Genomic DNA, 55,689 nt, shown 5'->3' on the forward strand with positions numbered 1-55,689 from the left:
CGGTTTGAGACCGGGGCGGGAGTGGGCTACCTGATCGACGAGCGAAGCCAGGTGTATTTTGACTATGAATACAACAAGGCCTCGGACTACGAGCGCCCCTGGTCGCTGACGCTCGGCTACCGCCGGGCCTGGTAAGCAAGGTATCAAGCCAAGATTAACCCAAGGGCGCGTTCCAAACAACGCGCCCTTTGTTGTGCCCCGCCTCCCCGCAGTCCGCGCGCGCCTATCCTGCTGCGGTAATAGTCGCGTTGCTAAAAGACAGGTTGTGCGTGCCGTTTGTGATCGACGGGGCGATGAACGAGGAAATGGTTGCCGGCAGAACTGGGCGGAGGAGGCATTGACATCTGCAACAACCTCTGGGTTCACAAGAACGCCGCGGCCCGGAAGCCGATCGTGCTACACGGTTGCGAGTTGGCGTATCCGCCAGCCTGCAGTCTAATATGAACAAGTCTTCGCAAAACGCAAAAGCGATGTGCGCAAAATTTCACCTCGCGGGCATGTGAGCTTGATCAAGATCGTTGCCCCGTCGGTGCGCAGTTTTATACAACAACTTCTTCGTCCATGCCACTAGGCGACTGATTAACTAGGAATTATTCTATCATCCAAAAAACTTTCCCCTATAAAATACCTCCTCAGTTTTGGGCTGTGTTCTTGTCATTACAGCAGCTTGCGTGATTTTTATGTATTTAAAAATGTCTCATTTGAGCCACCAAATAAAGAGGATGGTCTTATGAGAGATGCAGCAATTTCCCTCTGAAATGGTGGATATTGAGGGACTCCGTAGTCTCGGAGTTGGATGCCTCATGGGCGCTTATTTGCTACCTCGCATCGGGTGTGCCCGGGGCGGAGATGGGCTCGTCGCGCGCGACGGGTTTGCCGAAGTCGGGGAAGCCGCCCGGCGTCCAATAAAAGCGTTGCGCAAAGATGAGGCGGCTCCAGCCGTCCTTGCGCTCCTCCTTGACGTGGTAAACGAGCCAGTCCTGTTTGCCGTCGGGCGATTTCACGAAGGAGGCGTGGCCGATCCCAAAGGTCGAGGCCGTCGGCGAAAAGACAGGGTAGGGGTGTTTGCGCCAGGCGTCGCGCGCCAGCGGGTCGTCGCCGGTGAGTTCGAGTATTCCCATTTTATACGTGGGCTGCCAGGAGCCGCTCGCCGAATACACAATGAACACGCGGCCGTCGCGCTGGAGGATTTGCGGCGCCTCGTTGAGGGCGCGCGCTTGCATGGACTCGCCCACGCGCTCCCATTGGAAATCGTCGTTGGCGCAGAGGCGCGAGCGGTTGGCGGAGATTGTCCACGGGTTGCTCATCGGCGCGACATCCAATGGCTTTACGCCGCGCCCATGGGCAATCCGTGGACGGTCTCCGGCAACCGCGTCCGCCTTTGCGCCAACGACGATTACCTGTGGGAGCGCGTCGGCGAATCCGCAAAGGGCCGAGGCCTCCACGAAGCCCCGCAAATTCTCACAAGGGGCGGTCGCACCTTCATCATCTATTCCGCCAGCGGTTCCTGGCAGACCAGCTACAAACTCGGCCTCCTCGAGCTCACAGGCGACGACCCGCTCGCTCCCGGCGCATGGCGCAAACACCCCGAGCCTGTCTTCGCGCCCGCCGCCAAAACGTGGGGCGTCGGGCACGCCTCCTTTGTCAAGTCGCCCGACGGACGCGAGGACTGGATCGTTTATCACGCAAAACTGGAGCGCGCCGACGGCTGGCATCGCGGCATCTTTGCCCAGCCCTTCACATGGACGGAGGATGGTTTCCCCAATTTCGGCACGCCCGTCGCCCCCGGCCAGCCCGTCCGCAGGCCATCACAACGCTCCGTCGGGCCCGATTCGTGAAACACGCGGGAAACAGCGGCGGCCTTTTTTCGCGCGCGCGGTTTCATATTTCATAATTTTTTTTTAGAGGATTCCCGCAATCGCCACATCTTAGGGGCAATTCCAGAAGACCAATCTCCCCAAATATTCATTCCTTTCTTATTTCCCCAACGCTTTTTTCCCGGAGAACAACAGCGCGCCACCACGCTCATTTTTGAGACAACCCACCCCCACTGAACCAATAATGAAAACCAAAATCCAGTCCTCTGAACTGCGGCACCCCCGCCCGGCCGATTGTTTTAGCGACCCGCATCGGGCAAGCTGCCCGCCGCATGATCTCCACGCCTTTGCGTCCCCATGCCCTCCTGTCAGGCGATTGCTCGCGATGTCCTTTTGCTTCGCCGCCATGCTGTCGCTGCTGGCCGCGCCGCCCGCGCAGGCCGGCGACGGTATCTACACGGGCAACAGCGCCAGTTCATGGACTGCGGGCGCCCGCTGGGCCGACATAAATCTGGACGGCAACCGGGACTCGGACGACGTCGCCGGCGGCGCGGGCTCGACCGCATGGATATCCACCGCCCAGTGGACTGCGGATCGCACGATCACTCTCAACATTTCCACGACCTTGGGCTCGCTCATATCAGGTTGCGTCTATGTGCCGCCCGACATCAGCGGCGGAGTCACGCCCCAAGTGCTGGCCGCGGACGTCGATCCCTTGAGCGTTCCGCTGAGCACGATTTTTGCAACCGGTGCGAGGATAATACGCCTTCAGGTAAGCGAGGGCTCAGTGCTCACCTTCGACAACAATGGCTCCGCCTCCCAAATCAAGCACAACGGATGGGGCAATTTTCACATTTATCCGTCGCTGCTGCTCAATAACGACTTGGAGATAACCAATTATACCGGCAAACCGAACGTGGATCCCTTTGTGTCATCAAGCTATGTCCTGCTTTTGCACGGAACAATCGAGGCTGGCGCCGAGGGGTTGAAAACAATCACCTTGATGGCGGGAGCCAGTGGCGAAATCCGGTTTTCGAACACCTCGCAAATTGCCGACGGGGCGGGCCGCGTGGCGCTTGTGCACGACAGCGGCAACCTGCTGCAAATCGCCGGCACAAACAACACCTTTACCGGCGGCCTCACCGTCAATTCGGGAACGCTCCAGATCACGGGGAATGATGGCAGCCTGGGCGCGGTGTCGAATCTTCTGACCGTCAACGACGGCGGCGTTTTGAATCTCTCGCCGGAATCCGGCTCCATGACGATCGACGCCGGGCGTGCCACCACCCTGACATCGGGCAGCGTGGTTTTCGAGACGGGCGCATCAAAGACCACAAATTGGGATGGAGTGATTGATGGCGGAGCCTCATTGGTCATTCGCGGAAGCGGATCGTCCAGCATACTGAACCTGAACGGCGCCAACACCTACGCGGGCGCCACGACGGTCGAGAGCGGGTTCCTTCGCATCAACGGCGACATGTCCGCGGTGACGAGCCCGTTCACAATCGCCTCCGGCGCGCTCCTTGGCGGCACCGGCGTCATCGGCGGGAGCGTGACGATTGCCGCCGGCGCGACGCTCGTGGGCGCAAGCGGGCAGACCCTCGTATTCAACAACGGGCTTGCGCTCGGGGACGCCTCCATCATCTCGGTGACACTCGGGGACACGGGGGCGCAGCCATTCTTTCAGGTAAACGGCGACCTGGCGCTCAACGGCACGATCGATGTGGAGATTTCGGAGGCGTTTGCCCCCGGCGTGTCTCGGCTTTTTGACTACACCGGGACGCTTTCCGGCACCGGCCTGTCAATCGGCACGGTGGCGCCCGAGATTCTGGCCATGGGCGAATTGTTGGTGCTGACCGACACCCCGGGCGCGGTGGATGTCGTCGTCAGCGCCACAACCAAAAACTATTGGAGGGGCGGGAACGGGACATGGTCGGCCGATCCCGGCTCCACAAGCTGGCAAACTTGGAGCGGCGAGACCGGCGCATGGGAGGAAAATTTCGCAACCTTTGCCGGCACCGGCGGCACCGTGCGGGTGGACAACGCCCACGGCCCGGTGCTCGCAACCGGCATGCAGTTCACGAACGACGGCTATGTGCTCACCGGCGGCACGCTCACGCTCAGCGGCACCAAGGCGACATTCCGCCTCGGCACGGGCGCCGCGACGGACTCCGCGATCACCGCCCGCATCGACGCGGCCATTGCCGGGACGACTGACATTTTGAAAAGCGAGGCCGGCACGCTGGTGCTTGGTGGCAACAACACTTTTACAGGGGCCGTGAGAATTGAGAAAGGAGCCATCGAACTCGACAACAGCAGCCTTGCCGAAACAACGGTCACGGGGCGCGCGCGGCTCTCCGGCCACGGCGTGATTCGCGGCAACCTGATCATCGGCGGCACCCTCGCGCCCGGCACGCTGGAAACCACGGGCGCCATGACCGTCGAGGGCAATTACAGGCAGTCAACCGGCACGCTCCTCATCAAGCTTGCCTCGGAGGAATCGCATGACCGGTTGCTGGTATCCGGCTCCGCCTCCCTGAACGGCTCGCTCAGGATTGAGCCGCTGGCCGGTTTCGCCATCCAGCCCGGCGCCATCTATAAAATCATCGAGGCGGGCGCGGGCATTTCGGGAACATTCTCCAACATTTACGAACAGTGGGGGCAGGTGTCGCCCTTGGTGCGTTTCGAGGTGTTTTACGGCGCGCGCGATGTTTCGTTGAGCTTCACCAAGCTGCCCGTGGCCACCATCGGAGCCACTGGCACGCCAAACCAGTTTGCCATCAGTGAGGCGCTGGACGCCGCCGGGGCGCAGGGCTTTGCCGGGGGGCTTGCAAGCGCGCTGCTGTTGCTGCCGACAGAGGACGCGGTTCTGCGCGCCTTGAACGAAATCTCGCCGCAACGCTACCAACGCTGGTTTGAGCAGGCGGCTTACTCGACCGGCATGACAATGCGCGCGGCGGAGCACCACTTGGCGCGCGTCCCCGACGGCAGCAAGTGGGTTTTGTGGGCCCAGGGCGTGTCGAGGGACAGCCGTTTCTCGTCCACGGATGACATTCCGCAAGCCGACGCGGATGCCCGCGGCGTCATCGTCGGCATGTCACGGGCCTGGGGCAAACGCTTCAAGTCAACCCTGCTCGTCAGCTTTACCGATGAGCAAATAGACCTCGATGCCGCCGACAGCCGGACGGACGTTGGACGTTATCTCGTCGCGCTCGGCGGACGTTATGATTACAAGCGCTTTTTTCTGGATGTCATCGCTGGCGGAGGCGTGGCCGCGCTCGACAATTATCGTGTCGCGGGCATCCCCGGTTACAACCGCGCCGCCGAGGGCGACACCAACAGCAGCGAGGCGTTTGCCGGCATGCGGCTCGGCTGGCGCTTGAAGGACAGATACTTCGACGTCACGCCCTACATCGGCGCCCAATACATCTATTGGAAAGCCTCGGGGCTTCAGGAAACCGGGGCGGATGACGCGGCATTGCGCGTCGGCGGGCAATCCGCCAAATCCTTCACCGCGCGGGTCGGCATGAGCGTGGCCAAGACCTTCCGGATCGGCTCCCTCGTCGTCACGCCGGTGCTGGAGAGCGCGGCCTCGCAGGAATTTTGCGACGGCCACAGGACGATAAACGCCTCGATGGGCGGGCAATCGTTTGCCATCCGCACACCAAACCTGAGCGATTCGATCTACGGCGTGACCGCAAGCGCCGGCGTGAACATCGCTTGCGGCGAGAACACCTTGGTCGTCGCCCGCTTCACCGGGGAGTGGTCGCCGTTTGTCGAACGCGCCACCTCCTTGGACATAGGACTGCAACTGCGTTTCTAAAACAAACCCCAAACACCACTCCCCTCCATTACCATGACAACTCATTTTTGCTCCCTCCTCCGCGCCCCCGGACGCCTCCCCGCCGTGTTTCTTTTCCTGTTTTTTGGCGCGTTGCTCGCCACCGCCGGCCCCCGGGCTTGGGGGCGGAACACCGGAACAATCGAAGGGCGGGTTTACAATCCTGCTTCCAAGGAATACGTGCCAAACGCGGAAATCTCGCTCGCCGGCTCGGCGCAACGCATTTACTCTGACGACAATGGCGGGTTCCGCTTTTTCGACGTCCCCGCGGGCCGCGCGGAGCTGACGGTGTTTTACTCGGGCTACAACACCGCCCGCGCATCGGTTAACGTGATCGCGGGCCAAACGGTCGAGTGCGAAATCAGCCTGATCAACAGCGAGGCCGGCGAGCCGGCCTCGAAAGACGGCGAAACCGTCGTCTTGGAACGCTTCGTGGTTTCCGCCGAGCGCGAGGGCGACGCCAGGGCCATCATGGAGCAGCGGCGCGCCCTCAACATCGCCAACAGCGTCTCCACCGACGCCTATGGCGACATCCCGGACGGCAACATCGGCGAGTTTCTCAAGCACATGCCCGGCGTGGATTTGGAGACCAACTTGCACGGCGACATCGTCGCCGCGCGCATTGGCGGCATGAGCCCGGAATACGGCGCCGTCACAATCGACGGCATGAGCATCGCCAGCGCCAATGCCAACGACGCCGACGTGCGCGCCTTCAACTTCGAGCAATACACCATCGACAGCGTCGAGTCCATAGAGGTGTCGAAAACGATAAGCGCGGACGTGCCCGCCAGCGCCCCCGCCGGCACCATCAACCTCAAACCCAGGCGCTCCTTCAATCGCAAGGGCAGGCAGGTCGTGATACAAACCAGTTTCACCGCGGGCGAGGGCGACTGGGACCTGCGCAAAACCCACGGCCCCGATGACGACAAGCATTTCAAGGTCCGTCCCACCGTGCGGCTGGCCTATTCCGATGTCTTTTTCAACAGGCGGCTCGGCGTCGTGCTCACCCTGAACCAGTCGAGCATCTATTCCTCCAGCGGCTACACCACGCTCTATTACAATTACCTGGCCACCGATCCCGACCCGCTTGTGGCCAGCCACTTCACCCTTTATAGCGAGGCCCGCATAACCGACAGGCTCAACGCGTCGCTCGCGATGGATTTCAAGGCCACCAGAAACCTGACGCTCTCCCTGTCGCTCATAACCAACCGCACCACGCTCAACTCCACGCAACGCAATGTCGTCTTTGAGACGCCGGGCAGCGGCGCGAGCGGCCGCGCAAAACTCACCCACGGCCCGGACCCGATGACCAGTTTCAGCACAACGACCGGCGAAATCCGCGTCTCCCCCGCCTCCGTTCACAAGAAGGGCGAGAGCTACGCGGTGCAGCCCAAATTCGAATGGCGCCTCGGGAGGCTGCAGCTCGACGGACGCTTTTCCCTGTCCCAGTCTAAAAGCTGGTATAACCCGCTCTCGGAACTCGGCTCGGTCAGGCAGCAAGGCGGGCGCACGGTCTCGGGTGTTTCCTACGCGGCGGAACGCTCCTCCTCGATGGACGGCGACTGGAAAGTGACGCAAACAGGAGGCCCCGATATCAGCGAGGCCACCGGATACAGCGGCGGCGGCATCGGCGCCTCCCAAGGAAACATAATCGTCGATGACGGACGCCGGGCGCTCACCAAAATGAAAACCGGCGACATTCAGGGCAAGCTGACCACGCGCTGGCCCGTCCCCATTGAATGGAAAGCCGGCGCCAGGGTGGACCAGGAGGAACGGGAATACAGAAACACCTCCGACGCCAACGTCTACGCCTACACCGGTCCGGGCAGCGGCACGGGAGCCCTCGCCGAATACAACTCCCCCTTCGAGTTCAACACCAAAGCCACCGATGCGGGAATCACCTCCATTTCGGGCAACAACATATTCATGCCCAACCTGATCGGCATCGGCAAACTCTACCTGGAGCACCCGGGATGGTTTACGCAGGACCTGACCAACTCCCGATTTGAAAACGCCTATGTCAACAGCAACCGCGACATGAAGGAAACCGTGTGGGCTGGATTCCTGATGGGCACCGCCCAGATACACCGCCTGACCGTTCGCGCCGGTCTGCGATGGGAAGGCACTTGGACCGAGGCTCGCGAGCCCGACGCCCTGACCGCGCAAGAAGTCAGGGACGCGGGCTACGCCATCAGCGCCGGCAAGGCCACGACCATCGAAGGCCTGCAATACCAGTTCTTGTCCAGGCCGTTCCGGACGCGCAAGGCGAATTACGACCACCTCTTCCCCAGCATGGTGCTCAAGTATAATATCGCCTCAAACCTGGACGCCCAAGTGGGCTATGCCCGCACCATCCGCCGCCCCGCCCCCAATCACATCGCGGGCACATGGATCGTCCGCGACGACGACACCGGCCACCCGAACCCCTACGTCACCACCGGCAATATCAACTTGAAACCGGAGGAGGCCGACAGCCTGGCCGCGCGCATCGCCTATTATTTCAAACCCTCCGGCTTTCTCGCGCTGACCCTGACCCAGCGCGACATCCGAAACCTGCACGAAACCACATGGCTCACCGCCGAGGAATTCGGCAACACCGACCCGATCTATGAAGACTATGACTTCCGGACGACCTCAAATGTCGGCTCCCCCATCAGGATACGGGGCTTGGAGCTGGAATGCCGCCAAAGCCTCGGCTTTCTCCTCAAGGGCCTGCGCTTCCGCGCCAACTACACGCGCACCTACAGCGCCGACCGCATCCTTCTGGGCATCTCGCCAAACACCATAAACGCTGGATTGTCCTACTCCCGCGGACGCCTGAGCCTGAACATAAACACCACCTGGCGCGATGACACCTACACAAACAACACCGACGGAACCCGTTGGTATCGCCACCGCCAGACAGTCGATTTCGACGCCAGCCTCAAACTGACCAGATACCTGACCCTCAGCGTCGCCGGGCGCAACATAACCAGCGAACCCCGCATCCTGATGGGCACCACGGGCACGGCGCCATCCCCGGTCATAACCGCCGCGCGCCAATATGCCGTCACTCTTCCAGTATGGTCATTCAGCCTCAAGGCCGTTTTCTGACACACGCAATTTTTATAAAAACAACAAACAACAATCAAATGAACTCCGCTTACCACCTCGCTCTCGCGCTCACCCTCGTCCTGCTTGGCCTCTCTCCCGCCGCCGCTCGCGCGCAATCCCCCGGCTCGCCCCCCGCGCCGGACCAACCATCGCTCAACAATAAAAAAATCGACGGCTACAAGGGCATTTGGTTCACGCTCGGCCAGTTCGGCCCCCATGGCGACAAATACTCCGGCGGCCTCGCCACCTACACCGCCAAGCACATCCCCCTCGCCATCCATTCGCCCGAGGCGCAAAAAACGTTTTTTGTCTATGGCGGCATCACGCCCGACCGCAAAAGCGCCGCCGAACTCGACGGACGCGACACCAAAAACCGCGCCTATGGCAACTACCTGCTCTGCATGGCCGGAAGCTACGACCACAAAACCAACACCGTCTCCAAGCCCGTGATTGTGCATGATAAAAACGGCGTCTTCGACCCGCATGACAACCCGTCGTTGGCGATGGATTCCGACGGATACCTTTGGGTGTTTGTCAGCGGCCGCGGCAGGCGGCGGCCCGGCTTTGTTTATAAAAGCGCCAAGCCGTATGAAGCCGGCGAATTTCGCCAGGTCCTCAAGGGCGAGTTCACCTACCCGCAGCCCAAATATATTCCCGGAAAAGGCTTCCTGCATCTGTTCACAAAATACACCGGCACCCGCCTCCTCTACTTCAACACAAGCCCCGACGGCCGCGAATGGACGGCGCACAAACCTCTCGCCGTAATCAAACGTCCCGGCGACAAAAGAAGCGGCCATTATCAAATCAGCGGTCAGCGCGGGGAAAAAATCGCGTTCTTCTTCAACTGGCACCCCGGCGGCAACGTCGATAAACGCACCAATATATATTATCTACAGACGACCGATTTCGGAAAAACCTGGACCACCGCGGACGGCGCCCGCGTTTCCACGCCCGTCAGGGACCTGGCCAGCCCGGCACTCGTCAGCGAGTTCTTTAGTAAAAACATGAACGTCTATATAAAAGACATGACATTCGATGATGACGGAAACCCGGTCGCACTTTATGTATCCGGCAAGGGACACAAACCCGGCCCTGACAACGGCCCCAAGGACTGGCAGGTGATCCGCTGGAACGGACGCAAATGGGAAAACCGAAAAATCACCACCTCCGACCATAATTACGACACGGGCAGCCTCTGGATTTCAGGCCGGAAATGGACGGTCGTCGCCCCCACTGAAAACAGCCCCCAGAAATGGGGCGGCGGGGGCGAGGTTGTCATGTGGGAAAGCCAGGACGACGGCAAAACATGGAAGCGCACCCGACAAATCACCCGCGATAGCCGCCTCAATCACAATTACGTTCGCAAGGTCGTCAACGGAGCCAACCCGTTCATGTATTTTTGGGCCGACGGCAACCCGCACGAACCAAGCCAGTCGCAGTTGTATTTTGGCGACACCAACGGCAACGCCTGGGTGCTGCCATATCAAATGCAAGGCGACCGGGCGACACCCGCGCCGCTGCAAACTTCGAAATAGCAAAATGTCCATACGACATTGACCGGAGGAGGCGAACAAGACACTCGCACTCCCCGAACCCTCGCGCGGCTTTTCTGGCAACCACCGAGCCTGATCCATTTTCAGAACCGATCATGACGATTCAAAACCTCCTCAAACCCTGCGGCCTCGCCGCGCTTCTTCTCGCCGCGCTCACCACCTCCGCGGCAACGCCCGCCATTACCATGACACCCTTTGGCACACTCCCCGACGGCCGCGCCGCTCAACTCTACACACTCACCAACATCCAGGGATCCAAGGTCGCCATCACCAACTACGGCGGCATCGTGGTGCGCGTTATTGTTCCGGACCGCGAAGGCAATCTCGCCGACGTTGTCCTCGGCTACAACGATGTCTCCGACTACACAAAGGATTCGCCCTATTTTGGCGCGCTCATCGGCCGCTATGGCAACCGCATCGCGAAAGGCCGGTTCACTCTCGACGGCCGGACCCACAAACTTGCCACGAACAATGATCCCGGCGGTCTCCCGTGCTCGCTTCACGGCGGCAACGCCGGTTTCGACAAAGCGCTCTGGGATGCCACACCCGTCGCTGAAAAAGACACCACCGGCCTCCGCCTCCACTACGTGAGCAAGGACGGCGAGGAAGGCTTTCCCGGCAACCTCGACGTGACCGTGACGTATTGGTTCAACAACAAAAACGAACTTCGCATCGAATACGCCGCCACGACCGACAAAGCCACGCCCGTCAACCTCACCAACCACTCCTACTTCAACCTTCGCGGGGAGGGAACCGGCAACATTCTGGGCCACGTCCTCACACTCAACGCCTCGACCTACACACCCGTTGACAAAGGCCTGATCCCGACTGGCGAAATCGCGTCCGTCGCCGGCACGCCTTTTGATTTCACCACGCCGCACGGCATTGGCGAACGCATCAGGCAAAAGCACGAACAACTCACCTTCGGCGGCGGTTACGACCACAACTGGATTCTCGACCGTGGCAACGCCGGGGCGCGCGTCCTCGTAAAAGCCGCCGAAGTTTTCGAGCCCGTCACCGGACGCGTGCTCGAGGTGCTCACCTCCGAGCCCGCGATTCAGTTTTACTGCGGCAATTTTCTCGGGGGCTCAAACATCGGCAAAAGCAGGCGCCCCTACGAAAAACACAGCGGCTTCTGCCTTGAAACGCAGCACTCGCCCGACTCGCCGAACCAGCCCCGCTTTCCAAGCACAATCCTCCGCCCCGGAACCCGCTACGAAACCACGACAACATTTCGCTTCTCCACGCGATGAAAATTCGCCCACCACAAACCCTCTGCGCAATCGCCGCGATCCTGGTCACAGCCCTCGCCTCGTGCGCCAAGCCCGAAAAAAGCGTCACCTATAAAAATCCGATCAACGTCGCATTCGGCGATCCGTTTGTGTTAAAGGCATCCGACGGCAAATACTACATGTATGGCACGTCCGAAAACGAAAAGGGCTTTCGCGCGTGCGTCTCCGACGACCTCGCAAACTGGACGGATATCGGTCGCGTTTACGAAGGCGCGCTGCCCGAATCGTGGACGCTGAAAAATTTCTGGGCCCCCGAGGTCTATGAAATCAACAAAAAATACTACATGCTATTTAGCGCCGACTGGAAGGAGAACCCGGCGAACGAGCTGGAGAACTTTCGCATCGGCGTCGCCGTGTCCGACAGCCCGCGCGGACCGTTCAAGGACTTGATGAACCGCCCGATTTTTGATCCCGGCTATCCGATTATCGACGCCAACCTCTGGTTCGAAAACGGACGTGTGTTTTTATACTATTCGCGCTGCTGTTATAAAAATCCCGTCGCCAGCGAAGTCGCCGACTGGGCGAAACAACGCGGCTGGTTCAAAGAAATCGAGGAAAGCTGGATTTACGGCGTCGAGATCAAGCCCGATTTCTCCGGCATCATCGGCGAGCCGAGACTCCTGTTGCGCCCGCCCTTGAAAATGGACGACACCCAGGCCGAATGGGAAAGCCGCTCCGTCACCTCGCGCGAAGTCAACCGCCGATGGACCGAGGGATCGTTTATATTCAAGAAAAACGGCACTTATTACATGATGTATTCGGCCAATTATTACGGCGGCCAAAACTACGCCGTTGGTTACGCCACATCGGACAACCCTCTCGGCCCGTTCAAGAAGGCCGAAAATAATCCCGTGCTCCAGAAAAACACCGACAACGGAGGCGACGTCACCGGCACCGGCCACAACATGGTTTTCACGCATGCCAACGGCACCCTGTATTGTGTTTATCACGGCCGCACCACAAAGACAGGCAATAGGCGTGTCGTTTTCATAGACCCCTTAGAAATCAAACCTAATGGCCAACTCATTGTGAACGGCCCCACAACAACACCCCAAACCATAAAGTGAAAACTGTTATTGTTTGGTAATCCACAAAGTCGCTTTTATGAGACAGTGACGCTTAGAAATGGGAGGCACGGCGGCTTCCTCGACGCGCAATGCTGAACTTACGGTATGATCCGGTCACTCTGTTTGCCGGTGTGGTGGACGAGTTTTCGCGTTCCCGCATTTTTCAAGATATCGCAAATGAAGATATTCGCTGACCGATTTACTCACTTTTTTCGGATTGCCTTGGGTTTTCCCTGTTGGATTTCAGTGAGAACATGGTGGACGCTGAGGGACTCCGTAATATCAGAGTTAAGTGTATTATGGTTGCTGTTTGGTTGTTATTTCTCAAGCCAATGATGCATTTCGTTTTCATGCATTGCATGAACTAGGGAGTGTTTTCAAAATAAAGATAAGTATTTAAGCCAGATGAGAGAGCAAACGAGGAAGAGCATGGAGGCGAACGAGGAATATTGTTTGTCATAGCGTGTGGCGATGCGACGAAAGGCCTTGATTTTGGCAAAGAGATTTTCAATGCGGTGGCGCTCGCGATACAAATGCTCGTCAAAAGGCGATGCTGCCCGGACGGAACATCATGGACTGGGGCTCGACGGTGCAGACCAAATACGGGCATCAGGAGGGTGCTCGCGTCGACTACAAGCCGACCAGTCATGGGCGCAAAAGTTTTCATTCGCTTGTGGCGGTGTCGGCTGGCGCGCGACTTTGCGTGGACTACCGGTTCCGCGGCAGGGGCGCGGTGAGCGCGAGCCATTGGAGCGAGGCGATGGAGGAGGCGCGCTGGGAAAATCCAACTGGTTCGATCGCGGCGACATCGGATTTGGAAACGAGGCGCTCATGTGCTGGCACGAGCAGCGCGAGAGCGCACCGCGTTATCTGTTCAAGCCGAAACAAAACAAGAACTTGCGCGGAGCAATCCCCTCCATCGCCGAGGAGGCGTGGCAGGCGCCTGCGCACGAGGGTGTCTGGCAAACGGCTGAGACGCGCGTGCGATTGGAGGGCTGGAGTTGCGAGCGGCGCGTGGTGGTGGCGCCGCGGCGTGATCAATGCGAACTGTGGAAACTCGCGAGGCACAAATACACGGCCTATGTGAGCGACCTGCCCGAAGAGCGATGCAACGGCTGGCAAATCCTCGCGCTGTATCGGGAGCGGGCGAACACGGAGAATGTTTTCGACGAGCTCAAGAACCAGTGGGGCTTCAACGGCTTTTGCTCGGGCAAGAAGGCGGTTAGTGCATTGGCGGCCGGGATGATGCTGGCGGCTTACCTATGGAGCGTGCCCATCCGGCTGATGGGGCGGACAGACAAGCATGTGGAGTTGGTGAAAAGTCGACGATGGCTGCCGCCGATAGCGGCAAGGCTGGTGGAAAGCGACAGGCAAAAGTTGGTGAGCTTGTGCGCGTAACCACCACCTTTCGCGCCGCGCCTGCCCCGATGCGCACGAAAAATAACACTCTGGCAATCACCATAAAATCATTTGAAGTGACTTGCCTCGGGGGACATTGCACTTTTTTCGGCCATGTCCGCTTCGCCCCCCTTGGTTTCCGCTAATAAAAGAAAAATTCCCTTCGCATGGGAGATTGTTGCCTGGCTTTGGCTCGCCTACTTCATGAACCAGGCCGACCGGCAGCTTTACAGCGTCGTCCAAAAACAGGTGCAGGACGCCCTGAGCTTGAGCGACATCCAGGCCGGGCTGGTCAACACCGTGCTCATCGCCTCGATGGCGGTGATGATGCCCATCGCCGGCATCGTCGGGGATCGCGTCTCCCGCCGCCGCATCATCCTGTTCAGCCTGCTGGCGTGGAGCCTTGCGACGATGCTGACCGGCTTCACCAACGGCCTTGTTTCGCTCATCGTCGTGCGCAGCCTGGCGACCGCCGTGGGCGAGGCGTTTTTCCTTCCCGCCGCCACCGCGATGATCGGCCAGTATCACGTCAAGACGCGAGGGCAGGCGCTCGCGATTTACCAGACCGCGCAGTATTTCGGCGCGGTATCGTGCGGCTGGGCAGGCGGTTGGATCGCGGGGAAATACGGTTGGGAACACTCCTTCTGGTTGTTCGGCGGCGCGGGTGTTATTCTCGTCGCGCTGATGTGGCGCCGTTTGAAGGACGCGCCCAAAACCGCCGCCACCACCGCCGCGCGCGAGCCGATCGGGGCCGTTCTTGGCGCGTTGGTGCGCACGCCGACCGCGCTGGTGCTGACGCTCGCGCTGGGTTGCTCGACCTTTGTCAACATGGGCTGTCTTTCCTGGATGCCCACGTATTTGCAGTTGGAGCCGTTCAATCTCACGCCCGCGAAGGCCGGCGTTTTTAGCATGCTTTATTACCAGATTTTCTCCTTCGCCGGCGTGCTCCTTGGCGGACGCATCTCGGACAAGATTGTCGGGAACCGTCCCTCGTTCCGCGTCGAGTTGTCCGGCATGGCGCTTTTGTTGTGCGTGCCCACGCTCTATACCATGGGCGCGACGCACAACCTCTGGCTTGTTTACGCGATGCTTGGCGCGTTCGGTTTCTTCCGCGGTCTCTACGATTCCAATATCTACGCGTCGCTCTTCGATGTCACCTCGCCGCGCCACCATTCCACGGCCACCGGTTTGATGACCGGTTTTTCGTTCGGCGTCGGTTCGCTTGCCCCGCTTTTCCTGGGCGCGATCAAGCAGTCCTACGCGCTCAGCACCGGCATCTCGCTGCTCGGGGCCGTTTATGTTGTGGGCAGCCTTGCGCTCCTCGTCACCGCGCGCGTGTTTTTCCCCTCCGATTTTGCCCGCAACCGTCAAAGCATTCCTTCCTCAAACAACGACAACCAATAAAAAACCACCATGAAGAAAATCATCCTCCTCGCACTTTTGGCATTTGTTCCCCTGCTTGCCCGCGCTCAAAGCAGCGCGCCCTACACCGACGGCCCCGTTTGGGAAATGACGCTCGTGCGCACCAAGCACGGCATGGCCGACGAATACCTGCGCAGCATCACCAAGACGTTCTGGGCCGTCATGGAGGAGGCGAAAAAGCAGGGAATCATCATGGATTTCAAAGTCTTCTACGGCCTGGCCTCGTCGCCGTCGGACTATGATGTCATTTTGCTCACGCAAACCAAGGACATGGCCTATCGCGACAAGGCCCGCGAGCTGCTCGATCCCATTGTGATAAAGCTTGAGGGCAACACCGCGAAGCAGCGCGAGACGACGAGTGTGCGTCTCGATATGCGCGATGTTTTGGGTTACAAATTGATGCGCGAAATCTACCTCGACGGCGGGCCCGCCGCCAAGAAGGGGAATAAGTAAAACAGAACGACCCCGTGGGGGCGCACCTTGCGTGCGCCCTGGTGCCGGCCCGCTTTGTGCATACGTGCGCAAACAGTCTTTCGCATGCGAGGGCGCGCGCAAGGCGCGCCCCATAAGATGGAAATCTATATTATGAAAAGAACGAAAGACATGCCCCGGCGCTTCTGGAATATTTTGTATTTTGCCGCGTGGTTGGTTTTGGCTGCAAACCTGTCCGCAAATTCGGGAAACAATGTTATATACATCGGAGCGGAGGGAAAAGAGGCGTCCGCCAAGGAATTGGCCGACGCTTACAAGCAGCTTGCCACAACCGGTGGCGTGATTGTGTTGCGCGGGCCTGTGCGCATAAAAGGCAACTTTGAAGCGCCCGCTCACGACGCGCCCGTCACCGTGACCGGCAGTCTCGACGGCGCGAGAAACGCCTCCGCGAAACTGATATTAAACGCATCCTATCGCGTCAACGGCCCGACGACTTTCGAGCGTCTCATGTTTGTGACGGAGGGCGCGGATTATCGTTATCTCCACTGCAACGGCCACGCGGTTGTGCTTGGCGGGGGCATTGTCTGCCAGTCTCCGCCGAAGGGCAAGTATCCCACCATCGTCGGCGCGTCCCAAAACAAAACGCGCGGACGATCCGGCTCGAATGTCACCATCAACAGCGGCCAGTGGTATACCGTGGTGGGCGGCGCGATTGACGAGGCCGCGCCCACAAATGGAAACCTCAAGATGGTCGTCAACGGCGGGCGTTTTTACGGCGCGGTGTGCGCGGCGGGCGTCGGGCGACACACGGGCGACGCGGAACTGGTGATCAACGGCGGCACTTTTTATAATAGTGTTTCCGGCCTCGGAAACATAGCCGCGGCATCGCTGTCAGGAGCCATTCGCGTCACCATAAACGACGGGCGTTTTTATAATGCAATTTCGGCCACGCGGAATAATGAAACGGAGTTTTCCGGCTCCTACACACTGTCAATTAATGGCGGCATTTTCACCTCGGTCACAGGCATCACCGGCACGCGCGGCGTGCGTGGCGGCGCGAAGTCTTCCGTCGTGGTGAATCCGGCGTCGCTGCTCGACGAGAAGATCAGGGGCAGCCTTTCGTTTATCAATCCGATCATCAAAGGCGCCGATCCGTGTGTGTTTTTGCATGACGGTTATTATTATTGCACGACCACGGGCGGCTCGCGGCTCACGGGCTACAAGGCTGCGAATCTCTCCGATTTTCCATACGCCCAGCCGGTGACCATTTGGCAGCCGCCGCCCCGGCGCGAGTTTTCAAAAAACCTCTGGTCGCCGAAAATATATTATTTCGGCGCGGAGGATGTCGGCGAAAAACTGGCGGGCCACTATCTCTACGTTTCGGCCAACGACGGCAGTGACAACGCCGCCGCCGACCAGCGCATGTATGTGTTGCGCAGCCTGAGTGGCGATCCGCTCGGCCCCTACGGTTCGCCGACGGACGGCGAGTTAAACGTGCCCGCGCGAATGATCGCCGCGCAGGGGAAAAAGTTCAATCGCGAGTGGACCGTCGGCCCGAAGGTTTTGCATCATAACGGAAAACTTTACTTCATTTGGGTGGGACGCATCGGCGACAGAAACTCGCGCAATGTCGGCGATCACTGGCAGTGTCTTTACATCGACGAGATGATCAATCCGTGGACGGTCTCCGGCAAACCCGCGATGATATGCCGCCCGACGCTCGATTGGGAAAAACACGGCGCCGGGCGCGCGAGCGACGGACGCATGCTGCCCGAGGTTGTCGAGGGGGGCGCACCGGTTTACAGCGCCGACGGCACGCTCTACCTGCTCTACGCGGCGAGCGGATACTGGACGCCGCACTACGCGATCGGATTGATGAAACTGATCGGCGACGACCCGATGAATCCGCGCCATTGGCAAAAGGCGACGCAGCCGATCTTCAAGGCCTCGAAGGGTGTGATCGGCCCCGGTAACGCCTGTTATGTGCCGTCGCCCGAGGGCAACTCTCACTGGGCGATTTATCACGCCTATGTCGGGAAAAAAACAAAAGGCGTGCCGAGGCAGTTGTTCGCCGAGCCCTACGAGGCGAACGACAGGGGCGTTGCGATCAGCGCCGGCGAGCCGCTTCCGCTCGGCACGCCGCTGAAGATCGAGGCAAACCCGATGCCTCTGCGGAAAAAAATCAGCGGCTTCACCGAGCCGCTTCCGCCACCCGATCCCGCGCTTGCGGCGGACGCCAAGGACATCGCGCCGCTACCCTCCTGGCGGCAACCTCCACGAGCCCGGACGCAACAACAGCAGCAACAATCGCAGCAACAACAAACGCCCAACGCATACCGTCCGTCGCCGACCGACTGGCGTTTTGACAAGGGCCCCGATCCGAAAACGAAAGGCGACCTTCGCCTCTCGGGAAACACGCTCCGGCTGACCGCCGATTTCAGCCGTGGCAAACGTTACGTCGGCGCGGTGTGCCCCGTTGCGTTTCCCGACGTTTCGAGGGTGAGTTTCAACATAAGGACCAATCAGAAAAAACTTTTGGTGCGGCTCAAGGATCGGACGGGGCAAATCCACCAGCACGGTTTTAACACCAAGCCGGGGGAGCCGGAAACGATTGTCGTTCCGTTCGAGGCCGGGCTCAGCGGCAAACCCTGGGGCGGCGCGAACGACGGCAAGATGCACCTGCCCGTCGGCGAGTTCGAGATCATCCTCGCCGCGGAGCACGCGGGGCGCGAGGGGTTTTGCGAAATCACCGACGTGCGCCTGATCGCCGGGCCTCCCGCAAAGCCGGCGGAGCCGCTGCGGCTCGACGACTACGACGCGCGCAAAATCACCGTCAACGGCAACGCGGCCGTCGAGAACCGGGGCAACTCGCTCGTCGTCACGATTTCCGCCGGGCAAAAAATATCCTGGCCCGGAATCAATTTGCGTCCGCAAAACGGCACGCAGTTTTTCGACCTCGCCCGTTGCTCGGTTCTTGCGATGGACGTGCGCAATCTCACCGGCGCGCAGATAGGCATCAAGTGCCAGATCGAAAATCCCGGCTCCAACGGACGCGAGAATTGCATACGCGGCGGCATCGCGCTCAACGCGGGCGAGTCCGGCACGATGCGCGTGCGCTACTACCGCAACGGCATCGTCCCGGACGACGTGAAAATCGAGGGCGTGAAAAACTCACCCGAGGGGTTGAAGGGCCGCTGCACGCTCAATCTGGCGCGCATCACAAACATCATGCTCTTTGCGAATCCGCTGGGCGCGGAGGTGAAGTTCGAGGTGAGCAACATTCGACTGGAGGAACCTTTCGCCGGCGCGCCCGACGCGCTCAAAAGCGCCTCGACATTTTATCCCGCGTTCGACCGTTACGGACAATACAAGCACAAGGACTGGCCCGGAAAAACGCGCGCCGACACGGACCTCGCGAAAGACCTCGCCGACGAGGACGCCGATCTCGCCGCCAACCCGCGCCCGCCCTCGTTCAACCGTTACGGCGGCTGGGCCGACGGCCCGGCGCTTGAGGCGACCGGCGCGTTTCGCACGGCGAAGCACGGCGGCATGTGGTGGCTGGTTGATCCCGATGGGAAGTTGTTTTTTTCGCACGGCATCAACCAATTTTATAATGCGGAGCTGACCGGCGTCACATTGCGCGAGCATTATTTCGAAAACCTTCCCGAAAAAAATTCCCCCGGGGGGCGCGGCCTCTGGCGCAAGCAGGCTTACCTGGCGGGCACGCCGAATTTCTATCGCGACAAAAAAGTAACGCCCGACGCCTTTGATTTTTTCGGCGCCAACCTCCGCCGCAAACACGGCGACGACTGGGCCGGCGCGCACAAAAAACGCCTCTACGCGCGCGCCGAAAGCTGGGGTGTCAACACGCTGGCAAACTGGACGCACAAGGATTACATCCGCGACGGACGCATGCCCTACGTCGGCCAGGTCGGCACGCCCGACGCGGTCACGATCAAGGGCCACGGCGGAAGCGCGGCGCGCTTTTTTCAGGACGTGTTCGATCCGGGCTTTGAGGAGGCTATCGAAAAGGCGCTGCGAAAAAATTGGGCCTTCGCCGCGAACGATCCCATGTGCATCGGTTTCTTCGTGGACAACGAGCACGCGTGGGGCGGCGAGACCGCGCTCGCCGAGGCCGTTTTGCGCAGCCCCGCCTCGCAGCCTGCCAAGCGCGAGTTTGCCCGCAGGCTGGAGGAAAAATACGGCGGCATCTCCAACCTCAACGCCGCGTGGAAAACCAGGCACGCGTCGTTCGCGGCCTTTCTCTCCTCGACGCAGCCGCCGGATCGCGCGGCGGCGCGCGCCGACCTGGTTGAGTTCAACAACGCCCTGAGCGACCGTTATTTTGAGGGCGCGCGAAACGCGGTTCGCCGTTTTGCGCCCGGACGGCTTTATCTCGGCTGCCGTTTTCAAACGGTGCCGTCCGCCGCAATCATGCGCTCCGCCGCGAAATTTTGCGATGTCGTCAGTTTCAATCTCTACGAGTTCAGCGTGGAGGCGCTTCGCCTGCCCGACGCGATCGACACGCCGGTCATCATTGGCGAATTCCATTTCGGCACGATAGCCAACGGCCATTTTCATCCGGGGCTGCAAGGATGCGCCGACGATGCGGATCGCGCCCGCGCCTACCGGCGCTATGTGGAAGGCGCGTTGCGCAATCCGCTGATTGTCGGCACGCATTATTACCGGCTCATCGACCAGTGCCCGACGGGCCGGAGCCTCGACGACGAAAGTTTCCAATACGGATTCCTCAGCATCACCGACCGGCCTTATCCCGACATGGTTGACGCGGCGCGCGCCGTGGCCCGCCGCATGTATAATCTTCGCGCCGGCGCGGGCGGTTGAGGTCGTTCTCCTCGCAATGGCGGACGGTTTGTCTCACGCGGCGTCGTCATCCGCGCGGGCGGCGCGATCGACGAAATTATGACGGTAATCGCGTGGCGAAATATTGCGATGCCTCCTGAACCATGTGGAAAATTGCGGCAGGTGCGCGAAGCCCAAATCGTAGGCGATTTCCTTGATGCTGGCCCGCGAGTTTTCCAACCGGTCGCAGGCGGTTCGCACGCGCCGGTTGTCCCAATACTGAAACGGCGTTTGTCCGCGCGCGTCCCTCCAGATGCGGTCGAGCTGGCTCGCGCTAACGCCCGCGGCCCAGCTCACTTGCTCGCGGTTCCACGGCAGGTTCGCCGGCCAGTTGTCGATGAACGCCATGCTTGCGTTGATGCGCGGGTCGCACTGGTCCGGCTCGCGCATGTAGATGCCCGCCTCATGCAGGCGCGGATACAACGCGCCCATGAACGACCAGACGAGCGTTTGCAGATGGATGCGCTCCTCGAAGGTGCGGCTCACATACACATGGTCGTCGGGCGTCAGTCCGGACGGGTGCCTCACGGTGACATAACGCCCGACGCTGGCGATGGCGGCCTGCATCTCCTTGGTTCCCTTCATGACGTGCACCGGCGGCCCCGCCCACTCGGCGGAGCTGGTGTCCACGCTCAAGTGGAGCGATTCGAGTTGCGAGTCGGGAGTGAACGCCTGGTGCCGCCGTCCCAGCGAGGGCACCAGCACGACCCAGTCGCCCGCGCCGGCCTGCAGGCGATGGTTGGCGTATTCCATTTTCATCGAGCCGCGCAGCATGCGCCAGATGATAAAGTTCACGGTCATGAACGTGCCCGACTGCGTGTTTGGCGCGCCCTTGTAATAACAAAGAAGCCTGCAACGCACGGTGTTCCAGTCAAACGGATGTCCCGCCGCGCCTGGCGCCAAAACAGACAATGGGGACGTTTTTTGCGGGGTTGTTTTTGTTTGACTGCGCACAAAAATAAAGTTCTGCGCAATGGATCGAAAGTCAACGAGGAAAACGGGTCCAAATTTCAGCAACCAATGGTGAAAAGAGTAACTTTAGTTCGTGGCGCGAGTGCCCTCTGGATGCATGGCAAATGTTAACATCCCGGTGTTTTCCCACGATGGTCGTCCTGAGGCTGATGCGCACAAAGAATAACTCTCTGACGATTACCGTAAAATCATTGATAGTGACTGCCAATGGTTGTGACGCAACATCAACAGCTTTGATACACTGTCCGTTCCATCGGCTTTTTATGGTAGAATAATATAAAATGAAAAACATCCCTGCTGCCCCTCTTGCATGTGTCTTGGCTCTTCCCCTCACCAACAGCCCTCGCGATTGCGTTCACGAATTATACAGGCAACTTGCCGGTCAGTGAGCCGCGTTCGAAAACTGGAAAACAAAAAAGCAACTCGTAACATCTCAACTCCACTCATCCCATGAAAACCAGCACCTTCATCATCGCCATTGTTTCCGCCATCGCCCTCGCGCCTTGCGCGATGGCAAAAAAAATTGCGTCGGATAATTTCGATTCCTACGCCCCCGGCGCCACGCTGGTCGGTAACAAGGGAGGGAAGGGGGCGTGGCGCTCTCCTTGGACGGGGAGGAGCGAGTTTGTCACGATCACCAATGCGCCAGAGGACGTCGTCACGCTCACGCTCGACAACGGCGAGGTGCGCGGCGGCGGCAACGCACTCAAAATATCCGGTTCGCGCACGGGCAGGGAATACTTGAATGTGCTGGAGCGCCGCATTCCCGAGATGAAGGGGCCGGATCTTTTTGTGAGCCTCCTTTTCAAGATCAAAAACGACGACCAGGTCGCGGGTGACAATGATGGAAAGCCGATGACTAACACCAATCTGGTGCAGTGGTTCGCCGAGGACGATGAGCATGAATTCCTGAAGGACATCGCCGCCTTCATCGGCTGGAAGGGAAAGGTCGGCGCGCGGCTGTCGGAGATCGACGCGGGTAGCACGATGCCGGAGCCCTTGGTGGCCGGGCGGACGTATCACCTCGTCATCAAATACACCGGTTGGAACAAAACGAAGGACGGTCGTTATCAGTGGTGCCGCATCTGGATCAACCCTTCGGTCAACGACGAATACACTCAGAAAAAATCGATTACCTACGCGCGCATCGGCAGGACCGCCGGTTACGGCAGCAAGGGCATTCGCGGCTTGTATGTGAACACGCTCGGACTCAACGACAGCGGCAAATATCATCTCATCGACGATATTCGCCTCGGCACCACGTGGGCCGATGTGGTCGGAAAGCCGAAAAAGTGATCGCTTGCCAATGGTCATTAACATCGCGACAGAACATCCCATGCGCATAAGAATAATATTCTTCACCGCCCTCGTCTTTGCCGCGCTTCCGCTTTTTGCCGGGGCTCCGCGTGTTTATAATAACGCTGACGGCATCGTGCATAAAATGGCTGATCCTTACATCCTTCAGCATGACGGGCGTTATTATCTTTACGGCACCGATGACGCGCCGCCGGCCATCAACAGGGGCTTCACCGTTCGCGTTTCAACCGATCTTGTGAACTGGAGTGCCCCCTGCGGCGCCGGACCGGAGGGGCGCGCGCTCGACGCCCCCGATGTCTTTGGCGAACGCGCCTTTTGGAGCGCGCAAGTCAACGAGCGCAACGGCGTTTTCTATATGTTCTACACCGCCGAGGAACACATCGCCGTGGCCACCAGCAGCTCTCCACTCGGCCCGTTTGTCCAAAAAGTTAAGACAACGATGCGTCCCCAAAAAACTATTGGCGGCATGCCCTTCATTGATACCGACGGACGCGCTTATCTTTTTTATACCGCCTTCGACAACAAGGCCAACGAGGTCTTTGTCGAGGAAATGACCGACGACTGGATGAGCTCGAAACCGGAAACACGGCGGCGTTGCATTTGGTGGACCCAGCCTTGGGAAAACAGCGATCCCCGCCCCAAATACAAGCGCTGGCCCGTCAACGAGGGCGCTTCGATCCTCAAGCACAAGGGCATATACTACATGTTTTACACGGCCAACCATTTCATGAGCCCCAAATATGCAGTCGGCTACGCCACCGCCACGAGTCCCCTCGGCCCTTGGACCAAGTCCAAGGACAATCCGGTGCTCTCCCAAACTCCGATCGTGCGCGGCGTCGGCAGCGTCTCCTTCGTCACCGCTCCCAACGGCGACCGCTACATCGTTTATCACGCGCACAAGACACCTGACACCGTCCTGCCTCGCAAGATGTGCATGGACAGAATCGAGTTCGTTCCCAACCAAGTCGCCGGTCAGCCTGACATCCCGAAAATCCACGGCCCGACCGACACTCCTGTCAGCGTTCCTTGGTAGTAACAGGTAATATAAATCGGCCTGCGAAATAGAAACCTCCCGAAACCACTCACACCATGAAGCTCTTTTTGTCCATTCGCAGGTGCTTGCGCATTCTGGCTCCAGTGACCGCGTTCGCCGCGTTCCTGTTCATGTTTTCCGCCAAATCTTTCGCCGCTGGCAGTGACGGCGACGTGGCGATTCTTCCGTCGGAACAGGACTGGTCGTTCGAGCGCGGCCCCGACCCAGCGAGCACCGGCACGCTGGAAGTTTCCGGCAAAACCATTCTTCTCACCGGGGACTTTTCCCGTGGCAAACGCTATGTCGCCGCCGCGTGCGCCATCAGGTTTCCCGAGGTGAACCGCATGAGTTTCAAAGTTTATACCAACCAGAAAAGAAACTTGATCGTGTTCCTCACGGACTCGACCGGACAGATTCACCTGCGAAGACATCCGGTCAAACCCAGGGAAATCCAGAGCGTCACCGTGGCATGGGGCGCTGGAAAATCCAAGGAGTTCAGGGGCGGCGCGAATGACGGCGTGGTGCACCTTCCCATCACGAAAGCCAGTGTGCTGATCGATTCGGCGGAGGTGGACAAATACGGCTTTTGCGAAATCTCCGACGCGCGCCTGTTCAGGCCGCCGATGCGGAAGACGGCTGCGTTCGAGAGTTTCGACGCGCGCAAAATCACCGTTGATGACAGCACCTTTGTTGAACCAAGGCAGCAGGACTGGGACTTCAATCGCGGCCCCGATCCCGCGGCCGCCGGCACCTTGGAAATCTCCGGCAAAACAATTCGACTCACCGGCGATTTCACCCGCGGCAAACGTTACGTCGCCGCCGAGTGCGCCATCAGGTTCCGCGAGGTGAACCGCATGAGTTTCAAGGTCGTCTCTGATCAGGAAATTGTGATGGTGCTTCTCACCGACTCGACCGGGCAAGTGCACATGCAAAAGCATCGAGTGAGGCCCGGCGTTCCAAAGACAATCAGTGTCAGGTTTGTTGCCTCGAAAAATTTCTGGGACGGCGCCAAGGACGGCGTGCTGCATCCGCCCGTTGGCAAAGTCGGCATACTGGTCCACTCGGACGAGGTGGTCGAACGCGGATATTGCGAAATCTCCGATGTCCGTTTGTTCAAATAGGGGCGCATCTCAAAATTCTGAGATGTGTGAAGGAGCGCGTGTGCAGGCAAAAATTTTGAGATGCGTCCGGCAGATAACATGCCTCAAGATTGAACGCGAAACATGCTGGTCGGTCTCATAAAAAGTCTATTTGGGATGCCGCTTTATGCGCACCAGAATTAAGATTTTATCGGCGAGCATTAACCCAAAAGGGATGATTTTTTGCGAAGCATGTGCAGGATGGTTTGCCAAGTTTACAACTCTTTATGAAACCCGTCCCCTGTAAAGTTGCCTCCCTTGCCTGCGCATTGTTTTTGCTGTCCGGCACGATTCTCGATGCCGTCGCGGCGGACAATGCACTGAAACTCACTCCGACAAAAAATGCCGACGGCACGCTTGGCTTGTCCGTGTCCATGCCGGGCGCGGCGTCCGCCAAACAGGCCGCGCCATTGCGCGTGTCGCTATGGGAAGAACAGGCTAGCGCGGATTCGAAGCGCCAGTCGGCCGCCGCTCAAGATTCCGCGGACATGCGCCGCCCGAGCCCGGCGCAGTGGCGTTTTGAAAAAAGCCCGGACCCGCTCACGAAGGGCGGCCTGAAGCGCAATGACGGCGCGCTTCGACTGGAAGGCGACTTCACCAAGGGCAAACGATATGTCGCCGCCGCGTGCCCGGTTGCGCTCACCGGCGCGGTCGAAATGCGCCTTCAAGTTAAGACCAATCAAAACCGTTTGCTGGTGCGCATTGTTGATGCGACCGGCCAGAACCATCAGCACAGTTTCGATGTCATTCCTGACGGGACGCAGGAGCTGATTATCCCGCTCGTTGCGGCAAAGGAAAAGAATTTCTGGGACGGTGCGAAGGACGGCGTCCTGCACACCCCGCTCAAGCAAGTCAGATTGCTGGTGGCAAGGGACACGCTGGACAGCGACAAGGATTTCGGGTTTTGCGAATTTTCTGACGTGCGCCTGCTCGGTCCCGAGGCCGTGAAAGCGCAACCCGTGAATCCCGCCACGGCACCCGTCACGTTGCAGGGCGGTTACGTCTCGTTGCGCGGAGCCGGCGGCGAATGGCTTGGCACGGGCGTGCTGAAAACGCCGAAGAGCGGCGTTGAACTGGAATTCACCGACCGCTGGACGGTCGGGCAAAATACGCTGCGCCTGCGCCGCGAGGTGCGCGTAAAAGGAAACGCGTCCGGCGGCTTCACGAGCGTGGCGTCGTTGCAACTCGTCGATGCCCAGCCGTGGCCAAAGATGGAGTGGTTTGCGCCGGGCATGATTTACGGCAATTTCGACCACATGCGGGACAACTCGTTTGGCTCGGGCAATTATTACAAGCCGGGCGATTACACGGTGTGGATACGCGAGGATCGCATGCCCGCGCCGTTGCTCGCCGCGCGCATGCCCGCGGGCGGAAGTTTTGCGGTGCTCAACTCCGCGCCCGACAGCGCCACCACCGCGGCGGAAGGGCAGGGGTTTTCACGCGAGCCGATGACCGACGCGCGTTTTCGTTTTGGCGCGATTGTCGCCGAGGAGCGTCCCGGCGGAACCACGCTCGGTTATGCGGTGCCCGGTTCGGAGGGCACGTTGAGTTACGGACGAAAAACGGGCGCGGGCCCCGAGGTTGAGCAGAAGTGGCGGCATCGCTACAACCCACTGTCGGACAATTTTGTCCAACGCTACGAGGTGTCGTTTTGGTTTGGAAAAACGAAGGACACGAACGATCTCGTCGCGCGCTCCTGGCGCTGGGCTTGGGATGCGCTTGAGCCGCGGGTCAATCCGCAGGATATCGAGACCATGCGCGCGAGCATGGTGGATGTTTTGAACCAAAATTACATCGAGATCGACGACCGTGCCGGCGTGCAATTCCTCGCGCTCGCGGTGCCCGGCGGGAAGCCGCATCCCAATCCGAAGGTCATTCTCGGCTTCACCGGCTACGCGCTCGGCTCGGCGGAGATGATGCTTGTCGAGGCGAATCGCAATCCCGACTCGGAGCGCGGCCGCCTGTTGCGACGCAACGCGGAGAAGGCAATCGAGTCCTTTTTGCGCATGCCGATAAACCCGCCGCTTACCGAGGGCTTTTTGTTGAAGTCGGGCGGTGCCGCGCTCTCGACCTGGCCCTCGGGCAGAAAAGTCACCGAGAAGCAGTCGATTTACCTGCGCAGTTTTTGTGACGACATGAAGTCGCTCATGCGCGCCTACGAGCGCGAGCAGAAGGCCGGGCGCACCCGCGCCGAGTGGCTTGCGTGGGTGCGCAAGTTCGGCGACTGGCTGCTCACGCAGGAACAGCCCGGCGGCGGCTTCCCCCGCTCGTGGCACGCGCTCACCGGCAAACTTTATTCCGCGTCCACCACCGGCACGTTTAATGTCGTGCCCTTTTACGCGCAATTGTATCGGGTCACCGGGCACAAGCCGTATCTCGACGCGGCGTTGCGCTCGGGCGAGTTCGCGTGGAACACCGGCCACGGACGCGCGCGCTTCACGGGCGGCACAATCGACAATCCCGATGTGATCGACAAGGAGGCCGCCACGATTGCCCTGGAGGGTTACCTTGTGTTGCACCACATCACGCGCGAGCAAAAGTGGCTCGACCGCGCGCGCATCGCGGCGGACATCGCCGAGACGTGGATGTATATTTGGAATGTCCCCATGCCCGAGGATGCGGACAATGAGAAACTGCACTGGAAGCGCGGCGTCCCCACCACGGGTATCCAGCTCATCGCCACCGGCCACTCGCTCAACGACGCCTACATGTGCTGGGACGTGGAAAGCTACGCGCGACTTGCGCGCGAGACCGGCGACTCGCATTACATGGATGTTGCGCGAATTTTGCTGCACAACACCAAGGCAATGGTTGGCACACCGGAGGATCAACGCGGCACGCTCGGGCCCGGCTGGCAACAGGAACATTACTGCTTCACGCTCCCGCGCGGAATCGGCCGCCATCGCGAATGGCTTCCGTGGGTCACGGTCAGTCACCTGCGCGGCATCAACGACCTCATCGACTACGATCCCGAATTATACAGGCAGCTCGCCGGGGAATAATCACCCATTTCTTAGGGGCGTCGCAATCGACGCCCTCCACAGATTCGCCCCTCAACCCCTAGCCAATCATTCAGCCCCGCATCCGTTATTTTTATTCCACTCAAAACTCCCACTCGTCCCATTATGAAATCATACCTATACCCATTGTTTGCCCTTCTTGGCCTGCTCGTCGCATTGCCGTCCGCGCAGGCGCAGTCCGCTGGCACTGGCTCCGTCTCGGGGCGCGTTTTTAATCCCGCGACCGCGGAGTATATTCGCAACGCCCAAGTGCGCGCTCTTCAAACCAGTGAAACCACTCTTTCTGAATCCGGCGGCTTTTACCAACTCACCCATTTGCCTCCTGGTGAGGTGGTCATCGAAATGAGCTATGTCGGATTCCAAACCGTTCGCTCTACCGTGACGATTGTCGCGGGCCAGACCGCCACGCTGGAGTTTACCCTTTCCCCGGAGGGCCGCGCGCCCGGCGGCACGGCGGATGATGATATCGTGCAGCTCGAAAAGTTCGTCGTATCAACAGAACGCGAGGGCCAGGCCAAGGTAATCATGGGGCAGCGCGCATCCATGAACATCGGCCAGCACGTCGCCTCCGACGTTTTTGGCGACAACACTGAGGGTAACATCGGTGAGTTCATGCGCAACCTTCCCGGCGTGATGCTAAACACCTCGGATGGCGAGGTTCAGAACGTCAGTCTTGGCGGCCTCGGCGCCGAATACACCAGCGTTACCATCGATGGCGTGCCCGCCGTGACCGCGGACGCCACCTCGTCCAGCTCGCGTGCGCCGAAATTTACCACACTCTCCCTCAATAGCATCGACTCGCTCGAAGTCACCCGCACGGTCAGCGCCGACATGGACGCCAACGCTCCTGCCGGCACCATCAACTTGCGCAGTAAGCGCGCGTTTGAAAACAAAGGGCAGAAACTCATAACGCAGGCCAACTTTACAATGAGCTCCTTCGGGGCGACTCTCGACAAGGAAGTCGGCCCGCATGACACCAGCGACACCCACAAGATTCGCCCTGGCGGCTTGATCCAATACTCCAATGCCTTCAACAATAATTTCGGCATACTGATCAATATCAGCGAGTCCAACATCTACTCCGAGGAAAGCCGGGCTCTTACCAATTACAACCGGACACCCACTTCGACGGATCCCCGCCCGGAGGTGCCCTCATCCTATGAATTTCGGCATCACTCCCGTCTCAACCGTCGTTTTGCCAGCAGCCTCACAATGGACTGGCGCGCCACCCGGCGCCTGACGCTTTCACTCACGGGAATATTCAATTACTCTCGCTTGTTCGCGAACCAACGCAACATGCAGTTCAACAACTATGCCGGCAGTCAGGGCGGCACGCGGGACATGGTTAAGGGCGAGGATATGACCCGCAGCATTTACACTACCTATGGCACAACCGTGGTTGTAAATCCGCGCATTGCCGCGCGCCTGGGGCAAAGCATCACGATTACTCCCAAGTTTGAATACCGCTTGGGCGATTTAAAACTGGAAGGCCTGTTCAGCTACTCCGACGCCCTGGCTTGGTATGATCCGATGGGGCGCGAGGACGCGGTTCGGGGCCTGGCCAGCTCGACCGCCGCTAACGCGCTTTACAGTGTGCAGCGCGGCCCGGGCGTTGTTGATGCCGATTACAAGGTCACGCAAACCGACGGCCCTGATCTCTCAAACCCCGCATCCTTCACTTTTCCAAAGGTTTACCTTGGCGACGGGCGCAGGGCGAGCACGAAGACCAGGACGGCAAAACTGGACGCCACCTATCTCACACGCATTCTGCACCCGATCAAGTGGAAGGCCGGTTTCAAACTGGCGAATACCAAATGGCATTATCAAGACACGAGCGAACTGTATCTGGCCAAATACACCGGCCCGCTCACACTGAGTGACTTTGCATCGACCTATGAGTGGGCTTCGGACATTAACGGCATGGAAATCAAAACCCTCTCCGGCGGCGGCATTTTCATGCCGAACCTCTTTGCCATCGGTGCGCGCTACAAAACAAACCCCGAGGAATTTGTGTCCGATGTGTCAGCCACGAATTATTATAACGGTCATGTTAACTATCAGCGTAATTATGAGGAGGACATCAACGCCGGCTATATTATGGGCACCAGCAAAATCGGTCCGTTCATTATTCAGGCCGGCGTGCGTCGCGAGGACACAAGGTCAAAAATTCGAGAGATTGATGCTTACACTCCCGAAGAAACCGAGGCGCAAGGCTACGCGGTGGGCAGCGATGGAATTGCGACTAGCATTGATGGTGTGGAGTGGCAGTTTCTCTCCCGCCCGCGCGTGCTGAAGAAAAAGAGCTACCATAATTATTTTCCCAGCGCCTCGATCAAATATCAAATCACGCCCAATCTCGATCTCGTTGTCGCCGGAAACAAAACCATCCGCCGTCCCTCTTATTATGACTCCACTGGTATTTTTTTGGTCAACGATACGACCAAGAGAATTTCCCTTCCCAATCGCGATATCGAGCCGGAGCGCAGCCAGGGTTTCGCCGCCCGCCTGAGCTACTATTTCAAGCGCATAGGCCAGTTGAGCGTCGCCGTTTACCAGACCAGGGTCACAAACATGATCGCCACCACGGATGAGATGACCGCGGAACAGGCCGGTTACGATGAAACCTATCCCGGCTACAATCCGAAATACGCCGAGGATTATCGCTTCACCCTCAAGAACAATTCCGGCGCTCCGGTGCGGGTGCGCAGCATGGAGATCGCTTACTCACAAACCCTCGGCTTTCTCGGCCCTGCGTTCCGCCGCTGCAACGTCCATATCAATTACACCCGCAGCTATGCTGATGGAATCAAACCCATGCTGTCGCCTTATACGCTCAGCACCGGGTTTCACTACACCTACAAAAAGCTCATCCTCTGGTCCAATGTCAATTGGTCCGACGATTTTCCCACCTCCGCCACGGGCTATAGCCTTCGACGCCACCGCACCCAAGTTGATGCGGGTTTGGGGTGGAACATTGGCAAGGGTTTCATGTTCGGCCTCAACGCCCGCAATATCAACGACGCTCCCCACATCCACATGCAGCGTGTCCCTCCAAACGATATCGTGTTGCAGGATTACCTTCGCGTCGGGGCCACCTGGACCTGCTACATCAAAAAGACCTTCTGATGTTTATGTGAAATCCCCAGCCGGCCAAACCCGCCGCAAAACCAGCAATCAAAAAACAAACCCATATTTTTCATGAAAATCACCGATATTCCCCACACGCTTATCTTCCTGTTCCGCGGATTGCCGGCGTTATTGCTGGCGGCATTTATTATAACAACAGCACCGGAGGCGCGGGCCGCCGTTGTGGCCACCGACAACTTCGACAGCTATACGGTCGGCACCACTGTTGTCGGCGGTGTCAGTGGCACGGGCTGGACCGCCGCATGGACCGGGCAAAACGACTACGTCACCGTGGTCGGCGGCAGCAATTCCATCACCTACACCCTCGACAACGGCGAGGTTCGCGGCGGCGGCAACGCCCTCAAGATAACCGCCCCGAGCACCTCGGAAAACATCGGCGTCCTTGAGCGCGCTGTGCCTGAAATCACCGACGGCGGCGATGTCTTTGTCAGCCTCATCTTCAAAATCAAAAGCGGCACCGATACTGACGTTGACCATTATGACGGCGAAACTTTCACCACCAATAACAATATCTATTATCTGGCCGGCGACGGTGACAAAAGCCCCACCCATGATGCCTCCGGCTTTGCCGGCTACAAAGGAATGGCCGGGGCACGCCTTGCCGGCGGATGGGTCTCCATCAACAACAAAAACGAAGGCAAGGCCGACGGCTTGATCGTGGGGCAAACCTATTTCCTCGTCATCCGCTACTCCGGCTGGAACACCGGCTACCAAGGCTACGACACCATCACCACATGGCTCAATCCCGCCACCACCGACGAGGGCGTGGGCACCAAATCCGGCAACAATACCTCCAATGACAAGACCAAGGCCATAACCCGCGAGGGCAATACCTCCCCCTACGGCAGCAGCAAATTCAGCAGCCTTTACCTGAACACCCTCGGCCTCAATTCCTCGAGTCGCTTTCACATCATTGACGACATCCGCGTGGGCCGCAATTGGGCCGACGTGGTCGGTATCCCCATGCCCGTTGTGAACACTATCACGCCGTCCAGTGTCATGGCCGGAAACACTATCGTTGTCGCTGGCAAATACCTTGCCGATGTCACCGTGACCATCGGCGGTGTTGATGCTGTGATCAATTCGCAGACCGACACGACAATGACTGTCGTCGTGCCCCCTTCGCTTGGCATGGGCACGCAGGATGTTGTTATTACCGGTCCCGGCGGAACCACCACCAAGTCGCTCACCGTTATCCGCCCGCCCATCATCAACTCCGCTACGCCCGACACCGGTGCCGGAGGCGATACTGTAACCATCGAAGGACTCAATCTTGAGGATGTTGTCGTAACGATTGGTGGCATCCGTGCCGCAGTCGTTTCCCAAACCGGCACGACAGTGGTCATCACCGTCCCCCGCGGACTGGCCAACGGCGCGCAGACAATCACCGTCACCAGCAACGCCGGCGAGGACACGATCGCATTCACCAACACCTCGCCCACGCCGCCGGCACCCGACGCCAGCGGCATCAATCCCGTCGATTCCCGCACAGGCGCGACTGTCACGATTTCCGGCAGCAATCTTGTTGGCGCGTATTCCGTGACTGTTGGCGGCGTCGAGGCGGAAATCACCAGCCGCACGGACGATGCCATTACCATCGTAATTCCGGGCGGACTCGCCAACGGCGAGTATCCCGTTGTCATCACCACCGCCGGCGGCGAAACCTGCACCACGGTCACGCTCACCGACGTCATCGCGACCGACAACTTTGATGATTACGCCGCGGGCGACATGCTTGCCGGCGCCTCCGGCGGCAGGGGATGGAGCGGCGCATGGGCCGCGAATGCGGGCGTCACCGTCACCGATTCTCCCGACGACATCATCACCTACACAATGAGCGACGGCACTGTCCTCGGCGGCGGCAAGGCGCTCAAACTCGCCGCGGACACTCCCGTCAGCGCCACGCTTCCGCGCCTTCTCGAACGCGACCTCGCCCAGCCCGTCACCTCCGGCGAGGACGTGTTTGTCAGCTTTATCTTCAAGATTAAAAATCCCAACGCTCCCGACGGGGAACTCGTTCCCGCCGGCGACAACGTCACCTCGATCTGGTATGCAAAGGATTCGGATCCCAATCTCCGTTTCGACTCACTCGGCTACATTGGCTATTCCGGCAAGGTTGGCGCGAGCATGGCCGCGCCCACCGGCGCGGCGCTCGTTTCCACGCAACTCAAGACGGGGCGGACTTATTTTGCCGTGGTTCGCTACAGCGGTTGGGATGGCAGCTCTTACAAAAAATGCCGCGTCTGGCTCAATCCGGCAACAAACGACGAGCCCGCCGTCAGCACCACGATCACCAATGAGCGCACCGTGACAACCGCGGGCGTCGGCTCCGACTCTTTCCTCGGATTGTGCGTGGGCGGCTATGGCATCACATCCGGCGGCCGCTACCAAGTGATCGACGACATCCGCGTCGGCTACACGTGGACCGCCGTCACCAATCCGCGCACCACGTTTATCGCATCGGAGGATTTCGATTCCTACGCTCCCGGCTCAAAACTTGCCGGCGCCGCCGGCGGCACCGGCTGGGATGGCCCTTGGTCCGCTCAAAACGCAGCCACGATCATTGACGATCCCGCCGACGCCGTCACTTACACGCTCAACGACGGCACCGTTCGCGGCGGCGGATCGGCCCTCAAAATATCCGGCACGGGCGTGAACGCGGCGGCCACCGTTGCCGCGGTTCTCGAACGCCGCTTCGCCCGCGTGCCCGAGGGCGAGGATGTTTACGGCAGCTTTGTTTTCAAAATCAAGAACCCCGCGCTTCCGGACGGAACACCGCTTGTCGGCAACACTTGCGCCCTGTGGTATGCCGCCGATGCCGCAAAGGATGAGTTGCGCGACATCGCCGCGTTTGCCGGCTACGGCGGCAAAGCCGGCGGGCGACTGGCCGGCGGCTGGCCGACTGTCACGACTCCGCTGGTCGCTGGGCAAAGCTACCTGCTGGTCTTCCGTTACAGTGGCTGGAACGATGGAATCCAAGCTTACGACAACTGCCGCGTCTGGCTCAACCCGACCACTGACGACGAGGCCAGCACCGATGCCGCGATCACCGTCGAGCGCGCAGGCAACTCCGCAGGTTATGGCAACACCGACATCCGCGGCCTCTACGTGAACACCCTCGGGCTCACCCTCAACGGCGCCTATCACGTCGTTGACGACATCCGCGTCGGCACGGATTGGGCGACGGTCGTCGGCGAACCGGCGCCGGCCTTCGAGCCCGGCACGCCGCCGCAACTCAACGCGCTGCCCGCCGGCGAGTTCGTTGCGGGCGACACCATCACCCTTGCGGGCAATAATTTCACCGGTCTCACCCGTGTGTTGATTGGCGGCGTCGAAGCCCTAGTGACGGCTTCGACCGACACCACGATTACAGTTGTCATTCCTGAAAACGCCGCGGGCGGCGCGGTTGCCGTGTTCACTACCAGCGGTTGCAGCATTGCTGCTGACTCGCTCACAATTGCCACGCAACCTTCGTTTGTGACAAACCCCGCAGCCACCCAAGTCGCAGTAGAAGGTCGTCCCGTTGACCTCACTGCTGATGTATGGGCACATGGTGCCATTTCCTACGAGTGGCAATACCGTGCCAACGACACAGCCGTCTGGGAAACTGTTCCAGGCAGCATCAGTGTCGGTGCCGACACCAACGAACTCTCGCTGCTCATGCCCGACGGCAAGAACGGCTGGCAATTCCGCTGTGTGGCCTCCACTGCCGCGGGCTCTGTGGAGGGCACGCCCGTTACACTCACCGTGATCGAAAACCTCCTCGATGCGCCCGCCGGTCTTGTCACGGGATCCGGCGACTATTCGCAGTTCGTCTATGTTTCCGACCGCGCCGCGCACACAGTTTCCGTCCTCTCTCCCAATGGCAGCTTCGCGTTGCTCGCGGGCAAAACCGGTTATTCGGGGAACAGCGATGGCAATGGCGATGAGGCCCGTTTTACCCGGCCTCGAGGCCTCGCGTTTTCATCCACGAATAGCCTGATTGTCGCCGACTATGGCAACGGTCCTTTGCGCTCCATCGCACTTGACACCGCCGCGGTTCAAACGCTCAACGCCACCGGTCCCGATGCATGGCTTGCATCTCCCGCCGCCGTGGCCACGGATGCCGCTGGCATGACCTACATCGCCGACACCGGCAATCAGCTCATCAAACGCCTCAATGCCGATGGTGTGATGGAAATCTTCGCGGGTTCCGCCATATCGGGCACCGACAACGGAGCCTTGCTTGACGCGAAGTTCAAGAACCCCGCGGGCCTTGCAGTTTCAACCTCGGGATCGCGCATCTATGTCGCCGATACGGGTAATCACGTCATACGTCTGATTGACCTCTCCACCGGACAGGTTTCCACTTTCGCTGGACAGATGGCGTCCCCCGGTGCGGTCGATGGAGCGGCCCTTTCTACCGCTTCCTTCGACTCTCCCACGGGCATCGTGCTGGATAGCTCAGGCGATCTCTATGTGGCCGACTCCGGCAATTCCCGCATTCGTGTCATCACCACAAACACAACGGGTGCCGCGGAAGCGGTCGTCACGCTCGCAGGTTCGGTTCCCGGATTTCGCGACGGTCCCGGCAAAACCGCCTGGTTTGACGCTCCCGAGGCGCTCGCCATTGGTGCGGATGGGGTTCTCTACGTCGCCGATACCGGCAACGGCATCATCCGTCGCATCGATACCAGCGCGGATGCGATTGTCTCCACTCCTGCCATGAAAACCGTCACCTATCCTCCCTCCGGAGGCACGGATTCCGATGGGGACAATGGAAGCGGCGGCGGTGGTGGTGGCGGCAGCACGTCGATTTGGTTCCTGCTCGCGCTCGCGGCCAGCGCCGCCCTGCGCGGACGCAAAAAATAAAAGGCTCTCGCGCCGCATATGCCACCTGCCGGGTTTGAGGGTAGGGCGAGGCCTCCGGCCGAGCCGTTCCCCGTATGCTGGCGCGAAAATATTTTCCCATCATGAAATCGAACTCTGTTTCATTCCCTCCCGCGCTCGCGGAGACTATTCAAAAGTCCGGCGTCATCGCTGTCATCGTCATCGACGAGCCCTCCGATGTGCCGCCGCTGGCCGACGCGCTTTTGTCCGGCGGGCTCAACGCCATCGAGCTGACGCTGCGCACGCCTTCCGCGCTCGAGTCGCTATCCGCGTTCAAAAAGCACGCGCCGCAAATGTCCGTCGGCGCGGGCACCGTGCTCACGCCGCAACAGCTCTTGCAGGCGCGCGACGCCGGGGCGGACTTTGCCGTCGCGCCCGGTTGCAATCCGCGCGTGCTCGCCGCCGCCGCCGAGGCCGGGGTGCCCTTCGCGCCCGGCATCGCCACGCCCAGCGACATCGAGGCCGCGCTCGAATTCGGCTGCCGCCTGCTGAAGTTTTTCCCCGCCGAGCCGTCCGGTGGCCTCGCCTACCTGAAGAACATGACCGCGCCTTACGCGCATCTCGGGTTGCGATACATCCCGCTCGGCGGAATCAGTTCCGCCACCGCCGCCGCGTGGCTGGCCGATCCGCTCATCGCCGCGCTCGGCGGCTCGTGGATCGCCCCGCGCGCGCTCATCCAGGCGCGCGACTGGGCCGCGATCAAACAGCGCGCGCAAGAAGTCGCCGCGATCATCCGCGACACAAGATGAACTAATTTTCGATTTTCGATTCTCGATTTTCGATTGCGCGCTACCGCGCGGCACCGAGATCGAAAACGGAGCGGAAGCTCCCAATCGAAAATCGAGAATCGAAAATCCAAAATTCACACCATTCCACATTCTATGAAAACCATCGTCACCTTCGGGGAAATTATGGCGCGGCTTTGTCCTCCGGGCAACCGGCGCTTCATTCAAAACATGCCGGGCTCGCTCGAGCTCACCTTTGCCGGCGCGGAGGCCAATGTCGCCGCGTCACTTGCGATTTTCGGCGCGCGCGCGCGTTTTGTCACAGCGCTCCCCGACAATGTCATCAGCGACGCATGCGTGCAAAACCTGCGCGGGCTAGGCATTGATACCACCCGGATACTGCGCGTCAAAAACGGGCGGCTCGGTTTGTATTTCGTCGAGAAGGGCGCGAACCAGCGTCCTAGCAATGTCGTTTACGACCGCGCGCACAGTTCCATCGCCGAGACGTCCGCGGATAAATACAACTGGTCCGAAATCTTCGCCGACGCCCGCTGGCTCCACATTTCCGGAATCACGCCCGCGCTTTCCCGCATCGCGTTTGAGTCGTCGCTCGCCGCCGTCCGCAACGCCAGGGCCGCCGGGCTTTCGGTTTCGTGTGATCTCAACTTCCGCAAAAAACTCTGGCAGTGGGAGCCCGGCACTCCCGCCGCTTCGCTCGCGCGCCGTTGCATGAGCGAACTGCTGCCGTTTGTCGATGTGGCAATCGCCAACGAGGAGGACGCCTCCGACGTGCTCGGCATCCACGCGGAGGGCAGCGACATTGAGGGCGGGCACTTGGAGATCGATCGCTACCCGCAAGTCGCGCGCGAAATCACGCGCATGTTTCCCAACATCAAGAAGGTCGCCATCACGTTGCGCGAAAGCATTTCCGCCACGCACAACAACTGGGGCGCGATGCTTTACGACGCGGAGGCGGGCGAGGCCTGCTTCGCGCCGATGAGCGGCGACACCTACAAGCCCTACGAGATTCGCAACATCGTGGATCGCGTCGGCGGGGGCGACAGCTTCGCCGCCGGCTTGATTTTTGCGCTCAACACACCGGAGCTCGCCGCGCCGAAAACCGCCATCGCCTACGCGGTCGCCGCGTCGTGCCTCGCGCATTCCATCGAGGGCGATTTTAATTTCAGCACGCGCGCCGAGGTCGAGTCGCTCATGCGCGGCAGCGCCTCGGGAAGAGTCGTTCGCTGAAAATGAAAACACAAATCGCACGCGCATTCATTCCCGTGGGGGCGCACCTCGCGTGCGCACTCGTGCTCGCCCGATTTGTGCAACCGCCCGCAAACAGTCATTCTCATGCGGGGGAGCACGCAAGGTGCGCCCCTACGGGCTTCACTCGGCTCCCCCTTTGTTTTCGCGAGAACCAATAAAAATGACAAACTTCGAAAAAAAATACGATGTGATCGTGGCCGGCGCGGGTGTCGCGGGCGTGTCCGCCGCGCTGGAAATCGCCCGCTCCGGGCGCAGCGTGGCGTTGCTCGAAAAAACCGTGATGTGCGGCGGACTGGCCACGGCGGGTTTTGTCTATATTTACCTGCCGCTGTGCGACGGTTACGGCACGCAGGTCAGCTTCGGATTCGCCGAGGAGTTGATGCATGCGAGCGCGCGTTACGGTCCGGGTGCGCCGCCGCCGGACTGGAAAAACTCCGCGCCGGGAAAAACCACCAAGCGCCTCATGCTCGATTTTTCCCCGGCCGCGTTTACGCTGGCGATGGACGAGATGATGAGCCGCGAGCCGGCGATCGACCGCTGGTATGACACGCTCGTGTGTGCCTCGATTGTCGAGGACGGACGCATCAAGGGCGTCGAGGTCGAGAACAAGAGCGGACGCGGCCGCGTCCTCGCGGACATCGTCATCGACGCGACGGGTGATGGCGACGTGGCCGCGCGCGCGGGTTGTGCGTTTCACGAGGAGGGCAACAAGCTCACAATTTGGGCGCTGCAAACATCGCTCGCCGTCGCGCGCCAGGCGGCGGCCAAGGGCGACGCCTCGGGGTTTCTCGACTTCCAAATGATCGGGCTGGAGGGCGAAAACGTCGATCCCGCCGCCAAGAAGAAAAATTATCCGTGGCTCGGCACGGACGGAAAATCCGTGAGCCGTTTCACCATCGAAACGCGCGCCGCCCTGTTGAACCACTACGCGAAGCTCCAGTCCGCGAACAACGCCGACACCTCGCGCGAAAATCTATATCCGATCGCGTTGCCGACGATGGCGCAGTTTCGAACCACGCGGGCAATCGCCGGGCGCGCCACGCTCGACAGCGGAATGGCGTGGAAACATTTTGACGACAGCATCGGGCTTGTCGCCGACTGGCGGCGGCGCGGCAGCGTATGGGAAATCCCCTACGGCGCGATGGTGCCCCTGACTGTTGACGGCCTGCTCGTCGCAGGGCGCTGCATTTCGTCGCACAACGATGCGTGGGAAGTCACTCGAGTCATCCCTCCCGCCGCGCAAACCGGGCAGGCGGCGGGCATCGCAGCAGTGCTTTCGCTTCGCAAAAACATTCCGCCCGCGCAACTCGCCGCGGCTGACATACAGGCGGAGTTGCGCCGGAAAAAACTGCCTTATCACTTCGACGAAGTCGGACTCTCCGCTCCTGAATCATCATGACAAAAAACCCACATGGCATCGGCGTGCTGATCGCCGCGACCGTCGCAGCCACATGCGCGCTACCGTCTCACGCGCACGCCGAGCAAACCGCCGCGCCGGAGGATCGCCCGCAAAACATCCTGCTGATTATTTCGGACGACTTGAATTCGTGGATCGGCCCGATGGGCGGGCATCCGCAGGCGAGGACGCCCGCGCTGGACAAGCTCGCCGCGCGCGGCGTCACATTCATGAACGCGCACTGTCCCGCGCCGCTTTGCAATCCGTCGCGCGCCGCCTTCATGTCCGGCCTGCGCCCCTCGAGCACCGGCATTTATTTGAACGGCCACTACTGGGTTCGCTACATCGGGCGCGGCCTGTGCATCAACGACCACGTTCGCGATCACGGCTTCAATTCCTACGCCTCCGGCAAGGTGTATCATTACAACAAATACCGCGCCGAGGATTGGGACGAGGTTTTCTACGAGCGTGACGACACGCTGCCCGGCCCGGTCGGAAGAAAAGCGAAGCGGCGTCCCGGCCCGTTTGGCTATCGGATGTTCACCGACGGCGAACCGACGGAACCGTTCAACGAAAAGCGCGACGAGCGCACGCTCATTGACGCGCGCAGTGTGGATTGGTGCATTAAAAAACTCGGCTCGAAAAACGACAAACGCTTCTTCATGGCGTGCGGCATCCACCGCCCGCACACGCCTTGGGACGTGCCGAAAAAATACTTCGACATGTATCCGCTGGAGACCTTGGAACTGCCAAAGACATTGAAAGACGACCTGGCGGACGTGCCGCCACCGGGCGTCGATTTCACCAAGGGCGGCAAGACCCACAAAACAATTCTCGAAATGGGAATCTGGAAGGACCGCGTGCGCGCCTACCTTGCCGCTATTTCCTTCATGGACGCGCAAGTTGGCCGCCTGCTTGACGCGCTCGCCGAATCGCCGCACGCGGAAAACACCGTGGTCGTGTTCGTGGGCGACAACGGCTGGCATCTCGGCGAAAAGGAGCACTGGGGCAAAACCACCCTATGGGCGCCCGCCTCGCAAGTGCCGATGATCTGGGCCGGCCCGGGCGTCGCCAAGGGCGCGAAGACCGAAGCCGCCGTGGACTTGATGAGCCTTTACCCGACGCTGTGCGACATGGCCGCGATCCCGACGCCGAAGCATGTCGAGGGCGCGAACATCAAACCGCTCCTGAAAAATCCCTCCATGAAATGGAGCCAGCCCGCGCTCACCACGATGGACAAGGGCAACCACGCGATCACGACCGCCGACTGGCGCTACATCCGCTACGACGACGGCTCCGAGGAACTCTATAACCGCAAAACCGACCCGCGTGAATGGACAAACCTCGCCAATAAACGAGAGCTAAAATCGGTGAAGCGCGAACTCGCCGCGTTACTGCCGAAGAAAAACGCCGCGCCCGTGAAATATGAGGCGGACAAACGATGACTCATAAATGCGCACAAAAGATAAATGTTTTCGCGTCATAAAAAAGTCATTGACCGTGACGAAAAGGAAACGCCGCGCATCCTGAGAACCTGCGCATAAAACTAAACAAGCCGAAAAACACATTTTCAAAACAAATGACACCGCTGCAAGAAATCCAAACAGACGTGCTGGTGATCGGAGCCGGAATCACCGGCCTCCGTGCCGGGCTGGCTGCGCGGTGCGCGGGCGCGTCCGTTTTGATTGTCGCCAAGGGCGCGGCGGCGTCGCCGGGTGTCATCGGATTCAACGCGCCCGTCGGTCCGGACGATTCGGTGCAGTCGTTTTTCGAGGACACTTTTAAGGGAAGCATCGAGCTTGCGAATCCTGCGCTGGTGCGGTTGCTCACGGAAAACGCGGCAGCGGCGGCGGGCGGAATGGAATCGCTGGGCATGCGGCTTGATCGCACGTCGGACGGCGCGTGGCATTTGCAAAAGGCGCTCGGCTGTTCGCATCCGCGGCTCCTGCACCAGGAAAACCGCACCGCGCGCGTTGGCATGGCCGTGCTGAAACGCGCGCTCGCGAAAGGCGGCGCGATCACGCGCGGCGGCGTGTTTGTAGCGGAGTTGCTGAGAACGCGCGAAGGCGTGGTGTCCGGCGCTCTGGCGGTGGATTTGCGCGAGCGGAAAATTTTGTTCATTCGCGCGGGCGCGGTAATTCTCGCGAGCGGCGGCGGAGGTGGCATCTACGCGGGCGGCACTTATCCGAAAAGCCTGACGGGCGACGGCTACGCGCTGGCGTGGCGCGCGGGCGCGGAGCTGGTGGACATGGAGTTCGTGCAGTTCGAGCCGTGCCATTGCATTTATCCGAAACGCCTCGGGCTGAGCACGACTTTGTTCGCGCACGGCGGCCGTTTGCTGAACGCGCAAAACAAACGCTTCGTGCTGAAACAATATCCCACGGGCGAGGGCGCCGCGCCGAAGGATGCGCTCGCGCGGCTCGTCGCGATGGAAATCCGCGCGGGGCGCGGCACCGAACACGGCGGGGTCTGGTGCGACCTCACTGACATTCCAAAAAAGTTCATCACCGAGGGACACTCCGCGTATTACAGTTTGTTTTTGAAACACGGAATCGACCTGACCAAACAGCGTTTTGAAGTCGGCCCGGCCCCGCACACATTCCTCGGCGGTGTCGTGATCAACACCCGTTGCGAAAGCACGGTGCCGGGATTGTTTGCGGCGGGCGAAGTCGCCGGCGGCGTCCACGGGGCGAACCGCGTCGGTGGAAACGCCGGCACGGAAATCCATGTGTTCGGCGCGATTGCCGGCGCAAGCGCCGCCGCGTATGCCAAGAGCCGCGGCGCGCGGACATTGCGCGATGCCGCGCGCCGTGCGGAAAAACTGGCAGATTCGTTTTCGACGGAAAGTCGGAGCGGACATTGGAATAACTTCGCAAAATCAATCCGCGAATTGATGACGGCCAAGGTCGGCGTTGTCCGCGATGAGGCGGCGTTGTGCGAGGCTTTGGTCGAGTTGAAAAAAGTCGGTGACGAAGCTGCCGGGGTTGAGTGCGAAAAATCGCTGGGCGATTTCGTCGGGCAAATCGAAATTCAAAACATGGCACAAGTCGGCGCGTGCGTGGCAGAGTCCGCGTTGCGGCGGAAAGAGAGTAGGGGAGTGCATTATCGTTTTGATTACCCGAAACGTGACGACGCGCACTGGAAGAAAAACATTTATCTTCGGCAGGCCGACGGACGGATGCGCGTTTCCTCGCGCAAGAAAGGAGCGGGCTCATGAGCACGATTGCCACTGGGAGCGCCGGCATCTTGCCGGCAGGTTTTTCCGCAATGCCGGCAAGATGCCGGCGCTCCCAGTCGCTGGCGCGTTTTTTAGCGATCAAAATGTCGCGGCTTGCTTCCGGATCGCTTGCGCGCGCAAGCGAAGGTCGTGTGCATAGCGTGTTCAACCGGTGCTTCAATATTACCACGCCGACCGGCGACTGGCTCACCGTGGCGCTCGCGCCGTTTCCGCAAACGCCGGATTCAATCATCGTAAACACGCGCGAACTCGGCGCGGATTTTTCCCCGCAGCTTTGCGTCGAGGCGGGCATGCCAGTCGAAATCTCGCACGAAGAAATTTCGATTCCGGACGCGGATCTCGTGTTTGCGTTTTCCGGCGCTGAAATTTTCGACACAAAGCGCAAACCTCTCGCCCGCTCGGATCGCGCCGCGCGCAATCTCGCGCTGGCGCAATCAATCATTCGTCGTCAGGGCCGCGAGTGCGACCTGCCTGAATTGCAGCGGCGAATCACGCCTGCGCTAGCCGCGTTGCGCGAGGGGATTTTGCGCAACGATGCCGCGGCAATGCGCACGCAATGCGAGGCGCTGCTCGGCTTGGGCGTCGGCCTGACACCTTCGGGCGACGACATTCTGTGCGGCGTCGCGGCGGGATTGTTTTTCGGCAGCGTGACGGAAAACGAAAACCAATTTGTGCCCGTGCTTCGCGAGCTCTTGTTGACCGCCGCCGAACGCACGACCGACATAAGCGCGCGCGCGCTCCGCTTGTGCACGGAAGGCGAGATCAGCGGCGTCGTTTTTGACGCGGCTCGCGCTATCATGCTCGACAATGCGCTCGAGGTTGAACTTGCGATATCCGCGCTGCTCGAAGTTGGCGGCACATCGGGCACGGAAATGGCGCAAGGACTGTGCCTGGGCATTCAACTCGCGGAGGAATTGCGCGGATAAACGAGAACGAAAAACGAAAACCAACCGAAATTTTTTTCTATGCAGATCAAATGTATCATCCGACCAAATGAGTATCACGACTCCGTTTTCCTGATGGGCGTTGCCCGCCAGGCGGGCAAGCTCCCGGGCGTGCAGCGCGCGGCGCTTGGCATGGGCACGGTCATGAACAAGGGCTTGCTCAAGGACATGGAGCTCTACGACGAGGCGGTGGAGAAAGCCGCGCCGAATGACTTGATGATCGCGTTGCGAGTCGAGAACGACGAGGCGTTTGCCGCGGCGCAGGCGGAGATCGAACGCCGCTTGAAGGAGAAGCATGTCGCGCGCGCCTCGACCGGCGGCGGCGCGCCCGAGAGCCGCACCATTGCGATGGCGCGTGCGGCTGATCCCGGGCTCAACCTTGCGATGATTTCGCTTCCCGGCGAATACGCCGCGGCGGAGGCCGCCAAGGCGCTCTCGCAGGGGCTGAACGTTTACATGTTCAGCGACGACATTTCCCACGAGGACGAGCGCATGCTCAAGCAACTCGCCCGCGAGAAAAACCTCTTGATGATGGGGCCGGGTTGCGGGCTGACGTTTGTGCAACAAACCGCCGTCGGCCTCGCGAGCAAGGTGCTGCCGGGTCCGATCGGTTTGATCGCGGCGTCGGGCAGCGGCTTGCAGGAAACGATGGTGCAAATCGACCTCATGGGCTCGGGCGTGTCGCAGGGAATCGGCACCGGCGGGCGCGACTTGCGCGACGAGATCGGCGGCATCACGACGTTGCAGTCGATGGATATTTTGGAGGCCGATCCCGACACAAAAGTGATCGTGCTTATCTCGAAGCCGCCCGGAAAGAAAACCGTCGAGACCGTGCTCGAGCGCGTGCGCCGTTGCAAGAAACCGGTTGTGGTGAATTTCATCGGCGGCTCCCCCGAGGCGGTCGCCGCCGCGGGCGCGCACTTCGCGGCGACATTCGAGGAGACGGCGGCGCGCGCCGTGGCTCTCGCGCTCGGCAAGCCTTACCAGCCGCGCGATTTCAGCATGAGCGACGCCGGGGCGAAAGACCTCGTGGCGCGCGAGCACGCGGGCTACGGAAGCGGACAGCGTTTTCTGCGCGGGATTTTCTGCGGCGGCACGCTCGCCGAGGAAGCCATGATGATCATGCGCGCGACGCTGCCCGAGATTCATTCCAACACGGCGGTGATGCCGGAGTTCGCGCTCAAGGACGCGCGGGTGAGCGAGGCGCACTCGGTCATCGACATCGGCACGGAGGAATTTACCCGCGGACTTCCGCATGCGGCGATTGATCCCGCTCCGAGGATCGAGCGCTTCAATGCGGAGGCCGCGGACCCCTCGGTGGCGGTTATACTGCTCGACTTTCTCCTGGGCTACGGCTGCCACGCCGATCCCTGCGGAATGATGGCCGCGCCGATTGCCGACGCGATTGCGGCGGCGAAAAAAGCCGGGCGCCGCCTGACCGTCGTCGCGTCGATTTGCGGCACCGAGCACGACCCGCAACGGCTCTCCGCGCAAAAACAAAAACTGCTCGACGCGGGCGCGATCGTGATGCCGAGCAACGCTCAGGCCTCGCGACTCGCGGGCATGATCGCGTCGGCCTTTCAACCGATGAAAAACGGAAAGTAATTTGTCATGAGTTCCAATCCCACCAATCCATTTGTCGCGCCGATCAAGGCAGTGAATATCGGCGCGGAATTATTTGCCGACGGCTTGCGCGAGCAGGGCGTGGAGGCGATCCAGCTAAAGTGGCAGCCGCCGCCGGAGGAGGTGCTCAAGCACCAATCCTCGCTCGCCAAGCTGCGCGGCGGAAAATGCGCCGACCGCATCGCCGCCGCCAACGCCCGCGCAATCGACGCGCTGCTCAACGCCGATCCGCATTGGATCGACATGAAGCCCGCCATCGAGGTCGTGCCCGGCCTGAAGAAAAACATGATCCTCAAATCGGGCCCGCCGCTCCCCTGGGACAAGTCGTGCCCGACGCAGAAAAACGGCGTCATCAATGGCATCATTCACGAGGGGCTGGCGGACACGGCGGAGGCCGCGATTGAGTTGATCAAGCGCGGCGAGGTCGAGGTCGCCTCGGCAAACGACTACGCGATTGTCGGCCCCGGCGCGGGAATCCTCACGCCCTCGATGGTCGTGAACGTCGTCGAGGATCGCGCCACCGGCAAACGCGGTTTCTGCGCGCCCTTCGAGGGACCGAACCAGGGCGGCCTTTGCGGCTGGGGCACCTACAGCCCCGAAATCCGAAAATTCCTCAACGAGCTTTACGACACCATCGGCCCGATGCTCTCGCGCATTCTTCGCGCCGAGGGCGGCATCGCGATCCGTCCCATCATCAGGCGCGGCGTTGAGATGGGCGACGAAACGCACACGCGCCAGGACGCCGAGGGGCTCATCCTTATCAACCAGCTCTTGTTCCTGCTCATGAAGCACGAACCCGCGCAGAGCGCCGCGCGCGACGCGTGCGTTGATTTCCTCGAAAAGACGGAGCGCTTTTTCCATCCCATCGGAATGGCGTCGGCGATGGCGACGGTGCAGTCGATGAAAAACATCGAGGGCGCCACGGTCGTCACCACGCTGTGCGGAAACGGCGTCGAATACGGAATCAAGATAAGCGCGCTCGGCGACCAATGGTTCACCGCGCCCTCGCCGCAACTCACGGGGCAATACATCGCCTCCGACGCGAAACCCGAGGACACGCTCCCGTGGATCGGCGACAGCTCGGTGCTCGAGGCAATCGGCCTTGGCGGATTCGCCGCCGCCGCCTCGCCCGCGGTCGCGCGCCTGCTCGGCCACACCTACGCCGAGGCGATCGCGCAGTCCCGCGAGCTCGCGGAAATCTGCCTGACCGCCAACCGCAATTTCCTCGTGCCCGCGCTCGACTACAACGGCTCCCCCGCCGGCATCGACATTCTCAAGGTGCTCGAAACGGGCATCCAGCCCGCCGTGCACGGCGGCATGATTTCAAAGACCGGCCTGCGCGTCGGCGCCGGCGTGGCGCGCGTGCCCCTCGCCTGTTTCGGCAACGCACTGGAAGCCTACACAAACCAATTATCCAAAATCGCATGAAAACAAAAACTCCCTCAAAAAAATCCCCCGCCGCAATTTCCACCAAAGGTCTCCTTGCCGGGCAAGTGGCCGTCGTCACCGGCGGCGCGCAAGGCATCGGCGAAGGCATCGTCCTCGCGTGCGCCAGGGCCGGCGCGGACATCGCGTTCACCTACATGGGCGCCACGCCCAAAAGCCGCGCCAAGGCCAAGCGCACCGCCGAGGCCGTCCGCCGCATCGGACGCCGCGTGGTGTTCGACATCGTGGACGCGACAAGCGAGCAGGACACGGAAACGTTCATGCAGCGCGTCATCTCCGAGCTCGGTCGCGTTGACATCATGGTCAACAATGTCGGCGGCGCCGGCACCGTGCCCGAGGGCGGTTTCGCCGCGCTGCCGCTCGATTACTGGCGCTCGCAACTGGACAAGAATTTTTTCAGCGCCGTCATGTATTCGCGCCTCGCGGTTCGCGACATGCTGCGCCGCCGCAGCGGCGGCTCGGTCATCAACATCGGTTCAATCCACACGGCGAAAGTTTTTAACACAAAGTTCGTCCCCTATTCGTGCGCGAAGCAGGCCATGAACCAGCTCACGCGCGATCTCGCCGTCGAGCTCGCGTCGAAAAACATCCGCGTGAACTGCATCGCGCCCGGCCTCATAAAAACCGCGCTCACCGTGGGGCGCTACGACGCCGCGTGGTGGTCCGACATCAGCGAGCGCATACCCATGCGGCGTGCCGGCGAGCCGTCCGAAATCGGTGACGTGGCGGTCTTCCTCTCGTCGAAGCAGTCCAGCTATCTCACCGGCCAGATAATCTATGTTGACGGCGGCGGCGCCGACGGCGGCTGGAAATTATAATATTATTAGAGGACAGAATAATATCGGCATGAGAATACGAACCTCGCATTCAGGCATCCCCAACGAGGATGTGTCCAATAGCCCGGGGTTGGTGCGAGGAACGAGCGCCTACCCTGGGTTGGTTAAAAAAGAAAACACAACCCTGAAGGGGTTGTGTCCTCTGAAAACGCATGGCAGGCGAACAGGCCACAACCCCGTTGGGGTTGTTTGTCATGCGCATTATTCCCAGGGTAGCTTGCTGCGCTCGCAACCCTGGGCTAAAAGACGGAAGCCCGTTGGGCTTCATTCAATGCCCATTTTTTCGAGAAAGTTAATATCACTTTAATCATATAGTTTTTATACAATGGAAATAGCCAACGGCATACATCTGCTCAAGTGTCCGCTCGATTCGTTGTGGACCGGAGTCTTCGTGCTGGCGCGTGAAAAACTCGTCGTCATAGACACCGCGTTTGACCATTCGATGACGGATGTCGTGCTGCCTTATATAAAAAAGCTGGGGCGCGACCCCGCCGACATCGACCTGGTTGTCAACACGCACATCCACGGCGATCACATCGGCGGAAACGCGCGTTTGATGCGCGAGACGAAGGCGAAATTCGCCGCGCACAAGCTGGCCCGAGAGCGGCTTGCCAATCCCTATTTCCATTTGAACAAAATCCGCAGCCGTTTCACGCCGCTCGTTCCGTTTCAGGAAATCAAGTCGGGGCTGAATCCGCAGGAAATCGACATCGACCTTGAGCACGACCAGGAGATCGATCTCGGCGACTCAAAGTTGCGCGTGCTTCACACGCCCGGCCACGCCGTCGAGGGAATCTGCCTGCACGACAGCGCCTCGGGAATCCTCTTCACGGGCGACGCCCTGCAAGGACGCGGCACGATGAGCACGGGCGTCGGGCTTTATTTCGACCTCGACGCATACCTGCTCGCGATTGAGCGCGTCGAGGCGGCGCTTGCGCAAGGCGGCGTGAGCATGATCGCCGCGTCGCATCCGTTTGACCCGATCTCCGGCTTGGTGCCCGCGGCGGAATGCGCCGACTTCATAAAACTCTGCCGCGACACCTCCGATCACTACGACAAAATCATCCGCGACTACATGGCGGAGCACGGCGACAATCCCGACTTGCACGCGCTCATCCGCCGGGTGCTGGAGCGGGCGGGCATAACGACAACCCCGGGTGTTCCCGTCCATGCCTATCACACTTCCGTCGCGCATTTGGCAAAAATCGATCCGTCGCGGCAATGGGGAGAGCCATTGTGAGATTTTGCACGACACCAGTTTTTGTCATGAATCTCAAAATCATGCTCCTCGGTATTCTTGTCGTTTTTGCGACAGCGATCACCCGCGCCGCGCCGAGCATGAAATCAGTTCATCTCACCCCGACGGTGCTGCCGCAGGTCGCCCCTGCGGAAGTGGGATTGGATTCCGCCGTGTTGGACAGAATCGACGTCGAGTGCCAAAAGGGAATCGACGAGGAACTTGTGCCGGGCTGCGTGGTGTGCGTTGGACGCCACGGAAAAATCACCTGGCTCAAGGCATACGGCAACCGGCGACTGGCCACAAAGGACCGCCCGGCGCACCCGATGACTGTTGACACAGTGTTTGACCTTGCGTCCATCACCAAACCGGTCGCCGTGGCAGCGTCGATCATGACATTGGTCGATCAGGGAAAACTGAACGTGGACGACAAAGTTGCCCGATATCTTGATGAATACAAAACTCCGGAGAAAGAGACGATTACCATTCGCCAATTGTTGACGCATACTTCCGGGCTGGGTGGATTGCATATCGTTCGCACCGACCAACTGCTTGCTAAAACTTTCAGTCAAAGCGCGCGCATTTCCGGCCCCCGTCCGGCTCCTCCCGCGGAACTTCCGACGGCCCCGCGCGACGAGGTGGTGCGGCTGCTGGCCGCCCCGCCCGTTGCCAAGCCCGGAGAGGTCTATTTCTACTCTGGCGCAAACATGGATACACTGGCCGTCCTGTTGGAACGCGTCACGGGAAGGGATTTGGCCACTTATGCGCGCGAAAATATTTTTCAACCCCTCGGAATGCTGGAAACAGATTATTTGCCCGGCGTGGAATTGCGCCGCCGCGCCGCGCCGACCCGGCTGGATGGACGCGATACGGGCAGGGTTCGCGATCCCTACACTATCGCAAAAGGCGGCGTCAGCGGTGGCGCAGGGCTGTTTTCCACTGCGGATGATCTGGCTGTATTCTCAGCCATGATGTTGAATCGCGGACGTCTTCCGGAGCACTTGGGGCGTGACGCGCGCATTCTAAATCCGGAAACAGTCGCGCTCATGACCACGCGCGGCGCCGGTGCGGCTTCAGATCGCGCCTTGGGCTGGGTGATGGGTGCGCCCTATGCGAAAAACATGTCCGATGTTTCCTACGGCCACGGCGGTTTCGATGGTAATTATATACAATTGGATCCGAAGCACGACATCTTCGTTATTTTCCTAAGCAACCGCATGCATATTAGAAAAGGGGCGGCCAAGGCGTCGAGAGTCCCCGTTTATCAACTTGCCGGACGCATCGGTGACATTGCCGTGGATGCGATTACCGCACCCCAGTCCGGCACAGGCGGCAAACCCTAAGGCAAAGAATTACCCAAAAAATTAACAGAGAACTTATCCAACCATGAAAACCAAACTGCGCAGCCAATGGGAATTCGGTGTGGCAACCGTGAAACGCGACGGCATTTTATACGGCCTCGGTTATACAAAGGAGGAAATCAAGCGGCCCTATATCGCCGTGGTCAATTCCTGGAATGAATACAATCCGGGGCACATTCATTTGCGCGAACTGGCCGAGCGTGTGAAGCAGGGCATACGCGAGGCGGGCGGCCTGCCGTTCGAGGTCGTGACCACCGGCTTGTGCGACGGCATGGTCCTCAAGGATCCGCGTTACATCGAGCTTCCCAGCCGCAATCTCATCGCCGACGAGGTTGAGCTCAATATCGAGGCCAACCTGTTCGACGGCATGGTGCTGTTGAGCACGTGCGATTCGATCGTGCCCGGTCACCTCATGGCCGCCGCGCGCATCGGAATCCCGGCCATACTCGTGACCGGCGGCTACATGCCCAACTGCATATTTCAGGGGCGTGATCTTGGTGTCACGGAGGTTTCCGACGCCATCGGCAAGGTCATGGAGGGCCGCATGTCGCGCTCCTGTTTTGACGAAATGGTCGGCTGCGGCCACGCGGGGCAGGGCGCGTGCGGCGAGATGACGACCGCCAACAGCATGTGCTGCGCCGCCGAGGCGATGGGCATGACGATGCCCGGCAACTCCACCGTCGATGCCACCGACAAGCGCCGCCTCTGGTCCATCGCGCATCAGGCCGGACATCACATCATGCGCATGGTCAACGAAGGCATTACGACGCGCGACCTCATCACCGAAAAATCCATCGAAAACGCCATCATCACCGACCTCGCCATCGGCGGCTCGACCAACCTCCTGCTGCACATTCCCGCCATCGCCACCGAGGCCGGATTTGACCGCGACTGGTGGAAATTTTTCGACGAAGCCTCGCATCGCATTCCGCTGCTGACGGGCATTTCCCCGAGCGGACGTTATTATTTCAAGGACTTCGACGCCGCCGGCGGCCTGCCCGCCCTGTTGAACAATTTGCTCACCCGGATGCATGCCGACATACCGACCGTGAATGGCAAAACCCTCGCTGAAAACGTGATGAATGCGCGGGTTTACAACGATGACGTTATCCGCGGCCTGAACAATCCCGTCACCAAGGGCGCCGGCATCGCGGTGCTCTACGGAAACATTGCACCGGAAGGGGCGATTCTCAAGGCGGCGGCGGTCGATCCCTCGCAATACCAGTTCGAGGGCGTCGCCAAGGTTTTCCACGATGTCGATGACGCCGTGGCCGCGTTGCGCCGCAAGGAAATCACGCCCGGCATGGCGGTCGTCATCCGTTATCTCGGCCCCAAGGGCCGGTTCGGCACGACGGCGTTTGCGTTCCAAAAAGAGCTCGCGGGAATGTCCATCGCCAAGCAAGTCGCGATCATCACCGACGGACGTTTCTCCGGCGGCACCTCGGGGCTGAGCATTGGCTACGTCGCGCCCGAGGCGGCGATTGGCGGCCCGTTGAATGCGGTGCAGGACGGCGACAAAGTCATCATCGACATCGAAAAACGCGCCATGAACATCGACGTGAGCGACGAGGAAATCAAGCGCCGCCAGGCCGCCGTGACATGGGAGTTCGACGAAACCAAATACAGCCGATTCCTGCGCCTCTTCACCCGCAACGTCACCTCCACCGCCAAGGGCGCGACATGGATTTGAGTTTTTCGAAATAGCCAAAGGACAGCCGTCGAAAGCGGGTGGGATTGCCGCTGTTTGCAACCCCCGATCCACAGCCGCAGCCGGGCTTCAACATGACGACAGTGTCGCCCGACAACCACGCGCTTGCCGGGCAGATTCGACTGGGCGTGCCAAGTGCGAAAAACATCAGGCTGGAGGTTCTCGAAGGCTCCGGGCTGGCGCGCTACGGGCGTTGTGGATATTACGGAGTGCACAACTGGCAGGAGTTCATGCCGGGACAGGCGGTGCTGCAGGACACGGATTACTTCGCAGTGCTGCCCCTGCAAATAGGCCGGGTGCGACTGCGCATCGCCTTTGACTATCCAGCAGGCGTCCAAGGCCTGCCGGACATCACTGTGCATACGCCTGTGCAAACAATCGCGATTGTCACGCTGAGGTTAGAGGGCACGATGAGGAGTTATTAGTGGAGCAAGTGTCGCCAAGGTGATCTTTCTCTCGAATTTTTTGCGTTGAGAAAGCAAGCCGCAAACCGCAGCCCTTCGGGCTGCGGCTTGCGCGGGTGTGCTGGGCTGGTCGCCCCTTGCATGGCTCTTTTATAACTGTCCGCAATCCGCGGCGGTGGGGTTCGTGCGGGGGCTTTCTCAAACACATGAATATACAACACAACGTCCCCCTGAAGTTCGTCACCGAAACAGGGGAAATCAAACTGGCGCCTGAGGGATTCCTGCGCCTTTTTCGCGCGGCCCAAACCGCGCAAACATCAACCGGCGGCGAGCGCCGCGCCGCCCTCACGAAGGCCGCCATGTTCGACGGATTCACTCCGACAGCCGCCCAAGTCAAAACGCTCGAACGCATCGTCTCTCCGGACCCCGGGACGAAACGCTCCGACCGCGACGCGACATTGGAGTTGCGCTTCGACACACTCACCATCAGCGCGGATGGCACCGCGTTTACCCGGCTCTACGGCATCGCGATAGACTTCACTCCCGACGAGGGCTGGGCCTACACCGGCTGCGTCGTGCCATACAAATCAATCGACGCCATGATCGTCGCGATGAGGGAGAACCTCAAGTCTCCCCCGGATGAATCCACGACCGAGGATCGCTGGATACTCGTGCGCCGTCACGAGGTGCTCAACCTCATCGCATCCTCGCTCTACACCACGATGACACGCGAGGAGCTTGCCAGCGAGGTTCGCACCTTCCTTGAGGGCAAATCGCTCACGGGGGACGGTGGCGTCACCCACGCGCTCGTCGAAATCCGTCCCGATGAACATGGCGCCTTGCGGCGTCCCGAGCACAAGCATCGCAGCCTTGACCAAGCGTTCCTTGAGTCGTTTCGAGAGTTCTTCGACACGCTGCCGGACCAGCCCGACATCGAATGGCAGGTTGACGCCTACTTCCACGCCAGAACCAGGCTCGAGCGCGAAATCTCCCACGAGGTGTGGCTGCGCCTGCCGGCGATTTTGAGGGCCATCTGGAAGGCGGACAAAATCGAGGACGCCTTCCAGTGGGTCGAGGCGGACGATGACGCGACGGAAACCACCGGGCTGACGAAAGCCGAAAGTGTCATCGTCAACAACCTCCTGGACAAAATCGTCGAGATGGAATCGCCGCCGTCGCAGGGCGTGAATCCCTTTTATTCCTTCGTCACCGACAGGTTTGGAGCTTTCACCTCGGGGACATGGCCGGAGGCGGATGAGTTCGGAAAACTGCCGGCGGTGAAACGGCGCATCGCGAAGGAAAAAATCATCGAGACGTTCGGATGGGTGGAGCTTTTGCCGCTTCCGGACGATTGCATCTGAGCTGATGTGGCAACACGGGAGCCGCGGTCCTTCGGGCCGCGGCCCCCGCATGTTTTGCCCCGCGGACGTCCTCGCGCGCGGCTTTTTGTATTCATCCGAAATTTCGGCTGAAGGGTTCGCGGGCGAAGACGCCTGCAAAAATGACAAGCAACAAACCATGTATCATAAAATTGATACAACCCTCCGGGCGCACCGTGCCCGTTCCCATCGCGCTCCTGCGCGGCCTCCGAAGCATTCATATCTACGGAAAGCACGAAACCGAGGCCGATGATGCCAACGCCGCCGAGGAGGGCTTCCGTCAACTCGACAACGACATCAATGTCACCGACGCCCAAGCGCGCACGATCACCGTCTTGACGACGATGAACATGGGCACCCGCACCAACGACTACGAAACTCTTCTCGAAGCCGGAGTCGCCGAGGCGGTCCTCGATGTCAGCGGCAGAACGATCATCCATGACGGAAAACACATCATCGTTTTCACTCCAAAAAATGGATGGAGGGTGAAAGGCTCCAAGGCGGACTACGCGCCGACTCTAGCGCACCTGCTCGCCTCGATTCACGGCGAAACGCCACCGTTGTTTGAATAGGCGCGCAGACTGACAAACCGCCCGCCGACCGGCTTTGCGGAAACAATTTCGCGAGCCGCGAGGCGGGCGGTTTTTGACCGGGGTTTATGTGAAGGCGGTCGTGAAAACGTCGTTACATAAATCCATCAAGAGTAAGCTATCAATAGTAGTATCTTCTTGCCATCGGAACCTGCGATGAAACACTCACGCATGTCTCGCCCCGCACAATTCAAACCACAACCATCATGACCCAGCACTCCATCTCGCCGGCGGACACATCCGCCACGCCGGACAACAAAAAACACGTTCCCACGCGCCGCGAGCGACTGTATGCGCATATCGGAAAACTCCTCGGAATCACCCCGCGACAGTTGATCACCCGTTCGCAACTGGACGCGGAAGTCGCCAGGGCGCTCCGCGATTTCAAAATTGTTCATCAGGACAGCGCCGCCGGCGACGCGTCCGTCGGCGCTTGCAAAAACCAAACGAAAAACACCGCCATCTTTTTCATCCAGAGCAAGGGCGCCCTCGGCAAAACTTTTTGCTGCGCGCATCTCTACGAATACCTGAAAAACCTCGGTCACAAATTTCTCCTGCACAACGCCGATTCAATCAGCGGGGAACTCGTAAAAATTTTCCCCGAGACAATCCCCAACCGCCTCAAGATAGATCGCTTTGAAAACCAGGACTTGCTTTTCGATTCCCTGCGCGAAGGAAAAAATATCATCGCCGACTTCGAGGGTGGCTTCGCTGTAATAGACGCAATCCTGGATGTGTTTATCGGCAAATTTGACTTCGAGGCATTCTGCAACGAAACTGGCACCAAACTCATTTTGATCGTCCCCGTCGATGGCGGCCACGCCAACACCAAATGCTGGCTCGATCTCAAAAACGCATTTCCCTGGGCCACATTCTATCAAATCAGAAGAGCGGACGATGATTCGCCGCGCGCGAAATACCCCGAACACCCGCCCGGACGGACCCTCTTCATACCTCACTTGAGCGGAGGCGATCCCGTGAAGCTCGCCTTTTACAGGGAGGGACTGACAGCCAACATGCTCGCCAATCGCCTCGACATGATCGACGCGATCAACGCCAAGGTTTTCAGGGATATGCTCTACCGGGAGTTTGCGAAACTTCTGAATCACATCCCGTCGCCGGGCACGCGCCGGTGATTTGCCCTGGACGCAACCGCGGGCGTGCCGCGCCGCCGGCTGCGATCAAAGCTTCAGCTTTTTGAGCAGTGTTGACGGAGGCTTGCCCAGCGCCCGGCACACATCGGCGAGCAGGGCGACAG

34 protein-coding genes and 1 pseudogene are annotated in these 55,689 nt (G+C 60.1%); 32 read left to right on the forward strand and 3 right to left on the reverse strand.

Going from position 1 to position 55,689, the window contains the following annotated elements:
- Positions 1-818 precede the first annotated feature (818 nt).
- Entirely contained in the window at positions 819-1,322 is a 504-nt protein-coding gene (locus tag M2103_RS11960) for a family 43 glycosylhydrolase (RefSeq protein WP_345783559.1), read from the reverse strand.
- Here M2103_RS11960 and M2103_RS11965 point away from each other — a divergent pair.
- From M2103_RS11965 to M2103_RS11990, 6 genes are all read left to right on the forward strand, one after another.
- Positions 1,245-1,838 carry a family 43 glycosylhydrolase gene (locus tag M2103_RS11965; protein WP_277510828.1) on the forward strand — a complete coding sequence of 198 codons (594 nt, stop codon included), beginning with the start codon at positions 1,245-1,247 and terminating at the stop codon, positions 1,836-1,838. The two genes, M2103_RS11960 and M2103_RS11965, sit on opposite strands and share 78 nt — an antisense overlap.
- Before the next feature lie 364 nt (positions 1,839-2,202).
- Positions 2,203-5,640 carry an autotransporter domain-containing protein gene (locus M2103_RS11970; protein WP_277510829.1) on the forward strand — a complete coding sequence of 1,146 codons (3,438 nt, stop codon included), beginning with the start codon at positions 2,203-2,205 and terminating at the stop codon, positions 5,638-5,640.
- Between the two features lie 33 nt (positions 5,641-5,673).
- The gene (locus tag M2103_RS11975) at positions 5,674-8,751 is read left to right on the forward strand and encodes a TonB-dependent receptor (RefSeq protein ID WP_277510831.1); all 3,078 of its coding nucleotides are present in this window, start codon (positions 5,674-5,676) and stop codon (positions 8,749-8,751) included.
- A gap of 38 nt (positions 8,752-8,789) precedes the next feature.
- Entirely contained in the window at positions 8,790-10,286 is a 1,497-nt protein-coding gene (locus M2103_RS11980) for a BNR-4 repeat-containing protein (protein WP_277510832.1), read from the forward strand.
- 113 nt (positions 10,287-10,399) lie between these two features.
- Positions 10,400-11,557, forward strand: coding sequence for an aldose epimerase family protein (locus M2103_RS11985; RefSeq protein ID WP_277510833.1), 1,158 nt, complete (start codon positions 10,400-10,402; stop codon positions 11,555-11,557).
- The gene (locus M2103_RS11990; RefSeq protein WP_277510835.1) at positions 11,554-12,663 is read left to right on the forward strand and encodes a glycoside hydrolase family 43 protein; all 1,110 of its coding nucleotides are present in this window, start codon (positions 11,554-11,556) and stop codon (positions 12,661-12,663) included. Before M2103_RS11985 ends, M2103_RS11990 begins: the two co-directional genes overlap by 4 nt.
- Positions 12,664-13,040: 377 nt before the next feature.
- On the opposite strand, the pseudogene M2103_RS13240 reads toward M2103_RS11990, so the two are convergent.
- Positions 13,041-13,196, reverse strand: a pseudogene (locus M2103_RS13240) (IS5/IS1182 family transposase); the annotation flags it as partial.
- Here M2103_RS13240 and M2103_RS11995 point away from each other — a divergent pair.
- The 4 genes from M2103_RS11995 (at position 13,174) to M2103_RS12010 (ending at position 20,760) form a co-directional block, all read left to right on the forward strand.
- Positions 13,174-14,061 (forward strand): transposase, encoded by an 888-nt coding sequence (locus M2103_RS11995; RefSeq protein ID WP_277510881.1) that lies wholly within the window; start codon positions 13,174-13,176, stop codon positions 14,059-14,061. The pseudogene M2103_RS13240 and the gene M2103_RS11995 overlap by 23 nt on opposite strands.
- 114 nt (positions 14,062-14,175) lie before the next feature.
- A complete protein-coding gene (locus tag M2103_RS12000; RefSeq protein ID WP_277510836.1) occupies positions 14,176-15,465 on the forward strand; it encodes an MFS transporter in 1,290 nt (429 codons plus the stop codon).
- Positions 15,466-15,474: 9 nt separating this feature from the next.
- Complete coding sequence (locus M2103_RS12005; protein ID WP_277510837.1) at positions 15,475-15,936, forward strand: hypothetical protein; 462 nt, start codon at positions 15,475-15,477, stop codon at positions 15,934-15,936.
- 132 nt (positions 15,937-16,068) lie between these two features.
- Complete coding sequence (locus M2103_RS12010) at positions 16,069-20,760, forward strand: family 43 glycosylhydrolase (RefSeq protein ID WP_277510839.1); 4,692 nt, start codon at positions 16,069-16,071, stop codon at positions 20,758-20,760.
- Positions 20,761-20,793: 33 nt separating this feature from the next.
- On the opposite strand, the gene M2103_RS12015 is transcribed toward M2103_RS12010, so the two are convergent.
- Positions 20,794-21,639 carry a helix-turn-helix transcriptional regulator gene (locus M2103_RS12015; protein WP_277510840.1) on the reverse strand — a complete coding sequence of 282 codons (846 nt, stop codon included), beginning with the start codon at positions 21,637-21,639 and terminating at the stop codon, positions 20,794-20,796.
- A gap of 561 nt (positions 21,640-22,200) precedes the next feature.
- Here M2103_RS12015 and M2103_RS12020 point away from each other — a divergent pair.
- The 22 genes from M2103_RS12020 to M2103_RS12125 all read left to right on the forward strand — a co-directional run bounded on the left by M2103_RS12020 (position 22,201) and on the right by M2103_RS12125 (position 55,567).
- A complete protein-coding gene (locus tag M2103_RS12020; RefSeq protein ID WP_277510841.1) occupies positions 22,201-23,046 on the forward strand; it encodes a hypothetical protein in 846 nt (281 codons plus the stop codon).
- Between the two features lie 40 nt (positions 23,047-23,086).
- Complete coding sequence (locus tag M2103_RS12025) at positions 23,087-24,100, forward strand: glycoside hydrolase family 43 protein (RefSeq protein WP_277510844.1); 1,014 nt, start codon at positions 23,087-23,089, stop codon at positions 24,098-24,100.
- Between the two features lie 56 nt (positions 24,101-24,156).
- Positions 24,157-25,221 (forward strand): hypothetical protein, encoded by a 1,065-nt coding sequence (locus tag M2103_RS12030; RefSeq protein ID WP_277510846.1) that lies wholly within the window; start codon positions 24,157-24,159, stop codon positions 25,219-25,221.
- Between the two features lie 245 nt (positions 25,222-25,466).
- The gene (locus M2103_RS12035; protein ID WP_277510847.1) at positions 25,467-28,241 is read left to right on the forward strand and encodes a hypothetical protein; all 2,775 of its coding nucleotides are present in this window, start codon (positions 25,467-25,469) and stop codon (positions 28,239-28,241) included.
- A 123-nt stretch (positions 28,242-28,364) separates the two neighbouring features.
- Positions 28,365-31,385: a TonB-dependent receptor gene (locus M2103_RS12040; RefSeq protein WP_277510849.1), complete on the forward strand. Its 3,021-nt coding sequence runs from the start codon at positions 28,365-28,367 to the stop codon at positions 31,383-31,385.
- Between the two features lie 72 nt (positions 31,386-31,457).
- Complete coding sequence (locus M2103_RS12045) at positions 31,458-36,257, forward strand: IPT/TIG domain-containing protein (protein ID WP_277510851.1); 4,800 nt, start codon at positions 31,458-31,460, stop codon at positions 36,255-36,257.
- A 101-nt stretch (positions 36,258-36,358) separates the two neighbouring features.
- The gene (gene eda / locus M2103_RS12050) at positions 36,359-37,024 is read left to right on the forward strand and encodes a bifunctional 4-hydroxy-2-oxoglutarate aldolase/2-dehydro-3-deoxy-phosphogluconate aldolase (protein ID WP_277510854.1); all 666 of its coding nucleotides are present in this window, start codon (positions 36,359-36,361) and stop codon (positions 37,022-37,024) included.
- A gap of 132 nt (positions 37,025-37,156) precedes the next feature.
- On the forward strand, positions 37,157-38,248 hold the full coding sequence (locus tag M2103_RS12055) for a sugar kinase (protein ID WP_277510855.1): 1,092 nt from the start codon (positions 37,157-37,159) through the stop codon (positions 38,246-38,248).
- A 181-nt stretch (positions 38,249-38,429) separates the two neighbouring features.
- Complete coding sequence (locus M2103_RS12060) at positions 38,430-39,668, forward strand: FAD-dependent oxidoreductase (RefSeq protein WP_277510857.1); 1,239 nt, start codon at positions 38,430-38,432, stop codon at positions 39,666-39,668.
- Complete coding sequence (locus M2103_RS12065; RefSeq protein ID WP_277510859.1) at positions 39,665-41,110, forward strand: sulfatase; 1,446 nt, start codon at positions 39,665-39,667, stop codon at positions 41,108-41,110. The genes M2103_RS12060 and M2103_RS12065 overlap by 4 nt, the downstream gene beginning before the upstream one ends.
- Before the next feature lie 134 nt (positions 41,111-41,244).
- The gene (locus M2103_RS12070) at positions 41,245-42,882 is read left to right on the forward strand and encodes an FAD-binding protein (RefSeq protein WP_277510860.1); all 1,638 of its coding nucleotides are present in this window, start codon (positions 41,245-41,247) and stop codon (positions 42,880-42,882) included.
- 104 nt (positions 42,883-42,986) lie between these two features.
- Positions 42,987-43,829, forward strand: coding sequence for a DUF2877 domain-containing protein (locus M2103_RS12075; RefSeq protein WP_277510864.1), 843 nt, complete (start codon positions 42,987-42,989; stop codon positions 43,827-43,829).
- A gap of 39 nt (positions 43,830-43,868) precedes the next feature.
- Positions 43,869-45,452, forward strand: a complete 1,584-nt coding sequence (gene fdrA, locus M2103_RS12080) for an acyl-CoA synthetase FdrA (RefSeq protein ID WP_277510865.1) — start codon at positions 43,869-43,871, stop codon at positions 45,450-45,452.
- A gap of 6 nt (positions 45,453-45,458) precedes the next feature.
- The gene (locus M2103_RS12085; RefSeq protein ID WP_277510866.1) at positions 45,459-46,898 is read left to right on the forward strand and encodes a DUF1116 domain-containing protein; all 1,440 of its coding nucleotides are present in this window, start codon (positions 45,459-45,461) and stop codon (positions 46,896-46,898) included.
- Positions 46,895-47,734 (forward strand): SDR family NAD(P)-dependent oxidoreductase, encoded by an 840-nt coding sequence (locus M2103_RS12090; protein ID WP_277510867.1) that lies wholly within the window; start codon positions 46,895-46,897, stop codon positions 47,732-47,734. The genes M2103_RS12085 and M2103_RS12090 overlap by 4 nt, the downstream gene beginning before the upstream one ends.
- A gap of 343 nt (positions 47,735-48,077) precedes the next feature.
- Complete coding sequence (locus M2103_RS12095) at positions 48,078-48,992, forward strand: MBL fold metallo-hydrolase (RefSeq protein WP_277510868.1); 915 nt, start codon at positions 48,078-48,080, stop codon at positions 48,990-48,992.
- A 125-nt stretch (positions 48,993-49,117) separates the two neighbouring features.
- The gene (locus M2103_RS12100) at positions 49,118-50,332 is read left to right on the forward strand and encodes a serine hydrolase domain-containing protein (RefSeq protein ID WP_277510870.1); all 1,215 of its coding nucleotides are present in this window, start codon (positions 49,118-49,120) and stop codon (positions 50,330-50,332) included.
- A 43-nt stretch (positions 50,333-50,375) separates the two neighbouring features.
- Entirely contained in the window at positions 50,376-52,040 is a 1,665-nt protein-coding gene (ilvD, locus tag M2103_RS12105; protein WP_277510871.1) for a dihydroxy-acid dehydratase, read from the forward strand.
- A 92-nt stretch (positions 52,041-52,132) separates the two neighbouring features.
- A complete protein-coding gene (locus tag M2103_RS12110) occupies positions 52,133-52,483 on the forward strand; it encodes a hypothetical protein (RefSeq protein ID WP_277510873.1) in 351 nt (116 codons plus the stop codon).
- 185 nt (positions 52,484-52,668) lie between these two features.
- Complete coding sequence (locus M2103_RS12115) at positions 52,669-53,823, forward strand: hypothetical protein (RefSeq protein ID WP_277510875.1); 1,155 nt, start codon at positions 52,669-52,671, stop codon at positions 53,821-53,823.
- A gap of 194 nt (positions 53,824-54,017) precedes the next feature.
- On the forward strand, positions 54,018-54,413 hold the full coding sequence (locus M2103_RS12120) for a hypothetical protein (RefSeq protein WP_277510877.1): 396 nt from the start codon (positions 54,018-54,020) through the stop codon (positions 54,411-54,413).
- Positions 54,414-54,637: 224 nt separating this feature from the next.
- Positions 54,638-55,567 carry a hypothetical protein gene (locus M2103_RS12125; protein WP_277510880.1) on the forward strand — a complete coding sequence of 310 codons (930 nt, stop codon included), beginning with the start codon at positions 54,638-54,640 and terminating at the stop codon, positions 55,565-55,567.
- Positions 55,568-55,689: the final 122 nt, after the last annotated feature.

Origin of the sequence: Ereboglobus sp. PH5-5, assembly GCF_029504805.1 — a bacterium.
Taxonomy (GTDB): domain Bacteria; phylum Verrucomicrobiota; class Verrucomicrobiia; order Opitutales; family Opitutaceae; genus Ereboglobus.

Bases quoted from the DNA above. Each gene is read 5' to 3' on its own strand.
- M2103_RS11970 (WP_277510829.1), top strand. From the start codon at position 2,203: ATGTCCTTTTGCTTCGCCGCCATGCTGTCGCTGCTGGCCGCGCCGCCC.
- M2103_RS11975 (WP_277510831.1), top strand. From the start codon at position 5,674: ATGACAACTCATTTTTGCTCCCTCCTCCGCGCCCCCGGACGCCTCCCC.
- M2103_RS11980 (WP_277510832.1), top strand. From the start codon at position 8,790: ATGAACTCCGCTTACCACCTCGCTCTCGCGCTCACCCTCGTCCTGCTT.
- M2103_RS11985 (WP_277510833.1), top strand. From the start codon at position 10,400: ATGACGATTCAAAACCTCCTCAAACCCTGCGGCCTCGCCGCGCTTCTT.
- M2103_RS11990 (WP_277510835.1), top strand. From the start codon at position 11,554: ATGAAAATTCGCCCACCACAAACCCTCTGCGCAATCGCCGCGATCCTG.
- M2103_RS11995 (WP_277510881.1), top strand. From the start codon at position 13,174: ATGCGGTGGCGCTCGCGATACAAATGCTCGTCAAAAGGCGATGCTGCC.
- M2103_RS12000 (WP_277510836.1), top strand. From the start codon at position 14,176: ATGTCCGCTTCGCCCCCCTTGGTTTCCGCTAATAAAAGAAAAATTCCC.
- M2103_RS12005 (WP_277510837.1), top strand. From the start codon at position 15,475: ATGAAGAAAATCATCCTCCTCGCACTTTTGGCATTTGTTCCCCTGCTT.
- M2103_RS12010 (WP_277510839.1), top strand. From the start codon at position 16,069: ATGAAAAGAACGAAAGACATGCCCCGGCGCTTCTGGAATATTTTGTAT.
- M2103_RS12020 (WP_277510841.1), top strand. From the start codon at position 22,201: ATGAAAACCAGCACCTTCATCATCGCCATTGTTTCCGCCATCGCCCTC.
- M2103_RS12025 (WP_277510844.1), top strand. From the start codon at position 23,087: ATGCGCATAAGAATAATATTCTTCACCGCCCTCGTCTTTGCCGCGCTT.
- M2103_RS12030 (WP_277510846.1), top strand. From the start codon at position 24,157: ATGAAGCTCTTTTTGTCCATTCGCAGGTGCTTGCGCATTCTGGCTCCA.
- M2103_RS12035 (WP_277510847.1), top strand. From the start codon at position 25,467: ATGAAACCCGTCCCCTGTAAAGTTGCCTCCCTTGCCTGCGCATTGTTT.
- M2103_RS12040 (WP_277510849.1), top strand. From the start codon at position 28,365: ATGAAATCATACCTATACCCATTGTTTGCCCTTCTTGGCCTGCTCGTC.
- M2103_RS12045 (WP_277510851.1), top strand. From the start codon at position 31,458: ATGAAAATCACCGATATTCCCCACACGCTTATCTTCCTGTTCCGCGGA.
- eda (WP_277510854.1), top strand. From the start codon at position 36,359: ATGAAATCGAACTCTGTTTCATTCCCTCCCGCGCTCGCGGAGACTATT.
- M2103_RS12055 (WP_277510855.1), top strand. From the start codon at position 37,157: ATGAAAACCATCGTCACCTTCGGGGAAATTATGGCGCGGCTTTGTCCT.
- M2103_RS12060 (WP_277510857.1), top strand. From the start codon at position 38,430: ATGACAAACTTCGAAAAAAAATACGATGTGATCGTGGCCGGCGCGGGT.
- M2103_RS12065 (WP_277510859.1), top strand. From the start codon at position 39,665: ATGACAAAAAACCCACATGGCATCGGCGTGCTGATCGCCGCGACCGTC.
- M2103_RS12070 (WP_277510860.1), top strand. From the start codon at position 41,245: ATGACACCGCTGCAAGAAATCCAAACAGACGTGCTGGTGATCGGAGCC.
- M2103_RS12075 (WP_277510864.1), top strand. From the start codon at position 42,987: ATGTCGCGGCTTGCTTCCGGATCGCTTGCGCGCGCAAGCGAAGGTCGT.
- fdrA (WP_277510865.1), top strand. From the start codon at position 43,869: ATGCAGATCAAATGTATCATCCGACCAAATGAGTATCACGACTCCGTT.
- M2103_RS12085 (WP_277510866.1), top strand. From the start codon at position 45,459: ATGAGTTCCAATCCCACCAATCCATTTGTCGCGCCGATCAAGGCAGTG.
- M2103_RS12090 (WP_277510867.1), top strand. From the start codon at position 46,895: ATGAAAACAAAAACTCCCTCAAAAAAATCCCCCGCCGCAATTTCCACC.
- M2103_RS12095 (WP_277510868.1), top strand. From the start codon at position 48,078: ATGGAAATAGCCAACGGCATACATCTGCTCAAGTGTCCGCTCGATTCG.
- ilvD (WP_277510871.1), top strand. From the start codon at position 50,376: ATGAAAACCAAACTGCGCAGCCAATGGGAATTCGGTGTGGCAACCGTG.
- M2103_RS12110 (WP_277510873.1), top strand. From the start codon at position 52,133: ATGACGACAGTGTCGCCCGACAACCACGCGCTTGCCGGGCAGATTCGA.
- M2103_RS12115 (WP_277510875.1), top strand. From the start codon at position 52,669: ATGAATATACAACACAACGTCCCCCTGAAGTTCGTCACCGAAACAGGG.
- M2103_RS12125 (WP_277510880.1), top strand. From the start codon at position 54,638: ATGACCCAGCACTCCATCTCGCCGGCGGACACATCCGCCACGCCGGAC.